This is a genomic window from Streptomyces filamentosus (assembly GCF_014654895.1).
GTDB lineage: Bacteria > Actinomycetota > Actinomycetes > Streptomycetales > Streptomycetaceae > Streptomyces > Streptomyces filamentosus.
Genome location: NZ_BNBE01000001.1, coordinates 514610 through 569282 on the forward strand (window position 1 = coordinate 514610; position 54673 = coordinate 569282).

The window sequence follows — 54673 nt, forward strand, 5'->3', positions numbered from 1 at the left end:
CGAGGATGAGCTCCATGGCGGCGCGCAGCTCCTCGGGGTGGGCGGAGGGCTGCACCCCGCGCCGGACGCCGGTGGTCTCGACCTTTCCGGTGGCCAGGTCGACGGTCCGGGTGACGAGTTCGTCGCGCGCGTAGTCGTAGAGGCGGACCTGGGCGCGGCGCCTGCCCTCCTGGCCGGGGACCGGGTCGGCGAGTTCGGTGCCGAGGTGCTGCGGGCGGCCCCGGTCGCCGTCGACGTCCTGCCGGGCGGCGGTGTCGCCGGGGGCGAGCGCGAGGTCGCGGGCGCGGGCGAGTTCGGCGTCGGTGAGCGGGTCGGTGCCGGTGCCGCGGTCGCCCTCGGCGGCGGCGGGGACGACGGTGGCGGGCGGGGCGGGCGGTGCGCCCCTGCCGTCGGCACCGGCCGCGCCGTCCGCTCCGGCCGCGCCCTGGGCGCCGGTCCCGGTCGCGGCGCCGGGGGCTCCGGCGGCGGTGGACGCGGCACCCGGGGTTCCGGCGGCGGCGGAGGGCAGGTCCTCCGCTCCGGCGGCGCCCGGCAGGGTGATCGCGACCGCGGCGGCGGTTCCCGTCACCGCCATGGCCGCGCCTGCCACCACCTTCCCCAAGTGGCGTCGTACTATTTCGTACACATTTCCCCCTCTATCCCCCGCTTGGCCTGCGGTCACCCAGTAGGACGGGGCGCGTTCCCGGGAGGTTGCGCATCTTTCGGGCAGGATCTGGCCGAAGAGCACGCATGAACCCGGACAGAAGAGGAATATTCGTACGCATGCAGGTCTGGCCGGGACGGGCGTACCCCTTGGGCGCCACCTATGACGGAGCGGGCACCAACTTCGCGGTCTTCTCGGAGGCGGCGCACCGCATCGAATTGTGTCTCATCGACGACGACGGGACGGAGAATTCCGTCGAACTGCGCGAGACGGACGCCTTCGTCCGGCACGCGTACCTGCCCGGCGTGATGCCCGGGCAGCGGTACGGCTTCCGGGTGCACGGGCCGTACGCGCCGGAGCGCGGGCTGCGCTGCAATCCGGCGAAGCTCCTCCTCGACCCGTACGCACGGGCGGTGTCGGGGGCGGTCGCGTGGGGCGAGGCGGTGTACGGGTACCCCTTCGGACGGCCCGACGCCCGCAACGACCTCGACTCGGGTCCGCACACGATGACCTCGGTGGTGGTGAACCCGTACTTCGACTGGGGCGACGACCGCAGGCCGCGCACCGAGTACCACCACACGGTGATCTACGAGGCCCACGTGAAGGGCCTGACGATGCTCCACCCGGACCTCCCGGAGGAGCTGCGCGGCACCTACGCGGGGCTCGCGCACCCCTCGGTGATCGGGCACCTGAAGGAACTCGGCGTCACCGCACTGGAACTGATGCCCGTTCACCAGTTCGTGAACGACCACCGGCTGGCCGACGCGGGCCTGTCGAACTACTGGGGCTACAACACGATCGGCTTCTTCGCCCCGCACAACGCCTACGCCTCCTGGGGCGACCGGGGCCAGCAGGTCCTGGAGTTCAAGTCGGCGGTGCGGGCGCTGCACCAGGCCGGGATCGAGGTCATCCTCGACGTCGTCTACAACCACACGGCCGAGGGCAACCACTTGGGCCCGACGCTCTCCTTCCGGGGCCTGGACAACCCCTCGTACTACCGGCTCGGCGACGACCCCCGCTACTACACGGACACCACCGGCACCGGGAACTCGCTGCTGATGCGGTCCCCGCACGTACTCCAGATGATCATGGACAGTCTGCGGTACTGGGTGACCGAGATGCACGTGGACGGCTTCCGCTTCGACCTGGCGGCCACCCTGGCCCGGCAGTTCCACGAGGTGGACCGGCTGTCGTCCTTCTTCGACCTGGTGCAGCAGGACCCGGTGGTGAGCCAGGTGAAGCTGATCGCCGAGCCGTGGGACGTCGGCGAGGGCGGCTACCAGGTGGGCAACTTCCCGCCGCTGTGGACCGAGTGGAACGGCAAGTACCGGGACTGCGTGCGGGACCTGTGGCGCGGGGAGCCGCGCACGCTCGCCGAGTTCGCCTCCCGGCTCACCGGCTCCTCCGACCTGTACCAGGACGACGGCCGCCGGCCGCTCGCCTCGGTCAACTTCGTCACCTGCCACGACGGTTTCACCCTGCGCGACCTCGTCTCCTACGACGAGAAGCACAACGAGGCCAACGGGGAGGGGAACAGGGACGGCGAGAGCTTCAACCGCTCCTGGAACTGCGGGGCGGAGGGCGAGACCGACGACGTCGGGATCAACGAGCTGCGCAACCGCCAGATGCGCAACTTCCTCGCCACGCTGATGCTCTCCCAGGGCGTGCCGATGCTCAGCCACGGCGACGAGTTCGGCCGCACCCAGGGCGGCAACAACAACGCCTACTGCCAGGACGGCGAGGTGTCCTGGGTGCGCTGGCCGAAGGAGGGCGACGAGACCGAGGCGGTGCTGCTGCGCTTCACCCGGGCGATGGTGCGGCTGCGCCGGGACCATCCGGTCTTCCGGCGGCGGCGCTTCTTCCACGGCCGCCCGGTGGAGGGCACCCACGACGAGCTCACCGACATCGCCTGGTTCACCCCCGAGGGCGAGGAGATGACCTCGCGGGACTGGCAGGCCGCGCACGCCCGGGCGCTGACCGTCTTCCTCAACGGCAACGCGATCTCCGAACCGGGGCGGCAGGGCGAGCGGATCACCGACGACTCCTTCCTGCTGATGTTCAACGCCTCTTCGCAGGAGCTGGAGTTCGCCGTGCCGGACAGTCACGGGCGGTGCTGGCGCACGGTGGTCGACACCTCCGACCCGGAGGGCATGCCGCCCGGGGAGGGGCCGGAGATCGGGGCCGGCGAGCGGGTCACCCTCGCGCCGCTGAGCCTGACCGTGCTGCGCCGTCCGGCGTGAGCGCCCCGCGCGGCTCCCCGGTCCGCCCGGTCCGCCCGGTCCGTACGGTCCAGGAGAGCGCCGCGCAGGCGACGGCCGCCCCCACCGCCACCGCGAAGGCGGCGGGGGCGCCGTGCCGTTCGGCGAGCCGGCCGGACAGCGCCAGGGCGAGTGCCTGGCCGCCGACGATCCCGCTGGTGAGGAAGGCCATGGACTCGGCGAGCCGGCCGGCGGGGACGGCCCGCTCGGTCAGCGCGAAGACGGTGATGAGGTGCGGGGCGTAGGCGGCGCCGAGGACGGTCACTACCGCGTAGAGCCCGGTGAGGCTGTCGACCGCGAGGAGCGGCAGGGAGAGCAGGACCAGTCCGGCGGTCGCGGTCCGCCAGCGGAGGGTGAGGCCGATCCGGGCGGGCAGGGCGGCGAGCGAGAGGCCGACGGCGGCGCTCATCACGCCCATCGCCGCGTAGACGAGCCCGGCCTGGGCGGGGGCGCCGAGGCCCGCGGTGAGGGCGGTGATGCCGGCCTGGGAGGCGCCGAACATGGCGCCCTGGAGGACCATCGTCGCCCGGAGGGCGTAGGCGGAGCCGGGCAGCCGCGTCCGTTCGGCGGCACCCGTGCGGGTGGCGGGCGCGTCCGGCCCCGGGGCCGCCGGGGCGAGGGCGCGGGCGGTCGGGTGGAGCGCGAAGGCGGTGCCGCAGAGGGCGAGCAGCAGGGACGCGCCGAGCAGGGCGGCGCCCGGGTGGGCGAGGGCGGCGGCGAGGCCGACGAGGGCCGGGCCGAGGACGAAGGACACCTCGTCGAGGGTGCCCTCGAAGGAGAGGACCGCGCCGACCGTCCGGTCGTCGGCGCCGGCCCTGCGGGCGAGGGCCACCGAGCGGGTCCGGGCGAGCGGCCCGATCTGCGGGACGGTCGCCCCGGCGAGCAGCGCGAGGGGCACCAGGAGCCCGGTGGGGGCGTGGGCGACGGCGGCGAGGACCAGGGCGGCGACGGCCACGGCGTTGGCGAGGGAGGCGGCGAGGACGGGGCCGCGCTGGCCGCGCCGGTCGGCGAGCCGGCCCAGGAGGGGGCCCGCGACGGTCTGTCCGGCGGCCAGCGCCCCTCCGGCGAGCCCGGCGGTGGCCAGGGAGCCGCTGGTCTCCGCGACCAGGAGCACGCTGCCGAGCTGGCACATCGCGGTCGGCAGCCGGCCGAGGAAGGAGAGGACCGGGAGGGCGGGGCCGAGCGGGGCGAGGGTGTCGCGGTACGTCCGGAGCATCGGCCGAAAGTAACGCGAGCCACCCGAACGGGTGCATCGGCGGATGACACGGAAGCTCCCGTACGGGGTACGTACGTTCGCATGACGTCCAACCCGGTCCTTCCCCCCGCCTCCTCCGCCGTCATGCCCTCCGCGTCCCCCGCCGCCGCCCCCTCGGCCGCGCCCTCTCCCGCTCCGTCCGCGTCCCCCGCCGCCGCCCCTCCCCCGTACTCCCCCGCCGTCGTCCCCACCGCCACCTACCGGCTCCAGCTCCAGCCCGCCTTCCCCTTCGCCGCCGCCGAGCGGGTCGTGCCGCACCTCGCCGGGCTCGGGGTCTCGCACCTGCACCTCTCCCCCGTCCTGGAGGCGGTGCCGGGTTCCCTCCACGGGTACGACGTCACCGACCACCGGTCCGTGCGGGCGGAGCTGGGCGGCGAGGCGGGGCTGCGGGCGCTCGCCGCGACCGCCCGCGCGCACGGCCTCGGCCTGGTGGTGGACCTGGTGCCGAACCACATGGCGGCCTCGCCGCGCCACAACCACGCGCTGCGGGAGGTGCTGCGGGACGGCCCGGAGTCGCCGTACGCCCGCTGGTTCGACGTCGACCGGTCGGCCGGGGACGGCCGGATCCTGCTGCCGGTGCTGCCCGCACGGCTCTCCGAGGTGTGGGACCGGCTGCGGGTCGAGGACGGGGTGCTCCGCCTGGACGGGCAGGAGTTCCCCCTCCGGCCGGGGACCGAGCACCTGCCGCTCGACGCGCTCCTGGACGCCCAGTGGTACCGGCTCGGCTGGTGGCGGCTCGCCCGCACCGAGCTCGGCTACCGCCGCTTCTTCACCGTCTCGGACCTCATCGGGGTGCGGGTGGAGGACCCGGAGGTCTTCCGGGCGACCCACGCGAAGGTCCTGGAGCTGGTCGCCGACGGGGTCGTCGAGGGGCTGCGGATCGACCACCCGGACGGACTCGCCGACCCGCAGGGCTATCTGGAGCGGCTCGCGGCGGAGACCGGCGGCCGCTGCTGGACGGTGGTCGAGAAGATCCTCACCGGGGACGAGACCCTGCCGGAGTCCTGGCCGGTGGCCGGCACCACCGGCTACGACGCCCTGCGGCTGGTCGACGGCGTCCTCACCGACCCCGAGGGCGCCGCCGAACTCGCGGACGCCTACCGGGAGTTCACCGGACGGGCAGCGGACCGGGGCGGGGAGTGGGAGCAGACCGCCCGGCGCGCCGCGTACGAGGTGGTGCGGCACGACCTGGCGGCCGAGACGGCGGTCCTGACCCGGGCGGCGGTGCGGCTCTGCGCCGCCGATCCCGCGCTCCGGGACCACGCGCCCTGGGCGCTGCGGACGGCGATCGAGGAACTCCTCGTCCGCGTGCCGGTCTACCGGCCCTACCGGACCGACGCCGCACGGGTCCTCACCCCGGAGGCCGCCCGGGGCGCGCGGGCCGCCTTCGCGGTGCCGGAGGAGGCGGCCGCCGTGGACGCCGTCCGGGGGCTGGTCCTGGAGACGTCCGGCGACTCCCCCGAACACCGGGCGTTCCGGGCGCGGTTCGCGCAGACCTCCTCGGCGCTGCGCGCCAAGTCCACCGAGGACACCGCCTTCTACCGGTACGCCCCGCTGCTCTCGGCCAACGAGGTCGGCGGCGATCCGGGGAAACCCGCCGTCGGCGTGGGGGAGTTCCACGCGGCCTGCGCCCGGCTGGCCCGCGACTGGCCGGCCACGGGCACGGTCCTCACCACCCACGACACCAAGCGCAGCGCCGACGTGCGGGCGGCGATCGCGGTCCTCGCCCAGCGCCCGGCGGCGTGGACGGAGCTGCTGGCCGAGGCGTCGGCCGCCGTTCCGGCGCCGGACCCGCACCTGGCCTGGACGGCCTGGCAGACCGCCTTCGGCTTCGGGACGCCGGACCCGGAGCGGATCGGGCCCGCGGTGCTCAAGGCCGTGCGGGAGGAGGGGCTGCGGACCTCGTGGACCGAACAGGACCCGGCGTACGAGCGGGCGGTGGCCGAGTTCGCCGCGGCCGGTCCCGGCCGGGTGCCGTTGCGGTCGGCGTCCGGGGCCGCCTTCACGCTGGAGCCGCACGTCCGGGCGCACGCGGACGGCGCGGTCCTGGCGCAGCTGACGATGCCGGGCGTCCCGGAGCTGTACCAGCACACCGAGCGGGAGTACCGGGCGCTGGTCGACCCGGACAACCGGGCGCCGTACGAGCCCGGTCCGGACGACGACAGGACGGCGCTGGTGCGGGCCGCGCTGCGGCTGCGGCGCGAGCGTCCGGCGGCCTTCGGCCCCGGCTCCTCGTACGTCCCGCTGGCCGCCGGGGGCCCGGCCGCCGCGCACTGTCTCGCCTTCGCGCGCGGCGGGGAGGTGGTCACGGTGGTGACCCGGCTGTCGCTGCGGCTCGCGGAGGCGGGCGGCTGGCGGGACACCGAGCTGGTGCTGCCGGAGGGCCGCTGGGCCGATGTCCTCGACGGGGTGCGGGAGTTCACCGGAGGGGCGGCGAGCGAGCTCAAACTGGCGGAGCTGCTGGCGGACCGGCCGGTCGCCCTCCTCGCACGGCTCGACGGCTGACCCCATACTGGGCGGACGGATGGGCGGGCGGGCGGGCGACGGAAGTCCGTCCGGCGGAAGGGGGGGCGATGTTCCTGCTGGTGCTGTTCGGCGGTCTGGGGGGCCTGGTCGCGCTGATGGCGGTGGTGCTGTGGCGGCGGGACCGGAGGCGGAACCGCACCGAGAGCTTCGAGGGCCTGCGCATCGAGGAGCAGGCGCGTCTCCAGGCCGCCCAGGACCGGGTGTCGTACCACTCCCGCGCGGTGCACAACGGGCCGCCGACCCACAGCGACGCCTACCAGCGGCGGCGCTGAGGGCCGGGGCGCGGAGGCCGCGCGCACCGGCGGGCCGCCGGGCCCGCCGGTGCGCGTCGGATCCGGCCGGTACGCGTGAGCCGGCCCGCGCGCGTCAGAGCCGGCCGGCGCGCGTGACCTCGCACTCGGTGTACTCGGAGCCGTCGCCGGTGCCCGGGTAGGGGGTGCTCAGCTCGGCGCTCGCGGAGGCGCCGGCGGCGACCGCGATGCCGGTCTTCACGGCGGTCGCCGGGACGGCGGTGGCTGCGGTGCCGGTGAACTTCATGGTGACGGAGTAGTCGTAGTCGAGCGCGCCGTCGTTCTTGACCGTGATGCGGGCGGTGAGGCTCTTGGTCGCCGCGTCGTAGGCGCACTTGTCGATGGTCACGTCGCGGACGGCGGCGTTGCCGCTGCTGCCGCCGCCGGAGACGGAGGAGCCGGAGGAGTTGTCGTCGTCGCTGTGGTGGGTGCTGCCGCCCGAGCTGGAACTGGAGCCGGAGCTCGATCCGGAGCAGCTGCCGCCGTGCGAACCGCGGGCACCGGTGAGGGCGAGGACGGCGATGCCGAAGACGGCGATCGCGCGGGCATGACGAATCTTCACTTGTTGTGTTCCCCGTTGGAAGTGGTTCATCAGAAGGGCTCGTTTGACGAGCGCACGTCACCCTAGCAGCGGGGGCGGAGGGGTCGGGAATCAGCCGTTCGGCCGGACGACGAGGGTGCGGGGGGCCCGGGTGATGAGTCCGGCGGGCGCCGGGCGGAAGCCGTCGGCCAGCCGCAGCCGGGGCATCGCCCCGAAGAGGGCCCGCAGCGCGTACTCCGCCTCCAGGCCGGCCAGGAGCACCGCCGGGCAGAAGCCCTCGCCGTAGGTGAGCTGGCCCGGGTCGTCGCGCAGCGGGTCGAAGCGGTCCGGTTCGCGGAACCGCTCCGGGTCCCGTCCGGCCGCCCCGATCAGCAGCGCGACGGAGGAGCCGCCCGGCAGGATCCCGCCGCTGACCCGCACGTCCTCCCGGGTGCGGCGGACGGCGATCTGCACCGGCGGGTCGCGGCGCAGCGACTCCGCCCACGCGCGGGCCACCAGGCCCGACGGGGCGTCGCGCAGGGCGGCGACCTGGTCGGGGTCGGCGAGGACGTTGCCGAGGAAGGAGGCCAGCGCCTTCTCCCGTACGGCGATCTGGCCGCCGCACTCCCCCGCGAGCGCGGTCGCGGCCCGGCCCCTGACCAGCCGCATCATGTCCCGGTAGGGCACGCCGACGGCGGCGGCGACGGTCCCGGCGGGCAGCCAGTGGCAGAAGTCGGCCACCAGGTCGGCCTGCGGACGGCCGGCGATCCGGCGGGCCAGGACGTACGCGGTGCGCGCCACGACGGCCCGCAGCTCGGCCGGGTCCACCTCGGTGTGGGTGCGGGCGCACGCCGGGTCGCCGGGCCGGTGCCCGTGGCTGAAGCGGGGGTCGGTGAGGGCGGTCGCCACGTCCGCGTACCGGCTGAGCACCCAGGCGCGCAGCAGCGGGTCGTAGGTGAGCGGGAAGTCCTCGCGCAGCCTGCGGTGCACGGGGTGCGGGTCGAGGGCGGCGCCGGGGTCCAGCGGGCTGGGGGCGACCGTCCGCCCGCCGGGCGGGACGTCGCTCCCGGCGGCCGGGTCGGCGACGGCCCGCACCCGTCCCGGCGCGGTGGTCCGCCCCGCGGGCGTCATGGCGGGCAGCCGCCGCCAGGGGTCGTCCCCCGCGCCGCGCCCCGCCCGGCGATCCGGCTCGTCACGCATCACGCCCCCTGTCGTCCGACCGGTACGGCCCTGCCACGGCCACCGGGAGGCGACGCGCGTCCCCCCACCTCATCACCGGTGGCCCCGCACCGCCCGCCCCGTACGGCCGAACGGGTGAGAGAGGGCCGCGCTGACCTCGGCGGACCCGTCCCGCGAGGGGGCCGGCCCGCCGGGAGGAGGGGGATCGGGGTCCGCCCGGAGGAGGGGGTCAGTCCGCCGAGAGCCGGAAGGTCGTCTCGCCGAAGCCGACGACGTCGCCGGCGCGCACCACGACCGCGCCGACGACGCGGCGGCCGTTGACGGTGGTGCCGTTGGTGGAGCCGAGGTCGCGGAGGATCCACAGCCCGTCCTGGAGGGAGAGCTCGGCGTGCAGGCGGGAGGCGGTCTCGTGGGTGAGGCGCAGGCCGTTGGCCGGGTCGCGGCCGATGCGGAGGGGGTACGGGCCCGGCTGCGGCAGCAGCAGCTTCGGCAGGCGTTCGGCGTGCCAGGCCCGGCCGACGCGCGCGGTGAACGCCGACATCCGCTCGACCGCGCCCACCACCCGCCGGGTCCAGGTGCCCTCGCTGCGCAGGTCGGCGGTGAGGAGGGCGAGTTCGTCGGGGCGGCGGGCCGCCAGGGCCCGTTCCATGCGGAAGAGGAAGGTGTCGTGCGAGAGACGGCCCTGCGCCGCGCCTTCCCTGAGCAGGCCCAGCGCGCGGTCCCGGTCGGCGTCGGTCAGCCGGGGGGAGTGCGCCGGGGGCTCGTAAGGGTAAGGGGTCGTCACCCCGCGATTGTCCGGGTGTCCGGGCCGGGCTGTCCAGGAGTCCCCCGTCGCCGGGGCGTACCGACTCCGCCACAAAACCCGGTGCCCACCTGGCGGAACGGCTGTTACGGTCTGCGGGCTCCGACCGACGACCCCTTGGGGGACCTTCCGCATGACCGACGGCCTCGTCGTCCGCCCGCTCGCCGGGCCCGGGGAACTGGACCTCTTCCTCGGCCTCACGTACACGCTCGACCACGAACTCGCCGACGACCTCGCCGCGGGCCGCCGCCGCCCGGAGTGGCTGTGGGTGGCCGTCCGCGACGGCCGGCTGCTCGGCCGGATCGCCTGGTGGACCAGGGAGGGCGGGGAGGCGCCGCTCGTCCTCGACTTCTTCGACCTCGATCCGGAGCTGCCCGCCGAGCAGGCCGCCGGGGTGGGCCGGCGGCTGCTGGCCGACGCCCTGGCCGCCGTCGTGCCGGCGGGCGCCGTGCCCCCGGAGTACACCCGCTACCTGCCCGCCGACTGGCGCGAGGTCCCGGAGACCCGCGAGCGGGTCGAGCTGCTCTTCTCCCTGCTGGACGAGACGGGCGCCCGGCCGCTGGTCGAGCGGCTGCGCCTGGAGTGGCTGCCGGGCACCCCGGTGGCGGAGCCCACCGGGCGGCTGGCCTTCCGGCCGGTGCGGGACCGCGAGGATCTGCTCGCGCTGATGACGCCGGTGATGGAGGGCACGCTCGACGCGCACGGGCGGGCCGGCCTGGCCGGGGGGCTGACGCCGAGGGAGGCCGCCGAGCGGCACTACGACGAGGAGTTCCCCCACCACCGCTCGCCGCGCGCGTGGTGGCGGGTGGCGGAACTGCCGGACACCGGCGAGCCGGTCGGCTTCGTGGTCCCAGCGCGCAACGCCTACAACCCGATCATCGCCTACCTCGGCGTGCTCCCCGTCCACCGGGGCCGGGGGTACGTCGACGAGATCCTCGCCGAGGGCACCCGGATCCTCGCGGCGGCCGGGGTGCCGCGCGTCCGCGCCGCCACCGACCTGGGGAACGTCCCGATGGCGGCGGCCTTCGCCCGCGCCGGGTACGTGAACTTCCAGCGCCAGGTGGACCGGGTGTGGGACGCGCCGGGCGCGTCGCGGTCCTGACTGCCAGGATGGGACCGAGGTAGCCGATCGTACCGACGCATGCGAGGGGATCCGCCGTGCTCTTCGAGGTGTGGGCGCCGCACGCCCGCGACCGGGTGACGCTGGAACTGAACGGCACCGGGCACCCGCTGGACCGGGACCCCCTGAGGGACGGCTGGTGGACCGGTACCGTGCCGGCCGCCGACGGCGACCGGTACGGCTTCCGCCTCGACGACGGGCCGGTGCTGCCCGACCCGCGGAGCCGCAGGCTGCCGGACGGGCCGGACGGGCTCAGCGCCGTCGTGGACCACGAGGCCCACGTCTGGCGGCACGAGCCGCCCCGGCTGCGGCTGCGCGGCGCGGTCCTCTACGAGCTCCACGTCGGCACCTTCACCCCGGAGGGCACCCTCGACGCGGCGACCGCCCGGCTCGGGGAGCTCGCCGGGCTCGGCATCACCCATGTGGAGCTGATGCCGCTGTGCCCGTTCCCCGGGACGCACGGCTGGGGGTACGACGGGGTGGCGCCGTGGGCGGTGCACGAGCCGTACGGCGGTCCGGCGGCGCTGAAGCGGTTCACGGACGCCGCCCACGGCCTCGGCATGGGCGTGGTCCTCGACGTGGTCCACAACCACCTGGGCCCGTCGGGGAACCACCTCCCCCGTTTCGGGCCGTACTTCACCGACACCCACCACACGCCGTGGGGCGCGGCGGTGAACCTGGACGCGCCCGGTTCGGACGAGGTGCGGGCGTACTTCCTGGGCAGCGCGCTCTCCTGGCTGCGGGACTACCGGATCGACGGGCTGCGGCTCGACGCCGTCCACGCGCTCGCCGACGACCGGGCCCTCACCTTCCTGGAGGAACTGTCGGCCGCCGTCGACGAGTTGGCGAAGGAGCAGGGCCGCCAGCACTTCCTGATCGCCGAGTCCGACCTGGCCGACCCTCGTTCCACCGCTCCGCGCGCGCTCGGCGGCCTCGGCCTGCACGCCCAGTGGAACGACGACTTCCACCACGCCCTGCACACCGCCCTGACCGGTGAGTCCCAGGGCTACTACGCGGACTTCGCGCGCGCCCCGATGGCGGCGCTCGCCAAGACCCTCACCCGGGTCTTCTTCCACGACGGCACCTGGTCGTCCTTCCGGGGCCGCCACCACGGCCGTCCGGTCGACCGGGAGCGCACCCCCGCCCACCGCTTCCTGGGCTACGCCCAGACCCACGACCAGATCGGCAACCGCGCGCTGGGCGACCGCCTCTCGGCCTCCCTCTCCCCCGGTCTGCTGGCCTGCGCGGCGGCCCTCGTCCTCACCGGCCCCTCGGTGCCGATGCTCTTCATGGGCGAGGAGTGGGGGGCCCGGACGCCCTGGCAGTACTTCACCGACCACCCCGACCCGGAGCTGGCGGAGGCCGTGCGGCGGGGCAGGCGGCGGGAGTTCGCGGCGCACGGCTGGGACGAGGACGAGGTGCCCGACCCGCAGGACCCGGCGACCCGGGACCGCTCGGTCCTGGACCGGTCGGAGCGGGAGCGCGACCCGCACCGCCGGATCCTGGCCTGGCACCGGGAGCTGATCGCCCTGCGCCGCACCCTGCCGGACCTGACCGACCCGGACCTGGCCGGGGTGCGGGTGGCCTTCGACGAGGAGGCCCGCTGGCTGGTCTTCCGGCGCGGGGACCTGCGGGTGGCGGTCAATCTGGGCGCGGAGCCCGCGGTGATCCCGCTGGGCTCCAACGGCCGGGACCGGGTCCTCGCCGCCTGGGAGCCCACCGAGGCCCCCGGCCGGGACGGGGTGCTGCGCCTGGGCGGCGAGTCCGCGGTGCTCCTCGCGGACGGCTGACCCGGGGGCCTTGATCCGAGGGGGTCACTCGACGACGGCCATCTCGTGCGGGGTGCCGTTGAAGCGGTGGCCGGTGCCGTCCTCCGTCATCGTCACGATGTCCTCGATGCGGACGCCGAAGCGGCCGGGGAGGTAGACGCCGGGTTCGACGGAGAAGCACATGCCGGGCACGACGGGCTTCTCCTCGCCCTCGATCATGTAGGGCGGTTCGTGGGTGGTGACGCCGATGCCGTGGCCGGTGCGGTGGATGAAGTACTCGCCGTACCCGGCGTCCGTGATGACCTTGCGGGCCGCCCGGTCCACGTCCTGGCAGGCGATGCCGGGCTTCACCGCCTCGAAGCCGGCCTGCTGGGCCTCGCGGACGACGTCGTGGACGCGGCGCTCCTCGTCGGTCGGCGGGCCGACGTGGACGGTGCGGGTGGTGTCGGAGCCGTAGCCGTGCTTGAGGCCGCCGAAGTCGAGGACGACCATGTCGCCGCGCTCGATGACCCGCTCGCCGGCCTCGTGGTGCGGGTTGGCGCCGTTGGGCCCGGAGCCGACGACGGTGAAGTCGACCTGGGAGTGGCCGAATTCGAGGAGCAGCCGGGCGAGGTCGGCGGCCACCTCGGTCTCCCGGCGGCCCTCGAAGCGGACCTTCAGGATCTCCCCGTACGCCCGGTCGGCGGCGGCGCCCGCGGCGGCGATCCGGGACAGCTCGTGGGCGTCCTTCACGGCCCGCAGCATCGGCAGGGCCTCGGTGAGGGAGGCGTACGAGGTGGACGGCACGGCCTGCTGGAGGCCGAGGAGGTGCATGGCCCAGGCGTTGTCGCTGATGCCGAAGCGGCCGTCGGCGTCGAGGAGGGGCGCGGTGACGGCGTACGGGTCCTTGCCGTCCGTCCAGTCGCGGAGGGTCAGCGCGGGCGCGCCCACGGCCTTCTCCGCGTCGGGCGCCTCCAGGGTGGGGACGACGAGGACGGGGTCCTGGCCGGGGGCGAGGACGAGGAGGGTGAGCCGCTCGGTGATCGCGGTGGGCTGGTAGCCGGTGAGGTAGACGAGGTCGGGGCCGGGGGCGACGAGGATCCCGGCGAGTCCGGCGTCGGCGGCGGAGGCGGCGGCCCGGTCCATCCGCGCCCGGTAGTCGTCGGCGGTGAAGGGGGCGGGGGCGTCGTCGCCGGCGGCTGCGGCGGGGGTGCTCGGCATGGGGTCTCCTTCGCTGCGGTCTTCACCGGCGTGACGGTCTTCACCGGCATCCTGCCCGCAGGGCCGGGCCGCCGCGACCGCGCGGGGCGGTTCAGCGGGGTCCGGGGCCCTGGGCGATCAGCCGTTCCAGGAGCTCCTGGAAGTCGTCGCCGACGACGATCCGCAGTTCGCCGCCCTCCTCGTCGTGCTCGCTGAGCTGGGTGAGGGTGCCGCCCCGCCACCAGAAGACGTACGGGCTGATGGCTCCCGGCGTGTCCTCGTACTCGGCGGCGGCGAAGGAGGCCATCGCGCCGAGCGCCGGGATGATGGAGGTGTCCCGGATGGGGTGGAAGGCGATCTGGTGCCGGAAGGGCAGGGCGACCAGGGCGCCGTGCTCGCCGAGCGGGAAGCCGGTGACCCGCTGGGCCAGGGCGTCGAGGTCGAGGACCCGGCTGGCGGTGTAGAAGGAGTCGCCGAGGACGACCTCGAAGGACATGCCGTCGGCGTCCCGGACGGTCTCGTGCTCCTCCACGGGCAGGCCCCGCAGGTTCTTCAGGGCGCGGGCCCGCAGCTGGGCGGGGTCGCCGAGCCGGTCGAGGGCGTCGTCGGTGAGCATCATGACGCTCTCCGGCAGGTCGAGCGCCAGCACCTCGTACAGTCCGGGGGCGACCGTCCGGGCGTAGCCGAAGGCGTCGGGGTCGATGCCCTCGCCGTTGACGACCCGGGGGTAGAGCTGGGCGCGGATCTGTTCGGGCGGCAGCGTGTCGAGGGCCGAGGGGCCGTCCAGGGTCCGCACCACGAGGGAGACGTGACGGCGGATCAGGTCGGGCCAGACGCGGATGCCGCGCCGGTCGCGGTGGCAGACGGCGGCGAGGTTGCCGAGGCCGAAGCGGCGCTGCTGGTCGTCCACGACGGAGGCGGCGTAGACGGTGACCTCCAGGCCGAGTTCGGCGAACGCCTCGCGGACCGTGGCCCGGAAGAGCGCGGCCTCGCGCTCGGAGAAGTACGCGAACTCCGGGTCGCGCGGCGCGTCCTCGCCGTCCCGCCTGGGTCTTCTGCGCAGCCACCCCACGTCTGGCCCGCCCTTCCGTCGCCGTTGCGTTCAGCGTAGCGAGTGGGACGGGAGGCCCACCGGCCCACCCGCGAAGTCGGGTCGATCACGCCGGCCGGGGGCCGTCAGGAGCCGTCGGGGGCGGTGAGGAGGGCGCGGGCGTAGTGCGCGAGGGAGCGGTTGTAGCGGGGCAGCAGCGGGGCGAGGGCGCCGAGGGCGAGCGAGGCTGCCTCCCGGTCGCGGCCGGTGTCGGCGAGCGCGAGGGCGAGGAAGGCGTCGACGGCGGGCGCGAGGGCCCGCTCGTCGGCGTCGAGCCGGTCGGCGGGCAGGTCCCGTTCGGCGGTGAGGAGTTCCACGCTGCGGTCCGGGCGGCCGAGGTTGCGCAGGCTGCTGGCCAGCTGGATGACGGCCCGGCGGCGGCGCAGTCCGGTCAGGCCGAGGTCGAGGGCGCGGCGGTAGTAGGCGACGGCCTCCTGCGGCAGCCCGGTGGAGTCGTGCGCGGCGCCCCGCTCGAAGAGGGCGGCGGCGTCGTCCCCGCCCCGTTCGGCGGCGAGCCGGTCGATCCGGTCCCGGAACTCCTCGGGCCCGTACGCGTCGAGCTCCTCCCAGAGGGCGGCGATCCGCTCCTCCCAGCCGGCGTCCGCGCCGTGTCCTTCGTGGTCCATGACGTCACCCTACTCAGGGGGCGGCGCCGCCCCCTGGTGGTGGCGCCGCCGGGGGTCCCGCGCCGTACGGAGGGAGCCCCGGGCGGGGGGAGCCCCGGGCGGGGGGAGCCCCGGGCGGGGGGAGCCCCGGGCGGGGGGAGCCCCGGGCGGGGGGAGCCCCGGGCGGGGGGAGCCCCGGGCGGGGGGAGCCCCGGGCGGGGGGAGCCCCGGGCGGGGGGAGCCCTGGGCGGGGGGAGCCCCGGGCGGGGGGAGCCCTGGGCGGGGGGAGCCCCGGGCGGGGGGAGCCCCGGGTCGAAAGGAGCCCCGTGCCGCGCGGACCCCTTTCCGGAAGGGGCTCCCTGCCCGAAAGGGGTCCGCGCGGAAGGGCTCCCTGCCGGAAGGGGATCTCAGTCGCCGCCCCCGCCCCCGCCGCCGTCTCCGCCGCCCCCGCCGTCTCCGCCTCCGCCGTCACCGCCGCCGGAGTCGCCGCCGTCGCCGCCGTCCGAGCCCCAGCCGTCCCCGCCGCCGGACTCGTTGTCGGCGCTGCTCGTGCCGAGGTTGCTGAACCACGGGCGGGCCCAGTCGAAGTCCACGGCGGCCGGTTCGAAGCCCTCCCTGGGGCGCCACTGGGAGGGGAAGCGGGCGGAGCCCGTGGTGTCGCCGAGGCCGAAGGCGGCGGCGAAGGCGTGGGCCATGACCGCGTCCAGCGGGTCGGAGGTCTCGTGGCTGACGGGCCCGAGCGGCATCAGCAGGGTCGTGGGCCGGGAGCGCCGGGGCGCCGGCCGGGACAGCAGGGCGACGCGCCGGCCGTCGCGCAGCAGCCAGGAGCTGGTCGCGCCGGCCCGCCGCAGTTCCCACAGCTGCCCGGGGAGTTCGGCCTCCACGACGCTCTTGGACTTCCGCAGCTTCTTCCGGGTGAGGCGCACGTCGGCGGCGGCGTCGCCGACGGTGAGCGTCAGGCCCCGGGACGGGTGGGGCTCCTCGTGGTGGAAGCCGAGCGGGGCGCGGAGGCGGACGACGGGGGCGTGCGGCCCCCAGACGTCCACGCGGACGAGCCGCCGGTCCACGGCGACGGTGACCTGCCCGGCGGGGCCGGGGGCGTGGCGGCGCGCCATCCACAGCGGCACGCCCTCGGTGCGGGCCCGGTGGCCCAGTTCGGTGACCCGGTCCGGGCCGCCGCTCAGCCGGACCGCGAGCCCTCCGAGCGCCGCGGCGAAGTCGGCGGCGCGGCGGACCTTGAGCGGGACGCTGGTGCCGGTGACGCGGACGAGCGGCACGACGCCGGGGCCCTGCGGCAGCCGGTCCAGGGAGCGTTCGGACCCGCCGCCGCCGAGCCACTGCCCCCGCTGGTACGCCTCGGCCGTCGCGGCCAGGTTGAGTTCGCCGAGCGGGGTGTGGGCCCCGCCCCGGTGGACGCCGTCGCCGGTCAGCCGGACCGTCCGGGCCATCGGGTTCCAGGACTGTTCCTCGTACAGGACTTCGCTCACGGTTTCCCCCCTGTCGTTGCCGTTCCGGACATGGTGACGGAACATCGCGCGGGGGTGGTAGCCGCCGTCGCCGGGCCGGCACGAGGTCGCCACGAGGTCGCTACGCGTTCACGACGAGATCCGCACGCCCGCGGGCCGCGGCGATCAGCCGGGCGTTGGCCTCGTCGGAGCGGGCGACCCAGCGCGCGGCCTCTTCGGGGTCCTTGCCGAAGCGGACGTGCCGGGCCACGAGCCGGGGGACGCGGACGGCGTCGGGGAGGTCGAGGTACCAGGTCTCGTCGAGGAGGGGCCGGACCTCCGCCCAGGGCCCGTCGTCGTGGAGGAGGTAGTTGCCCTCGGTGACGACGAGGGGCACCTCGGGCGGCACGGGCACGGAGCCGGCGACGGGCTCCTCCAGGGCGCGGTCGAAGGCGGGGGCGTAGACGACGGTGCCGGGGCGCGGGGCCCGGAGCCGGGCGAGCAGGGCGGCGTACCCGGCGGCGTCGAAGGTGTCGGGCGCGCCCTTGCGCCCGGCCCGCCCGAGCCGGGCCAGTTCGGCGCCGGCGAGGTGGAAGCCGTCCATGGGCACGAGCACCGCGAGCCCGTCGAGCCGCTCGACGATCCGCCCCGCGAGCGTCGACTTCCCCGCCCCCGGCGCCCCCGCGATCCCCAGGATCCGCCGCCCCCCGGCCCGCGCGAGCCCCCGGGCGCGGCCGACCAGCCTCTCGAACTCCGGCACGTCCATACGAGGCATTCTCCCCGACGGAGGAACGCCCCGGGGAGCGGCCGGGAACCGGCGGGGAGCCGGGCGAGGGGCTCGGGACGGTGCCCCCGGTGGAGGCGGGGGGCCGGGCGAGGACCGGGCAAGAGCCGGGCGAGAGCCGAGCGAGGACCGAGCGAGAGCCGAGCGAGAGCCGGGCGAGGACCGGGCGAGAGCCGGGCGAGGACCGGGCGAGAGCCGAGCGAGGACCGGGCGAGAGCCGCCCCGGGACCGACCAGGAGACCGACCAGGAGACTGGGCAGGGATCGGCAGGGACCCCCGACAGGGGTCCGTCCCAGGACCGTCCCGGGGGGGCAGCCCCGGGCCCCTCCCGGGCTGCCCCCAGGAGCCCCCGGCCCCCCACCGGGGACACCGTCCCGAGCCCCCGCGCGCCCCTCGTACGACCCCTCCCCCTCCCCTCGCCCGTCCCCGCCCCGACCCTCGTGCCGACCCTCGGCGGGTCGAGGGTCGGGGCGGGCGGCGCGCGGGTCGACGCGGGTAGGTGGGTGCCCTTTCCGCGTATTACGTTGGGGTAATGCCGTCCATCGCACTCGTCACGCTCGTCGTCCGTGATTACGACGAGGCCCTCGCCTTCTACACCGACGCCCTCGGCTTCGACCTCGTCGAGGACACCGACCGGGGCAACGGCACCCGCTGGGTCGTCGTCCGCCCGCGCGGCGCCGGGGGCGTCGGCGGGATCGGGAACGCCGGGCTGCTGCTCGCCCGCGCCAAGAACGAGGAGGAGCAGGCCGCGGTCGGGAACCAGACCGGCGGCCGGGTCGGCTTCTTCCTCCACACCGACGACTTCGCCGGCGACCACGAGCGGATGTCGGCCGCCGGGGTGAAGTTCCTGGAGGAGCCCCGGCACGAGCCGTACGGCTCCGTCGCCGTCTTCGAGGACCTGTACGGCAACCGCTGGGACCTGCTCCAGCCGGCGGAGCCCGCCGCGGACACCACCGAAGGCACCGGCACCGTCCCGGACATCGCCGCGGACGCCGCCTGAAATTCGCTGTCGGCCGGGCGGGGCGGCTCCCTAGACTCGCGGCACCGCGCACCACCGGGTGTGCGGTGCCGTTTCCGTACCCGCCCGAACCGCCCGAGGGGAGCCGACCGTGCGTCACCACCGCGCCGCCGTCGCCGTCCTCCCCCGCGTCCGCCGGTACGACGTGATCCTCGCCTCTCCCGCCTGCCGGTGACGGCTGCGCGCCCGTCACCGCAGGCCCGCCCGCGCGTCCGCGCGTCCGGGAATCGCGCTGCCCCGTGTCCTCACACAGCAGCGAAAGGCACGACATCGTGCGCACCGTCCGACCCACCGACCGCGTCCGCAACCTCGGCATCCTCGCCCACGTCGACGCGGGCAAGACCACCGTCACCGAGCGGATCCTGTTCCTGACCGGCGCCGTCCACAAGCGGGGCGAGGTCCACGACGGCACGACCGTCACCGACTTCGACCCGCAGGAGCGGGAGCGCGGCATCACGATCTCCTCCGCCGCCGTCACCTGCGCGTGGGCGGACCACCGGCTCACCCTCATCGACACGCCCGGCCACGTCGACTTCTCCGACGAGGTCGAGCGCGCGCTCCGCGTCCTCGACGGCGCCGTGGCCGTCTTCGACGCGGTCGCGGGCGTCGAGCCGCAGAGCGAGACGGTGTGGCGGCAGGCCGACCGGCACGGCGTGCCCCGGATCGCGTTCGTCAACAAGATGGACCGGCCGGGCGCCGACCTGGACGCGGCCGTCGCCTCGATCCGCTCCCGCCTCGGCGCCGCCGCGCTCCCCGTCCAGCTGCCCGTGGGCCGCGAGGACGGCTTCCGCGGGGTGGTGGACCTGGTCCGCATGCGGGCGTACGTGTGGGACGACGGCGGCCTCGCCGAGACCGGCGTCCCCCCGGGGCTCCGGGACGAGGCGGTACGCCGCAGGCGCGCCCTGGAGGAGGCCGTGGCCGAGCTGCACCCCGGCTCCCTGGAGGAGTTCTGCGCGACGGACGCCCTCGCGGACGGGACGCTCGCCGGGGCCCTGCGCGCGCTGACCCTGGCGGGCTCGGCCGTCGTGGTGCTGTGCGGTTCGGCGTACCGCGACCGGGGCGTGGAGCCGCTCCTCGACGCGGTCGTCGCCTATCTGCCCTCCCCGCTCGACCGGCCGCCGGTCGGCGGCGGCGAGCGGCCGGCCGATCCGCACGCGCCGCTGGTGGCGCTCGCGTTCAAGGTGAACGCGGCGCCGACCGGACGCATGACCCACGTCCGCGTCTACTCGGGAACGCTCGGGAAGGGGGACACCGTGCTCGACACCGCGACCGGCCGGACGGAGCGGATCTCCCGCGTGCTGCGGGTGCAGGCCGACCGGACGGACGAGCTGCCCGGCGCCCTCGCCGGGGAGATCGTCGCCGTCGTCGGCCCGAAGGCCGTCCGCGCCGGGGCCACCCTGTGTCCCCCGGACGCGCAGGTGGTCCTCGAACCGCCCGTGACCGCCGACCCGGTGGTCTCGGTGGCCGTGGAGGCCCGCCTCGGCACGGACACCGGCCGGCTGGCGGCGGCCCTCGCCCGGCTCGCCGAGGAGGATCCGTCGCTGGTGGTGCGGACCGACCCGGAGACGGGCCAGACCGTCCTGTCGGGCCTCGGCGAGCTGCACCTGGAGGTCGCGGTGGAGCGGCTGCGCCGCGACCGGGGCCTGGAGGTGACGGTGGGCCGCCCGCAGGTGGCGTACCGGGAGACGGTGCTGAAGGGGGTGACGGGGCTGGTGCACCGGCACGTCAAACAGGACGGCGGCGCGGGCCAGTTCGCCCACGTCGTCCTCGACGTCGGGCCGTCGCCGGACGGGGAGGAGTTCGCCTTCTCCTCGACGGTCACCGGCGGGCGGGTGCCGCAGGAGTACGTCCGGGCGGTCGAGGCCGGCTGCCGGGACGCGCTCGGCGACGGCCCGCTCGGCGGGCACCCGGTGACGGGCGTCCGCGTCACGCTCACGGACGGCGCCACGCACCCGAAGGACTCGTCCGAGCTCGCCTTCCGCACGGCCGGCCGCTTCGCACTGCGCGAGGCGCTCCGGGCGAGCGCCATGGCGCTGCTCGAACCGGTCGCCGAGGTGACCGTCACCGTCCCCGCCGAGTCGGTCGGCGCCGTCCTCGGCGACCTCGCGGCCCGCCGGGGCAGGGTGACGGACTCGCAGGTCAGGGGCGGTACGTCGGTGGTGACGGCGACGGTCCCGCTGGCCGAGCTCTTCGGCTACGCGACCCGCCTGCGCGGCCGCACCCAGGGCCGGGGCACCTTCACCACCCGCCCCGCCGGTTACGAGCCCCTGACCGGCTGAGCCGGACGGCGGGCCGGGCCGGACCTCATGTCTTGAGGTCCAGCTCGGCCCGCACCGTCTTCCCCACCGGCACCCGGTCGAACACCTCCCACCGCGAGGCCAGCGCCCCCACGAGGAGCAGCCCCCGCCCGCCCTCGTCCAGCGGCCCCGGCACCCCAGGCTCCGGCCGGCACTCGCCCCGCGTGTCGGAGACGTCGATCCGCAGCAGGATCCGGGGCACGTACAGCAGCGCCAGCTCGCAGTCGCGCCCCGGCACCCGCCCGTGCGTGACCGCGTTCGCGGCCAGCTCGGCGGTCAGGAGCCCCGCCGTGTCGGACAGCTCCGCGCCGTACGGCACGCCCCACTGGTGGAGCTGGAGGAGGGTGAGCCTGCGGGCGAGGCGGGCGCCGCGCGGGGTGGAGCTGAAGCGCTGCGCGAACATACGTACGGTGACGGGCTGTTTGCGCGCGAGGGGAGTCGTCATATGGCCAATTTCCCGGGGGATCATGGCGAGTTACCAGCTACGCGACTCGTACGCTGCGCTTGTACGGGTCCACTCGCTGGACTGTACCGGTGACGTTCCGTGAACCTGGGTTCGTTCAACGCGAGCACACGGTGCGGGAGGTGACGGGGTGACGGGCCAGAATCCCAAGGGGACTGAACCGGAGACGTCAGAGAGCCTGAAGGCATTCGGGGAAGTCCTCAAGGCTTTCCGTAAACGGGCGGGGCTGACGCAGGAACAGTTCGCGCCCCTGGTGGGCTACTCGCTCCCGATGATCGCCTCCATCGAACAGGGCAGGCGCGTGCCGTCGAAGAAGTTCCTGGAGAAGGCGGAGGAGGTGCTGGACGCGTTCGGGGTGATCCGGGCGGCGGCGAAGCACCTGACACGCAAGGCAGGGCTGGCGAAGTGGTTCGAGGAGTGGGCGGAGCTGGAGCCGCTGGCGGTGACGCTGTACACCTTCGAGAACCGACTGGTGCCGGGTCTGCTTCAGACCCCCGCGTACGCCCGGACACTCTTCGAGAGGCAGATCCCGGCAATGGGTGACGACAAGATCGAGTCGAACCTGGCCACGCGCGTGGAACGAGCGAGCCTCCTCACGGATCACCCCGAGACGATCTACAGCTTCATCATCGAGGAGCACGCACTGCGCCGCCAGTTGGGCAGCGCCGAGGTCATGCGCGAGCAGATCGACCACATCCTCGCGCTTGGCGAGCGGCGCAACATCGACATCCAGGTCATGTCACAGGCACGGGGTCACCACTCGGGCCTTGACGGCCCCCTTCGCCTCCTGGAAACACACGAGAACACCTGGTACGCCTACTGCGAGGGCCAGGAGACCGGCCAGCTCTTCTCCGACCCCAAAGTGGTCAGCATCCTCCAGCAGCGGTATGCCAGGATGCGGGCACAGGCCCTGTCTGTCGAGGCATCCGTGGGCCTGTTGCGGGAGATCCGAGGAGCACTATGAGCACCACTGAACTGGCCTGGTTCAAGAGCAGCTACAGCGGCGGCAGCGGCGACAACTGCGTGGAGGTCGCCCTCTCCTGGCACAAGTCCAGCTACAGCGGCGGCAGCGGCGACGACTGCGTCGAGGTCGCCACCTGCCCCTCCACCGTCCACGTCCGTGACTCCAAGGTCCCGGACGGCCCGCAGTTCACGGTGGCGCCGGGCGCCTGGGCGGAGTTCGTCGCCCAGCTCGGCTGAGACGCGGCGGGTGACGGCGGCCGCGGGCGGGCCCGGAGAGGACCGGTCCGCGGCTCGGGCCGTTCCCGCGAGTTCATCACCACCTGCGGCGAAGGGGTGCGGACATGTCCGTCACGGGTCGACCGGAGACCGTCCCGCCGGACGAACCGGCCCGCACGCAACGGGCCCTCGCGGCCGCGCTGTGGCACTACTCGACCACTCCGGTCGCCAAGCCGTACCACGTACGCGGATGCGTCCCGGATCCGGCGGAACCGCGGGTGACCGTCGCCCTGTGGACCGGTCCCGCGGCGAGGGAGAAGGTGAACCTCTTCCTCTCGTTCCCGCTGGTCGCCGACGGCGCGCCGGTCTCCGCGACCCGGATCGTGGTGGCGCTGCTGAGGCTGGGCCGGGGCACCCACGTCTTCGGGTTCACCGGCCGCCGGTTCGACGGCAAGCGCCTCCTCGACGGCGGCGTGCTCCTCGAAGGCGTCCGGCCGTACGCGCCGCCCGGAGGTGACGGCGAGGAGGAGGGTCCGAGGGGGTTCTACTTCGAGCGGCCGGGACAGTTGAGACGGTACTGAACCGGGCCGTCACCCTCGCGCCGCTCCCGACGCGGGCCCGGCGTCCGGTGGCGGAACCCGGCGCGCGGCGGCGGCGACCAGGAGTTCGAGGGCTTCTCGGGGCACGTCGCCGCCGTTCACCAGCCGGTCGAAGACGAGGCCGTCGAAGCAGGTCAGCAGGGTGTGGGCGCGGGCTTCGACGTCCGGCACGCCGTGCGCGGCGAGGAAGCGGCGGAGGGCCTCGCGGCCGGGGTTCTCGCGGGGCAGCAGAATCGCGCGGAGTTCGGGGTCGCGCACGCTCTCGACGGCGCAGGCGTGCCGGGCGAGGGAGCGGCGGCGGCCCTCGCCGGTCAGCCGGCGGCGGGCGAGCAGGGCGAGGCCGTCGACGACCTCCCCGGTGGTGCGCAGGGCGGGCAACTCCTCGACGGTGTCCCGCAGTTCCGCCTGGTCGAGCTGGACGAGGCGGGTGACGAGCGCGGTGAGCAGGGCCGCCCGGGTGCGGAAGTAGGCGGAGGTCGTACCGGTCGGCAGGGCCGCCCGGCGGTCGACCGCGCGGTGGGTCAGCCCGCGGATGCCCTCGTCGGCGAGGACGTCGAGGGCCGCGTCGGCGAGGAAGGTGCGTCGGTCCGGAGCCATACCCCCTTTCTACACCTGTAGAGACTCGTCTAGGGTCCTCCTTCTACAGGTGTAGAAGACGAGGGGTGCGGCATGGACGGGACGGCAGTGGTGATCGGCGGCGGCATCGGCGGGCTGGCCGCCGCGCTCGGGCTGCGGCGGGTGGGGTGGGAGGTGACCGTCCTGGAGCGCGCGCCGCTCCTGGAGGACGCGGGGGCGGGCATCTCGCTGGCGGCCAACGGACTGCGGGCGCTGGACGAGCTGGGCGCGGGGGCCGCGGTGCGGGCGGCGGCGCGGGGCCAGTACAGCGGGGGCACGCGCACGCCCCGGGGCCGCCTGCTGACCCGGATGGACGGAGCGGCCCTGGAGCGGGCCGTGGGCACCCCGATCATGGGGCTCCCCCGGGCCGACCTGCACCGCGCGCTGCGCGGACTGCTCCCGGCCGGGGTGCTGCGGACCGGTGCCGAGGCGGGGCCGGTGGAGGAGGCGGGGCCGGGGAGGGTACGGGTCGGGTGCGGGGGCACGGTGCTGGAGGCCGACCTCGTGGTGGCGGCCGACGGGATCGGGAGCCGGACGCGCGGGCGGCTGTTCCCCGCGCATCCGGGGCCGGCCTACAGCGGTTCGACGGTGCTGCGGGCCGTTACCGGGAGGCCGGTGGAGCTGCGTACCGACTTCGAGCTGACCTGGGGGCGGGGCGCGGAGTTCGGGCACATCGCCTTCCTCGATGGGCGGGCGGAGTGGCACGCGGTGCTCGCGCTGCCCGCCGGGACGCGGTTCGCGGACCCGGTGGGCGAGCTGCGCCGCAGGTTCCGCGGCTGGCACGGCACGGTGTCCGAACTGCTCGACGCGACCCCGCCGGACGCGGTCCTCCACCACGACGTCCACGAGCTGCGCACGCCCCTCCCCTCGTACACGGCGGGACGGACGGTGCTCCTCGGGGACGCGGCGCACGCCATGACCCCCAACCTCGGGCAGGGCGCCTGCCAGGCGCTGGAGGACGCCGTCGTCCTGGCCGCCGCGCTGGCCGCCGGGCCCACCGTGGAGGCGGCGCTCGCCCGCTACGACGCCGAGCGCCGGCCGCGCGCCGGAGCCGTCGCGGCCGCCGCCCGGCAGGCGGGACGGATGGGGCACCGGCTCTCCCGTCCCGCGGCGGTCGCCCTGCGGAACGCGGCCCTGCGCCTCACGCCCTCCCGGGCGGCGACCCGCATGCTCCTGCGGCACCACGCCTGGACCCCGCCCCACCTGCCCTGACCCCCTCCGCACCGGTTCCGGGCCCCTGTGCCAGGATGCGGAGCACCGGCCCGCCCCCGCACGGACGGCCCGGCGCCGCACGACGCGCGAGGAGCCCCGCCATGACGACCAGCCCCGCCGGATACCTCTCCGGCCTCTTCTCCCTCGAAGGCCGCACCGCCCTCGTCACGGGCGGGAGCTCCGGCATCGGCAGGGCGATCGCGGGGGCGCTGGCGCGGGCCGGGGCGAGCGTGGTGGTCCTGGCGCGCCGGGAGGCGGAACTCGAGGAGACCGTCGCGGAGCTGACGGCGGACGGCTGCCGGGCCGCGTGGGTGAGCGCGGACCTGAGCACCCGGGAGGGCGTCAAGGCGGGCGCGGAAGCGGCGACGGAGCCCTTCGGCGAGCCGGACGTCCTCGTCAACTCCGCCGGGATCAACCTCCGTCCGCCCTTCGGCGAACTGGCCGAGGACGTCTGGGACACCACCATGACGGTCAACCTGGAGGCGCCCTTCCTCCTCGGACAGCGCTTCGGCCCCGGCATGGCGGAACGCGGCTTCGGCCGGATCATCCACGTCACCTCCCAGCAGGCCCACCGCGCCTTCGTGCAGAGCGGGGCGTACGGCGTGTCCAAGGGCGCCCTGGAGTCCCTCGCCCGCTCCCAGGCCGAGGCGTGGTCCCCGTACGGCGTCACCGCCAACACCCTGGTCCCCGGCTTCGTCATGACCCCCCTCAACCAGAGGCTCTCCTCCGACCCGGAGAAGGTCGCCGCGCTCGCCGCCCGCACGATGACCGGCCGCAACGGCCTCGCCGAGGACTTCGCCGGCGCCGCCGTCTTCCTCGCGAGCACCGCCTCCGCCTACGTCACGGGCCACTCCCTCTTCGTGGACGGCGGCTTCTCCGTCCACTGAGCCCTGGTCCGGGGCCTCGGCGGGACGGAGCCGGATCGTCGCCCCCGAGGGCACGCCGCGGGGTCGGCGGCCGTGGTGTGGACGTGGTGCGGCTCCGCACCGTTGCGGCTCGGCGGCCGTCAACCGCACGAGGCGGAGTCCTCGACGACGCGGCCGTCGCTCATGCGGAGGCGGCGGTCGCAGCCGTCGGCGACCGCCGCCTCGTGGGTGGCGACGAGGACGGTGGTGCCGTGCTCGCGGCCGAGGCGGACGATCAGGTCCATCACCTCGGCGCCGGTGGCGGAGTCGAGGGCGCCGGTGGGTTCGTCCGCGAGGAGCAGGCGCGGGGTGTCGACGAGCGCGCGGGCGAGGGCGACGCGCTGCTGCTGGCCGCCGGAGAGCTCGCCGGGGTGGGCGTGTTCGCGGCCGTCCAGGCCGACGGCGCGCAGCAGTTCCCGGGCGCGTTCCCGCTTGTCGTAGGCGGTGCGGCGGGGCAGTACCGGTGCCAGGACGTTGTCGAGGACCGTGAGGGCGGGCAGCAGGTGGAAGCGCTGGAAGACGAAGCCGACGCTCCTGCGGTACTCGGTGAGGCGCTTGCGCCGCAACGCGGTGATGTCGTCGCCGTCGACGAGGACGGTGCCGGCGTCGGCACGTTCGATCGCGCCCAGGAGGTGCAGGAGGGTCGACTTGCCTGACCCGGAGCGGCCGGTGACGGCGACGCTCTGGCCGGCCGGGACGCTCAGGGTGATGGCGTCCGCGGCGGTGATCCGGGCCTCGCCGCGTCCGAAGACGCGGGTCAGTCCGGTGATCTCCAGGGCCGCTCCGGTGGCGGTGGCGTCGTGCATGGGTTCAGTCCTCTGCGAGAAGGGGGGCGGTGGGCAGCCGGAGGAGCGCGGCGACGGGGCCGGCCGCCGCCGCGGCGGTCAGGAGCACCCCGCCCAGTGCGGCAGCCGCCGCGGTGGCGGCCAGGGCCGGGGTGAAGGCGCCGGTGAGCCGGGCCACCGCCGCCGCCCCGGCGGCGGAGCCCGCCACGGAGCCCAGGAGGCCGAGCAGGGCCGCCTCGTGGAGGACGAGGCGGACGAGGTGGGCCTCCGACCAGCCCGTCGCCCGCAGGAGGGCGAATTCCGGGGCGCGTTCGCGGATGCCGAGGAAGACGACGTCGGCGACGGCGAGGGCGCCGAGCAGGACGGTGCCGGTCGCGGCGGCGATGTCGACGCCGCGTACCTCCAGGGCGACGGCGTCCCCGAGGGCCGTGCCGACGACCCGGTCGCCGAAGGCGGTGAGGATCGCGGTGACGGCGGTGACGGCGCACACGCCGACGGCGAGGGAGAGCGCGCCGAGGGCGGTGCGGGCGGGGACGCGGGCCAGGTTGGCGGCGGCGAGTCCCGCGAGGGTGCGGCGGTCGCGGGGCCTGCGGGCCGCCCGCACGGCGGGGCGGAGGGCTTGCGCGGGGTGCCGGGTGGTGGCGCGCAGGGCCGGGGGCAGGGCGGCGAGGAGGCAGACGGCGAGGGCGAGGGGCAGGGCGAGGGCGGCGCGCCCGGTCGTCACGCCGATGCCGAGCGGCGGGCCGAGGAGGCGGGCGAGGGCGGCGCCGAGGACACCGGCGACGGTGCCGACGAGGGCGGTCTCGGTGAGGATCAGGGAGGCGATGCGGGGGCGAGACCAGCCGAGGCAGCCGAGGACGGCGAGTTCCTTGCGGCGGTCGCGGACCCCGGCTCCGACCGCGTTGAGGAGGAACAGGGCGCAGACGACGAGGACGAGACCGGAGAGGAGGACGCTCTTGCGGTCGGCGGCCTCGACGACGGCGACGGCGACGCCCTTGACGGACCAGCCCTCGGTGAGGGAGAGCGGCGGCCGTCCGAACGCCCCCGGCCCGAGGGCGACGGTGCGGGGGGAGGGCGAGGAGCCCATGGTGAGGTCGACGTCGAGCCCGGTGGTGCGGGTGATCTCCTCGGCGACGGCGCGGACGCGTTCGCGGGAGGCGGCGTCGGTGCCGGTGACCCCGGCGACGCGGACCCGGACGGCCGAGATCGGGGCGCGGGCCTGCTCGGAGGCGGGGTCGAGGACGCGGCCGAGGGCGGCGAGCGTGGTGAGCAGCTGGGGCGGGGTGGCGAGGTAGCCGCCGGGGTTGCTGTCGGGGAGGAGGGGGCGGTCGCCGAGGAGGCGGCGGGAGGCGGCGTCGGCGCCGGCGGCCTCGACGGGCTGGTAGGTCTCCAGGGGGACCCGGGAGAGGGAGGAGAACTCGGTGAGGCGGGCGGGGTCGAAGCGGCCCACCGCGATGGCGTCCTCGCTCCAGGTGCCGGCGAGGACTTCGGGCGAGCGGTACGGGGGGACGCGGCGCAGGGGGCGGTAGGCCGTGTCCTGGGTGAAGCGGGGGATGGAGAGGCCGGAGAAGTGCTCGTTGTGCCACAGGGCCTCCTGGTCGACGGGGACCCGGGCGGGGCTGAGGGGGGAGTCGCCTTCGTAGCGGGGAGGACCGGACTGGATGATCCGGGTGAGGTGGGCGGTGGTGCCCTCGCCCGCGCCGTAGGCCTGGTCGGCGGTGAAGGTCCGGGTGGCCAGGACGGTGCCGGAGAGGGCCTTGAGCCGCCGGGTGGTCTCCGCGGTGGACAGTCCGCCGATGCCCGGGTCGCCGGGGTGCGAGCGCTCGACGCCGACGGTGACCCGCTCGTCGATCTGCGGGGTGGTCGAGGCCAGCAGCGGCAGGTAGCGGTGGTGGCTGCCCAGTTCGTCGACGCCGTCCTCGACGGTCTCGTCCTGCCGCAGGTAGCGGCCGCTCGTGACGGCCTTGTCCAGGCCGACCAGGCGGGCCTCCTGCCCGGGGTCGACGGCGGCGAGCAGGAGGGCCATCGGCCAGGAGACGTTCACGGTCAGGCGGCGCTCCACGAGGGGGGCACGGCTGCGGTCGTGTTCGCCGACGACGAAGCGGCCGTCGTCGGTGAGCTGTGCGGCGATCAGCCAGCCGCGGCCGTCCGAGAGCGCGGAGTGGGTCGGCTGGCAGAGGGGGACGCGGCGGCCGCCGGGCAGGACCTCCAGGACGGGCGCCTGGTCGTTGCCGCACCGGGCCTGGACGCGGGCGGGGTCGGTGCCGTCCGCGTAGGAGAGCGAGCCGCCGCTGCCGACCATGGGCACGCGCGGCCACAGCAGGCGGTTCTTGGTCACGTAGACCCAGGAGGGGGCTTCGTCGGTGAGCTGGCTCAGGCCGCGGTCTCCGGACCAGACCTGACGGGTGGTCAGTATCTGCTGGGTCCGGTTCCGGTCGACCTGGTCGGTGACGTCGACCCGCACGGGGCTGTCGCTGACGACGTATCCGACCATGGCGACGGGGGCGGCGACGTCCACGCCCGCGAGGCGGGCTATCTCCGTCTGCTGGGCGGAGGTGATGCCGCCGAACTGTCCGGAGAGGAAGTTCGGCCGCACCAGGCCCTCCCGGTCCTCCAGGGCGCTGCGGGTCCCGTGCGGGCGCACCAGGATGTCGTACGCGCCCCGGTAGTTGTCGTCCACCGTGCCGGTGGCGTGCAGCTGGGAGGTCCGGGCGCCGGCGGTCAGCAGGGTGAAGCCCGAGGTCGCGGCGAGGATGCCGAGGAGCAGGGCGAGGCTGCGCAGGGCGCGGTGGCGGATCTGGTGGGCGGCGAGGCGCAGCACGGCATCCCTTTCGCGGAAGGCCGGTGCGCGGCGGGGCGGGCGTGCCCCCGCCGCGCACCGGCTGGGTGGGGAGGAGGTCAGGAACAGCAGCCCGCGTCCTGCCAGCCCGAGCAGAACGAGCTGTCCCAGCACATGTACTGCTGCCGCTTGGCCCTGCTGGAGCAGCTGCTGGAGGCGACACAGCGGGTGTCCTTGACCCACCAGGTGGCCTCGGCCCGCGCGGCGGGCGCCATCCGGTCGGCCATCTTGTCCGCGAGTCGCTTCAGGGTGCTCATCAGGTGGTCCCTTTCGCCGGTCGACCGCCGGGTGCGGTCGAGCGGTGGAGAAGGTAGCGGCCGGGCGTACAGGTCCCGTCCCGCCCGCCGGTACGTGACGTGTATGCCGTCCTCCTAGGCTGCCGCGGCGCCGCCGGCACTCGCGCCGGACGTGCGGGAGCGGAGGGGGGTGTGCGGCGTGGTGCACGTGGTGGTGGCCTGCCGGGCTCTGCTGGTGCTGGTCTTCCTGGTCTCGGCGGCGGGCAAGCTGCGCGGGCGCGGGGCGTTCGACGGTTTCGTCGCGGAGGTACGGGCCTGGCGGCTCGTCCCGGCGGGGACGGCGCGCGGGGTCGCGGTGGGCGTCGCCGGCGTGGAGGCCGCCCTGCCGGTGCTGCTGGTGGTGCCGGTGACGGCCCGCCCGGGGCTGGCGGTCGCGGGGCTGCTCCTGGTGGCGCTGACGGCGGGCGTCGTGGTGACGCGGCGGCGGGGCACGGTGGCGCGCTGCGCGTGCTTCGGCCGCACGGCCACGGTGCTGGGACGGCGGCACGTGGTGCGCAACGTCCTCCTCATGGGCGCCGTCGCCGTCGCGTCGCTGCCCGCGGCGGGGCCGGTGGGGGCGGCGGCGCTGACGGTGGCGATCGGCGCGGGCGCGCTGGGCGCGCTGCTGGTGACGACGCTGGACGACATCGCCGGCCTGTTCTCTCCCCTTCCTGACGTTCCTTCCCGATCTCTCTAGGAGTTGACCGTGGCCGTTCTCGGTTCGGCCGTCGCCCTGTTGGGCGCCCTGACCGTCCTCAATCTGGTGCTCACCTACGGCCTCGTCCGCAGGGTGGGGGCGCTGGGTCCGGCCCGCCCGCCGGGGCCGATCGACGCGGGCAGCGTCGGTGCCACGGCCGGGGAGTTCGAGGTCCGCGCCACGGACGGGACGGGACTCTCGCGCGGAGACCTGCCGGACGGGGCGCTGGTGGGCTTCTTCTCGCCCGGCTGCGAGCCGTGCACCGAGCTGCTTCCCCGTTTCGCCTCCGCCGTGCGCGAGCTGCGGCTGCCGCCCGCCCGTGTCCTGGCCGTCGTCGCGCCGGGCACCGAGGACCCGGGGCCGTACACGCGGGCGCTGGAGGGAATCGCCCGCGTGGTGGCCGGTGAGGAGGCGGTCGTGGTGGCGGAGGCGTTCGGCATCACCGGTTATCCGGTGGTGTGCCGGCTCGGCTCCGACGGCGCCGTCACCGTGGTGGACCGGGACCTGCGGGACCTGCTGGGTGCCGGGGCGGCGGGGTGAGCCGGCCGACGGCCGCCCTGCCCGTGGTGCTGGGGCTGGCGTGGCGGGCGGCGCCGGGCCCGCTGGTGGGGGTGCTGGTGGCCGCGCTGGTCGTGGCCCAGCTGCCGGTGGCGGCGGCCTGGGCGACGGCCGCCGTCCTGGACGTGGTGGCCGCCGGGGGCGAGCCGGCGCGGGTGGTGGCGCCGGCGGCGCTGCTGGCGGGGGCGGGGACGGCGACGGCGCTCCTGCCCCACCTGGACGAGCTGCTGCGCGGGGAGCTGTCCCGCGCGGTCGCGCTCCACGCCCAGGACCGGCTGTACGCGGTCGTCAACTCCTTCGCCGGTCTGGGCCGGTTCGAGGATCCGGCGCAGCTCGACCGACTGCGGCTGGCACAGGGCTGCGGGCAGGAGGCGCCGCCGCAGATCGTGACCGGCGGCATCGGCCTGCTGCGGGCGGCCGTCACCGTGACGGGGTTCCTGGCGTCGCTGGCCCTGGTGAGCTGGTGGCTGGTGGCGGTCGTCGTCCTGTCGGCCGTGCCGGCACTGGTGGTGGAGCTGCGGATGGCGCGGGTGTGGGCGCGGACGGTGCTGCGGGTGACGCCGCTGGAGCGGCGGGAGCTCTTCTACGGGCAGCTCCTCGCCGACGTCCAGGCGGCCAAGGAGATCCGGCTGTTCGGCACGGGCGACCACCTGCGGGCCCGGATGCGTGCGGACCGGCGGGCCATCGACGCCGCGCACCGGGCGGACGAGCGGCGCAACGCGGTCGCCCAGGCGGTGCCGGCGGCGGTCTCGGCGGCGGTCTCGGCGGCCGGGCTGCTGTGGACGGTGCGGGAGGCGGCGCACGGCCGGCTGTCGGTGGGGGACGTGACCCTCGCCGTGGCGGCGACCGCCGCGGTGCAGGGCGGTCTGGGAACCGCCGCGGCGCAGCTCGCCGTGGTCAGGCGCAGCCTCGTGCTGTTCGGGCACTTCACGGAGGTCGTCGGGCAGCCCCCGGACCTGCCGGCGCCCGCGCCCCAGGACCGGCCGGCGCCGCTGCGCCACGGCATCGAGCTGCGCGGCGTCTCCTTCCGGTACTCCGACCGGCACGACTGGGTGCTGCGGGACGTGGACCTGACGCTGCCGGCCGGGACGTCGCTCGCCGTGGTCGGGGACAACGGCGCGGGGAAGTCCACTCTGGTCAAGCTCCTGTGCCGCTTCTACGACCCCACCCACGGCACGGTGCTGTGGGACGGCCGGGACATCCGCACCTTCGCCCCCGAGGAGCTGCGCCGCAGGATCAGCGCGGTCTTCCAGGACTTCATGCGCTACGACCTGACCGCCGGGGAGAACATCGGTCTCGGGGCGCCGGACGCGGACGGCGACCCGGCTCGGGTGCGGGCCGCCGCCGTCCGGGCGGGCGCGGACGCGCTGGTCGAGGGGCTGCCGCTCGGTTACGACACGATGCTGGGCCGTTCGTTCTCGGGTCCGGGCGACGACCCCGACGACGGGGTGGAGCTGTCCGGGGGCCAGTGGCAGCGGGTCGCGCTCGCGCGGTCCCTGGTGGACACCGGGGCGGACCTGCTGATCCTGGACGAGCCGACCTCAGGTCTCGATCCGGAGGCGGAGCAGGAGGTCCAGGAGGTACTGGCCCGGCACCGACAGGGCCGTACCAGCCTGCTCATCTCCCACCGGCTCTCCGCGGCCCGGGGCGCGGACCGCATCGTGGTGCTGCGGGGCGGCCGGGTGGTGGAGCAGGGCGACCACGACACGCTGATGGCGGCGGAGGGGCGGTACGCACGTCTCTTCGCGCGCCAGGCCGCCGGATACGCGGACGCCACGGCGGCCGGAGCGTCCGGCGTCGCCGGACCGGGAGCGGGCGCGTGAGGCGGGGGGCGGGCCCGGGCGTCGCATCCGGTCCGGCCGTCGCCCTCGGCCTCGGCGCCGGCCTGCTGTTCGCCCCGGCCGCGATGGCCGTCTTCCTGGGGCGGCGCCGGATCAGGGTCACGGTCGTCGGGGGCAGCATGACGCCGGCCCTGGCGCCGGGGCGGACGGTCGTCGCCCGCCGGGGGACCGCCGGCCGGTTGCGTACGGGGCAGGTCGTGGTCCTCCTCAAGCCGACCGCGCCGGACGCCTGGGAGTGGCCCCTGCCCACGGGCCGGCCGCACCGGCAACCCCTGCTCGTGAAGCGGCTCGCGGCGCTGCCGGGCGACCCGCTGCCGCCGGGGGTGCCGGGCCGGCAGGACGGGGAGACCACCGTCCCGCCGGGGCACGCCGCCGTGCTGGGCGACAACACCGCCGCGAGCGTCGACTCGCGCGTCTTCGGCCTGGTGCCGCTCGACCGGATCGTCGCGTACGTCCCCGGCCACGACGCCTGACGCGGCTTCCGAGGCTCCGGCGCCCGGCAGGGCCGGAAGGGGCCGGGGACCGCTTCGGGACTCACGGCGCCCGAGGAGACAGCGGGGTCAGGGGCGGCTCCGGGAGAGGTCCTGGTGGAGGTGGACCAGTTCCCGGTCGAGCGGTGAGCCGAGGTGTTCGCGGAACACGTCGGCGGCCTCCCGCACGGTCTCGCTGACTCCTCCGCGCTCCCCCAGCAGGTGGTGGGCGCGCATCCGCAGGGCCCAGCTCCGGGTACGCAGGGGATCCGCCGCCAGGAGGGCGGCGAGGCCGCGGAGCGCTGCCCTCGGCTCCCCCAGCCCCAGGCAGGCCTCGGCGAAGTCCTCGGCCGTACGCAGCCGCTCCTCGTCGAGGTGGGCGAGGCGTGCGGCGAGCCGGCCGTTGCGGGGGACGTCCGCGGCGGCCCGGTCCGCGTCCCACAGGCCGAGGGCGCGGTCGAGCAGTCCGGCGGCGCGGTCGAAGGCCCCCTCGCCGAGCGCCGTCCGCCCCTCGTCGGCGGCGAGGGCGAACAGGTGGCTGTCGCAGGCGTCCTCGGGCGTCACCAGTTCGTACCCCCCTGGGTGGGAGACCAGGGTGGCCGCGCCGCCCATCAGCTGCCGCAGGGCACAGACGTGGGTGCGGACGTTCGCCACCGCCGAGGGGGGCGGCCGTTCGTCCCACAGGGCGTCGACCAGGTGGTCGACCGTCACCATGCGATTGGCGTCCAGCAGGAGCGCCACGAGGAGTGTGCGCCTCCTGGCGCCGCCGACCTCTCCGTCGTGGAGCCGCACCCTGCCCAGCATCCGGAATAACACTTCTCCGGCTTCCCGTCCCATCGGCCCCCCTGAGTGACGCACGGAGTGCAATATATTGCTGAAAGTTGCAGAAATATCGATCAAGCTAGGAGGTGCCGCCATCCGGGTCAAGGGCTGCGACACGGAAACCTCCGGCTCCCGACGATCCCGGCGCGCCACCGTCCGCACCGGGGCGGCCGAGGAGCTCACCACCCCGGTGCGCGGGAAGCCCGCCGCAAAACGGGGTGCTCCGCGACGACGGGCCGTGGCACGATCACCGGATGTCCAACGACGTCGCCTATCCCGTCTTCCGCACCCCCGATCCGGCACTCGCCCTGAAGACCGCCCGCCGCCTCGTGGAGTTCGGCCGTCGCGAGTACTCCGAGGTCTCCGCGTACGCGGAGTTCGCCTCGGTCGCCGAGGTGCGGCGGGTCGCGGGGCTCATGCCCGGCGGATGGTTCCGCGGGGCGTCCGAGCTCGAGGAATTCGAAGGGGTGCCGTTCGAGGACCAGCCCCCTTTCGTGGTGGGTGTCCCGGCGGCCGGCCTGCCGGTCGAGGCGTCCGCGTTCGAGGGGCGGCTGCCGGTGGAGTGGGAGGTGTTCGACTGCCCGATCGGCAGCATCGAGGACGCCTTCACCGCGGCGATCGGTCCCAGCACGGGGGAGATCCACTGGGATTCGCTGGAATGGCCGGAGGTGCCCGAGGAGGGGTTCCACGGCGATTCCAAGCACGCCGAAGTGACGCTCCTCTTCAACACCCACACCCGCTACGCGAACGAGCCCGCCGACGACCACACCGTCCTCGTCCACGTCCGCAGCGCCGTCTTCGACGGCCGCCAGAGGAACGAGCCGTACGCCCACTGGCTCGCCGCACAGGTGGGCCTCGCGGTCATCGGGCCCGCGCAGGAGAACTGACGGCGGCCGGCCCGCCCGCGCGCCGGGCGGCGCGGCACGCCGGGATCGGCCGGGCCCGGGGCGGGCGAGGGCCTCGAAGGGACCTCAGGCCCGGCCGAGGCCGGACCGGTCCGGGCGGGCGCAGTCGGCCAGCCGCGCCCGGCACTCACCGAGAGCCTGCGCCAGGTCCCCGTGCCCGCACTCCCCCTCGCACTCGTCCCCGCCCCCTGCCGCGAGGAGTTCCCCGGCCTCCACCAGGGCCTCCCAGAACTCCGCGGGTCGGCCGCAGGAGGACCGTGGGCCGCTGCGCGCGAGCGAGTGGAAGACCCACGCAGGCTCTCCCGTGACGAGCCGCCGCGACAGGGCCTGGGCGTGGCCGCTCGCCACGCCGCCCATGGCCCGCACCGCGGCCCGCAGGCGTTCCGCGATCAGCAGTTCCCGCTCGTCGAGCCGCGCGGCGACGTCGAACACGCCCAGTTCCTCCATGAGTTCGCCGTACAGCTCCTCCTCGCCGGGGCCCAACTCGTCCTGCACCTCCCCCGGATCCCGGCGGAGACGGTCCAGCAGCTCCGGCTCCGGGATCCCGAGGGCCCGGCCGACGCCCAGCGCCGCGTCCCACCACCACCGCGTCCGCGCGGCGAGTTCGCCGCAGACGGCGCCCGGCGCCGCCCCCGCCCGCAGCCGCCCCCCGGCCGCCGCACCCAATGCCTCGATCACATCGGCTCCGCCGCTCGCCACCGCGCCCCCTTCCACACTCCCGGCACCCCGGGGTGATCCTTTCCGCCCCGGAGAGCCCAGTCTGCGCACCTTCCTACGGCCCGACCATTTTCTAGCAGCGCTAGACAATCGAGCACCGAAAGAACTAGCGTTGCACCAGCAGCTAGCGGCGCTAGATCGAGGCCGGACGGCCGCCCCCTCATCCCCTGCCCAGAGAGAGACGACCCATGTCGCTGAAGAAGACCAACACCACCCTGGCCGCCGCCATCATCCTGTTCGTGCTCTACCTCGGACTGTCCTTCGTCCTCACCCCCGAGGCGGTCACGCCGGGCGTCGGCCTGCCGTCCTGGCCCGCCGGCGACGGCGGCGGCTTCCTCGTCATGAAGGGCATCCGCGAACTCTCGATGGGCCTGGTCCTCGGCGTCCTGCTGGTGACGGGCCACCGCCGCGCCCTGGGCTGGGTCCTGCTGGCGGAGGCCGTCGCCCCGTTCGGCGACATGATCAACGTCCTGGCCCACCACGGTTCCCCCGCCGCCGCGTTCGGCATTCACGGCCTGACCGCCGCCCTGATCGCGGCCACCGGCCTGCTGACCCTCCGCGAGACCGGCCGGACCCACCGGGCGCCCACCGCCGCACCCGCCGCGCGGCCCGCCTGACCCCCACGCAGCCCACGCAGAGCCCCACACGATCCCGCGCGCGAGAAGGGCGGCCGCCGGAGAACCCGGCGGCCGCCCTCACCGCGATCCGGGGCACGGCCGCCCGTGGCGGCCGCCCCGGGACCCCCCTAGTAGTGGAGGTCCTTCTGGTCCGTGATCAGACGGCCCGCGATGTGCAGGTTCCCGTCCGAGTCGAGGACCGCGATGATCTTCTTGGTGGAACCGTGGTGGGTCGTGAAGTAGATCTTGTCCGCCTCCTGGGAGGAGGAGTGGTTCGTGTTCACCGACAGCTCGATGCTCACCGGCGAGCTGATGAGCACGTCCTTCTTCGGCGTGCCCGGGTAGACCTGGTTCTCCCGCAGCTTGATGCGGCCGTGCGTGTCTCCCTCGTCCCAGTCGGACGCGACGCCGAGATCGATGTCAGCCATGAGATGCCCCCTCCGGTTCCGGTGCATGGAACGTGCCGGCCCGGGACCGTCACAAGACGTCCCGAACCGCCCTCAGAACCTACGCAGTTCGTTCACACCCCGACACCACGCCTCGTGAATATGACTGGTTTTCGCGCAGCTTCCTCATGAATCGCACCAACCCTCCGGACCTTCCGAAAAGCCCGGAAAGCGGCTGGACACCGTTCTAGGAGAAATCGAGCCCTCCCGTCCGTTCCCGCTTCAGTTCGAAGAACCGCGGCTGACGCGCCAGCACACGCACCGCGTCGAAGAGCTCCGCGGCCTCCTCCCCGCGCGGGACCGCGCTGAGCACCGGGCCGAAAAACGGCGTCCCGTCGAGACGCAGGGTCGGGGTCCCCACGTAGCCCCCCGAGGCCGGATCCGCCCCCTCGTCGTGCCGCCGCCGCACGGCCCCGTCGTACGCGTCGCTCCCCGCCGCCTCCGCGAGCTCCCCCGGAAGCCCCGTCTCCTCCAGCGCCTCCGCCACCACCCGCCCGAAGTCCTCGTCCCCGCGCTCGTGGATCCGCGTCCCGTACGCGGTGTACAGGCCCCGCAGCACCCCGTCCCCGTACTTCTCCGCCGCCGCCACCGCGACCCGCACAGGACCGAGCGAACGGTCCACCAACTCCCGGTACCACCCAGGCAGTTCATTGCCCTCGTTGTGCAGGTACAGGCTCATCACGCGAAACCGGACGTCGATCTCCCGGTACCGCTCCACCTCCAGGACCCAGCGCGAGGTGATCCACGCGAACGGGCAGGCGGGGTCGAACCAGAAGTCGACCCGGGTACGGGCCGAAGCGGCGCGGGAGGGGACGGCGGAACGGCCGTCGGAGGCGGGGGAACCGGGGCTCGGGGCAGATGTGATCGTCATGCCCCCACCCTGCGGGCGGAACGGCCCGGGACCCTGGGCAACTTCGGCCCTTTCCCGCTGGGCCAATCCGCCCGCCGTCCACCACCCGCCGTGTGCTTCGCTCCCCGGGGCGCTCGGCGGCGGGGCACCCCGGGGTCAGGAAGGGGGCCCGCACGGCGCGGTCGCCGTGCGGGCCTGCGCGGCGCCCGGGGGCGCCGGAACCGTCAGCCCTCCTCCGGCTCCAGCCGGAGGGAGATCGAGTTGATGCAGTACCGCTGGTCCGTGGGCGTCGGGTAGCCCTCGCCCTCGAAGACGTGGCCCAGGTGGGAGCCGCAGCGGGCGCAGCGGACCTCGGTGCGGACCATGCCGTGGGAGGTGTCCGCGACCAGCTCGACGGCCTCGCTGTCCTTCGGGTCGTAGAAGGACGGCCAGCCGCAGTGCGACTCGAACTTCTCGTTCGACGTGAAGAGCTCGGCCCCGCAGGCGCGACAGGAGTACACGCCCTTCGTCTTCGTGTCCGTGTACTCGCCGCGGAAGGCGGGCTCGGTGCCGGCCAGCCGGAGCACCTGGTACTCCGACGGGGTCAGCTGCGCCTGCCACTCCTCGTCCGGCTTCTCGACCTCGTACGCCATCGTGCGTCCACTCCTTCAGTTCGCCAGGCGGGCGAGGATCGCCGGACCGAGGTCCGTGACGTCGCCCGCGCCCATGGTCAGAACGAAGTCGCCGGGGCGGACCATTCCCGCGATCACGTCGGGGACGGTGCCCTTGTCGTGGACGGGGGTGACGTCGGCGCCGGCGGCGCGGGCCGCGTCGAGGATCAGCTCGCTGGTGACGCCGGGGATCGGGTCCTCGCGGGCCGGGTAGATGTCGAGGACGACGGAGGCGTCCGCGAGGGCCAGCGCGTCGCCCATCTCCTTGCCCAGTTCCTGGGTGCGGGAGAAGAGGTGGGGCTGGAAGACGACGAGGAGGCGGGAGTCGCCGGCGGCGCCGCGCATGGCCTCCAGGTCGGCCGTCATCTCGGTGGGGTGGTGCGCGTACGAGTCGATGACCTGGACGCCCGCGGCCTCGCCCTTGAGCTGGAGGCGGCGGCCGACGCCGGTGTAGGCGGTGAGCGCCTGGGCGAGGGCGGCCGGGTCGAGGCCCGCGCGGGCGCCGGCGGCGAGGGCCGCGGCGGCGTTGTGGGCGTAGTGGCGGCCGGGGACGGAGACGGTGAAGGTGTGCTCGGCGCCGTCGAGGGCGACGGTGACCTCGCTCTTCATGCCGCTGGGGACGATCTTGAGGATGCGGGCGTCGGAGCCCTCGCCCTCGCCGACGGTGACGACGGCGAGGTCCTCGCGGCCCGCGGCGGCGACCCGGGCGGCCAGCTCGCGGGCGCCGGAGTGCTCGCCGACGACGAGGGTGCCGCCGGGGCGGAGCTTCGCGGCGAACTTCTCGAAGGACTCGTAGATCTCGTCCATGGAGGCGTAGTTCGCGTGGTGGTCGAGCTCGACGTTGAGGACGATCGCGACCTGCGGGTCGTACTTCTGGAAGCTGCGGTCGCTCTCGTCGGCCTCGGCGACGAAGACCTCGCCGTCGCCGTGCCGGGCGTTGGTGCCGGGGCCCGCGAGGTCGCCGCCGATGGCGTACGAGGGGTCGAGGCCCAGCGCGGTGAGGGCGACGGCCAGCATGGAGGTGGTCGTCGTCTTGCCGTGGGTGCCGGCGACGGCGATCGCGGTGAGGCCGTCCATGAGGGAGGCGAGCGCGTCGGAGCGGTGGACGACCGGGATGCCCAGCTCGGCGGCGCGGGCCAGCTCCGGGTTGTCGGCGCGGATGGCGCTGGAGACGACGACGGCGGAGGCGTCGTCGGCGAGGTGCTCGGCGGCGTGGCCGAGGTGGACGGTGACGCCGTGGGCGCGCAGCGCCTCGGCGGTCGGGGAGTCCTTGGCGTCGCTGCCCGCGACCTTGGCGCCGCGCTGGGCGAGGATCTTCGCGATGCCCGACATTCCGGCACCGCCGATGCCGATGAAGTGCGGCCGTTCCATGGCGGCAGGGATGGCGGGTGCCATGCGGTTCTCTCCCCTGGTGAGCGTGACGAGGTGTGGGCTCCAGCCTAGTGGCTGGAGCCGGAGGGCCCGGGGAGGCGGTGTCCTCCCGGGCCCTCCGGGCGTCCTTCCGGCCGTCCGGCCGGCGGGCGTCACTCGGTGTGGGCGAAGAGCTTCAGGACGGGGACGCCGACCTTGTGGCGGGCGCGGGAGGCCCAGTCGCGGTGGAAGAACTCCTCCACGTAGTGGGGGGCCGTGAGGACGATCACCTCGTCGGCCTCGGACTCGTCGACCACGGCCTTCATCTTGTCGAGGGGGTGGTCCTCGACCACCTGTCCGACCGCTTCGCAGCCCGCGTCTCTCAGGGCCCGGAGGGAGAGCTCCAGGGCCAGTTCGGCCGGCTCGCGGGCCTCCTTGCCCTCCGGTTCGTCCCCCTCCCGGGCCGCCTCCTTGAGCTCGCCCATGGCGACGTCGTCGATGGCGCGCAGCAGCACATCGGCCTGATCACCGCGCGGCTGCATCAGCACGATGAAGGACACGCCCTCGTCGCCGTGCAGGGTGGTGACGAATTCCACGTCCTCGGACGTCAGGGGCTTCTCGATCATCAGAACGCTTGTGAACACCTCAGGAGCCCTTCTGCGGAAACCATCCTTCCCCGTGGCCACACGGGGACTGCGACTGTGATTGTGCCCAGCCGACGCTAAGCGGAACGACAAATTCCGCCGATTGTCAGATCCGACGGTAGCGGCTGAAGAGGAAGCCGTCCTGCTCCAGCAGAGAAGCCAGCCCAAAGCGTGTCGGATGCGCGAGCGAGGGCCCGTGGGCGATCCGCTGGGCCTCCCCCGCCGTCATGGTCGGCGAGAGCGTCAGGCACAGCTCGTCGAGCACTCCGGCGGCGGCGAACTGCCCGAGCATCCGGGGCCCGCCCTCGGTGAGCTGGCGGCGCAGCCCGCGCTCGGCGAGCAGGGCGACCGCGCGGGCCGGGTCCACCCCGGCCCCGTCGCCCGCGAGGACCAGCTCGACGCCCGCGTCCCGCACGGCGGCGATCCGCTCGGCGGGGGCGCCCGCCCCGGTCAGGACCAGGGTCGGGACCAGCGGGGAGGCGAAGAGGGGCAGCGAGAGGTCCAGGTCGAGGGAGGCCGTGACCACCGCGATCACGGGGGCGGGGCCCTGCCCGGCGGCGGCCCGGCGGGCGGCGAAGGCGTCCCGGGCGCGGGCGGGCCGGTACCCCTCCTGGCGTACCGTTTCCGCACCCACGACGACGACGTCGGCGAGGCCCCGGAGGGTGCCGAAGATCCGCATGTCGGTCTCGGAGGAGAGCGGCTGCGAGCGGCCCTCGTGCTGGCCGGCCCCGTCGAGCGAGGAGACCATGTTGGCCCGCAGCCAGACCCCGGAGTCCTCCGGATAGGCATAGAGGTCGGCCAGCTCGTCGAGGGACCACTCCCGGTCCGCCGCGCCGGCCGGGTCTCCGCCGACCTGGGCGTTCGGGGCTGTCATGTCCGTCACAGGAAAGAGCTGTCGCATCCTCGCAGTCTGACACGGCGCTTACAGTGGGGAACTGTGTCGACCCGTGCCCCGAACGAAGCCGCCTCCGCAGCGGCGGCCCCCCTCGCGCTCTGCTCGCGCGAGCCCCACGTCCCCGCCGACCGGCTGGTCGCGGAGATGGTCCCGCCGCCGCGCTTCGACTCGGTGCGCTTCGACACCTATCTCCCCGACCCGAACCAGCCGAGCCAGTGCGAGGCCGTCAAGGTCCTCTCCGGCTTCGCCGAGGGCCTCGGCGGGGCGCACGCCACCGGCGCCGGGAAGCGCCGCTGGTTCGCCCGCAAGCCCGCCGCCCCCACCGGCCCGCGCGGGGTCTACCTCGACGGCGGCTACGGCGTCGGCAAGACCCACCTGCTCGCCTCCCTGTGGCACGCCACCCCCGCCGAGCCCTCCCTGAAGGCCTTCGGCACCTTCGTGGAGCTGACGAACCTGGTCGGCGCGCTCGGCTTCCAGAAGACCGTGCAGACGCTGAGCGGGCACCGCCTCCTGTGCATCGACGAGTTCGAGCTGGACGACCCGGGCGACACCGTCCTCGTCTCCAGCCTGCTCGGCAAGCTGGTCGAGGCGGGCGTGGCGCTCGCCGCCACCTCCAACACGCTCCCGGGCAAGCTCGGCGAGGGCCGCTTCGCCGCCGCCGACTTCCTCCGCGAGATCCAGGGCCTCTCCGCGCACTTCAGGCCGCTGCGGATCGACGGCGAGGACTACCGCCACCGGGGCCTGCCCGAGGCCCCCGCGCCCCACTCCGACCAGGTCGTCACCCAGGCCGCGTACCGCACCCCGGGCGCCTCCCTGGACGACTTCCCGCGCCTGCTCGAACACCTGGCCAGGGTTCACCCGAGCCGGTACGGCGCCCTCACCGACGACCTGACGGCGGTCTGCCTCACCGGCGTGGTCCCGGTCCCGGACCAGTCGACCGCGCTGCGGCTCGTCGTCCTCGCCGACCGCCTCTACGACCGCGAGATACCCGTCCTCGCCTCCGGCCTGCCCTTCGACCGGCTGTTCAGCGAGGAGATGCTCAACGGCGGCTACCGGAAGAAGTACTTCCGCGCCATCTCGCGCCTCACCGCCCTGGCGCGGGACGCAAAGGGGCTCGTGGAGCAGTAGGTTGGGCGCCATACCCGACCGAAAGGGATCCACCATGGCCACCGTCCGTCACGCCCACACCGTCTGGCAGGGCGACCTCCTCAAGGGCTCCGGCGTCGTCACCCTCGACTCGTCCGGCCTCGGCTCGTACGACGTCTCCTGGCCGGCCCGCTCCGAGGAGCCGAACGGGAAGACCAGCCCCGAGGAGCTCATCGCCGCCGCGCACTCCTCCTGCTTCTCGATGGCGCTCTCGCACGGCCTGGCCGGCGCGGGCAACCCGCCCACCCGCCTGGAGACCAAGGCGGACGTCACCTTCCAGCCGGGCGAGGGCATCACCGGCATCCACCTCACCGTGGAGGGCGAGGTCCCCGGTCTGGACGAGGCCGGCTTCCAGGCCGCCGCCGAGGACGCCAAGAAGAACTGCCCGGTCAGCCAGGCCCTCGCCGGCACGACGATCACGCTGACGGCCAAGCTCGCCTGACGCCGGGGGCCCGGCCGCCCGGGCCCCCGCCCTCCCGTCAGGGACGTTCCGGACCCTCCGGATTGAGCCGTTCGAGGCTCCGTGGACCCGCGTCGCGGCATCGCGCACACCCGTGCGTGGTACACACAGCGGGTCCACACCTGTCTCCGGCGGGAAGGCCGTCCCATGTCCGTGACACGACGTCAGATCCTGGCCTGCACCGGCGCGTCCGCCGCCGGCATCGCCTTCACCGGCGCCCTGGGCGAGCTCTTCGCGGGCTCCGCCGCCGCCGAGCCGCGCGGCGGCTACGGCCCGCTGCTCCCCGACCCGGCCGGACTCCTCGACCTCCCCGCCGGCTTCTCCTACCGGGTGCTCTCCCGCGAGGGCGAGCCGCTGCGCTCCGGCGAGGGACCCGTCCCGAGCCACTGCGACGGCATGAGCGCCTTCGCCGGACCGGACGGCGGGGTCCGCCTGGTCCGCAACCACGAGAACCGGCCCGAGGCCCGGCACCCCGTCCCCCACGTCCCCGGCCTGACCTACGACCCGGGCGGCAAGGGCGGCTGCACCGTCCTCGGCCTCGGCGCCGACGGCGGCGTGCGCGCGGAACACGTCGGGATCTCCGGCACCGCCGTCAACTGCGCCGGCGGCCCCACGCCCTGGAACACCTGGCTGACCTGCGAGGAGACCGAGGACAAGGCCGGGACCAAGGGGTACGCGAAGGACCACGGCTTCGTCTTCGAGGTCGACCCGGCCGACCCGCACCGCACCGGGGCCGTCCCGCTCACCGCCCTCGGCCGCTTCGCGCACGAGGCCGTCGCCGTCGACCCGTACACCGGGATCGTGTACGAGACGGAGGACGCCTTCGACCACCCCTTCGGCCTCTTCTACCGCTTCCTGCCCGAGCGGCCCCTCGGCGGCACCGGCTCCCTGCGCGCGGGCGGCACCCTGGAGGCGCTGCGGGTGCCGGGCGTCCCGGACCTGTCGGTGGTGCGGGAGGCCGGGACGGTCTTCGAGCGCGTCGAGTGGGTGCCGGTGCCGGACCCGGGGGCGGCCGGGACGCCGATCCGCTTCCAGGACTTCGGCCGGGGCGGGATCACCCACGCGCAGAAGCTGGAGGGCTGCTACTGGGGCGGCCGCGCCGTCTACTTCGTCTCCTCCTTCGCCCGCGCCTCCGACGGCTCCGGCGCCACCCACTTCGGGCAGGTGTGGAAGTACGAGCCCCGGGGCCGCCGCCTCACCCTCGCCGTGTCCTTCGGCCCCGACACCGACGTCCGGCTTCCCGGCGAGTCCCCCGACAACATCTGCCTGGCCCCCACCGGCGGCCTGATGGTGTGCGAGGACGGCGCGGGCGCGCAGCACGTCTTCGGGGTGACCCGCCGGGGCGAGGTGTACGCCGTCGCCCGGGGCCGGCAGGACGTCGGAACGCCCGGAGCCCCCGAGTGGGGCGAGTTCGCGGGCGTCACCTTCTCCCCGGACGGCGCCACGATGTACGTGAACTGCTACACCCCCGGCACCACCTTCGCCGTCACCGGCCCCTGGCGCTGACCCCCGCCCGGCCCCGGGCGCACTCGCGCCCCTCCCCGATCCGGCGCAGGATCGGGGAAGGCGCGCGGCACGGCGGAAGGGGCACGCGGTGGGGAAGACGGACCACGGGAAGACCGGCCACGGGAAGACGGACCCCGGACGGAAGACCCACGGGCAGAAGGACCCCGGGCAGAGGGGCGACGGACAGAAGGGCCACGCACAGAAGGGGCACGGGCGGGGCCGCGCCGGGCGGGAGTCGCTCGGCGCGCTGCTGCGGCTCCCGCCGGGCGAGCCCGTCGACCTCTCCGCGTACGACCCCCGGGCCGTCACCGGCGGTCCCGACGCCCCCGGGGACAAGGCGGCCGGGCGCGCCGCCACCGCCCTCCTCGCGCCGCGCCTCGCCGAGCTCCAGGAGCGGCTGTACGCGGCGAGCACGGCGGGCGGGCGGCAGCGGCTGCTGCTGGTCCTCCAGGGCATGGACACCAGCGGCAAGGGCGGCACGGTCAAACACGTCATCGGCCACTTCAACCCGTCCGGCTGCCGCATCCGCGCCTTCAAGGCGCCCACCCCCGAGGAGCGCGCCCACCCCTTCCTGTGGCGGGTGTCGAAGGCGCTGCCGGAACCGGGCGAGATCGGCATCTTCGACCGCTCCCACTACGAGGACGTGCTCATCGCCCGGGTCAGGGAGCTGGCCCCGCCCGAGGAGCTGGAGCGGCGCTACGAGGAGATCGACCGCTTCGAGCGCTCGCTCGCCGAGGAGGGCGTCACGCTCGTGAAGGTCTTCCTGCACCTGTCGTACGAGGAGCAGCGCGCCCGGCTCCTGGAGCGGCTGGACAACCCCGAGAAGCACTGGAAGTTCGACCCGTCCGACATCGAGGAGCGGACCCGCTGGGACGACTACCGGGAGGCGTACGAGGTGGCCATGGAGCGCTGTTCGGCGCCCGGGGCACCCTGGTTCCTGGTCCCGGCGGACCGCAAGTGGTACCGCAACTGGGCGGTGAGCCTGCTGCTCCTGGAGCACCTGGAGGCGCTGGACCCGCAGTACCCGCCGGGCGGCTTCGACGTGGCGGAGTGCCGGCGCCGGCTGCTCGCGACCTGACGGACCCGGCGCCCGGGGGGGGATCCGGCACCCGGGGAACCCGGCGCCTGACGGGTGACGCGGTCCGTCGCGCCCCGGACACGACGACGGATGTTCGACTCTCATCGTATAACTTCCGTTCGTGACCATTTCTGTACGTAAAGTGGCGACGCTCGGTCTTCTGGGCGCCGTTCTCGTCGGCTGCGGCGGGGGCGCCGACTCCGCCGGCTCCGTGACGCCCACGGCCCCGGCCGCCTCCCCCTCCCCCGCTTCCGCCCCCGCCTCCGCGAAGGCCACCGGCACCGCGAAGCCCGCCGCTCCGGGGCCGAAGCGGGCCCCCGCCGCGCCGCCCACGATGGCGGCCGGCCCCCAGGGCCGCACCCCCGTCTACGAGCGACGGACCGGCCGGAGCACCGAGAAGACCGTCGCCCTCACCTTCGACGCCGACATGACCGCCGACCAGGGCCCCCGCGCGGCGCGCGGCGAGCGCTTCGACAACCCGGAGCTCATCGCCACCCTGCGGCGGCTCGGGGTGGACGCGACGGTCTTCATGACCGGCCGCTGGGCGGAGGAGTACCCCGACCAGGCCCGGTCCATCGGCACCGACCCCCGCTTCGAGATCGCCAACCACTCCTACAGCCACTACGCCTTCGCCGAGCCCTGCTACGGCCTGCCCACGGTCGCCGGGCCGGACATGGCGGCCGATGTGAAGCGCGCCTTCGACTCCTTCCGGGACGCCGGGGCGGTCAACGTCGTGCCCTACTTCCGCTTCCCCGGCGGCTGCTACGACGACGCCGCCCTCCACGCCCTCGCCCCCGCCCGGGTCACCGCCGTCCAGTGGGACGTCGTGGGCGGCGACGCCTTCGCGAAGGACCCCGACGCGGTGGCCGAGCAGGTGCTGTCCGGAGTGCGCCCCGGCTCCCTGGTCGTCCTCCACTGCACCCGCAGCGCCGCCCCCGCCACGGAGCGGGCGATCCGCCGCATCGTCCCCGAACTCCGCTCCCGCGGCTACCGCTTCGTGAAGGTGTCCGAGCTGATGCGGAACGGCTGAGGCCCCGGGCGACCGAGCCGGGCCCGGCTCGGTCGCCCTGCTCCGCCGGCCCCGCCCGGCGGCCGGTCCGGGGAGGGACCTTCCTCAGCCGGAGCAGGCGTTCCGCTGGGCCTCCTGCCACTCGCAGACCGGGCAGAGCACGATCCCCTTGACCGACTCCGCGTACTCGGTCGGCTCCAGACAGAGCACACAGCGCGCGTACGGGCCCTCGGTCGCCTTTGGGGGCCGGGGCGCGGGCTCGGGGGCGCAGAAAGCGCCGGATTCCGTGGTCATGACACCGAGGCTACTCCGGTGCCGGGCCGGGTCCCCGGCCCTCATTCCAGGCGGGCGCCGGCCCGGCGGGACGCGGTCGCCGTGACGGCGGCGAGCAGGAGCGCGGCGGCGCAGGCCGCCCACGGCGGACGGGCCCCGCCGCCGTCCGCGACCAGGGCGGTGACGGCGTGCTTCGCGGGGGAGCCGGTGGTCACCAGGGCCGCCAGCGAGCCCAGCAGCAGCGCGGCGACGGACCAGCCGGGCGCACGCACGAACGGCCGGGCGGCGAGCGTGCCGACGGCCCCGCCGGTGAGGGCGCAGGCGGTGGTGGCCAGGAGCCCGGCGAGCAGCGCGGCCGGACCGCTCGTCCCGGCGAGGCCGCCCGTGGCCGTCACCGCGCAGGCCGCCGCCGCGCCCGCCAGGACGGCCCAGCCCGCGCCCGCCAGGAGCGCGGCCAGGTGCGCGCGGGACCGGCCGGCCGCCGCGGCGACCACGGCCCGCGCGGCGGCCGGCTCCTGCGTCAGGAAGATCCGCACCGTCCAGGCGGAGACCGGCACGAGCCCGGCCGCCGCGATGCCGAGGGACCCGGGCACCGGATCGCCCGGCCGGACGCCGACCGCGACCAGCGCCGCGTACAGGAGCAGCGGGGCGAGCCACCGCTGGGAGCGGAGGAACAGTGCGGAGTGGTACCGCAGCAGCGCCGTCATCCCCGCCCCCCGCCGGTGGCCGGACCGGTCTCGGCCTCCACCCGGTGGACGTGCCAGGAGGCGTCGAGGAGCACCCGCAGCAGGGCGTCGGAGTCCGCGCCGCCGACCCGGAAGAGCGTTCCTCCGCCGTCCCCGAGCGCTTCCCCGGCGGCCCCGCCGGGCAGGACGCCGGGCAGCGGCCGCGTCCCGGAGGCCACGATCCGGACGGGGGCGGACGCCGAAGGCTTCGCCCCACCCCGGGCCGGGTCGGGGTCCGGGGTCTTCGTCCCGACCCGAACGGGGCCGGGCTCCACGGCCTTCGCCCCGACCCGGGCGGGGACGGTTCCCTGCTCCCGGGGTCCCGGTCCGACCCCGCCGTCCGCGACACGCAGGACCGTGTCGGCCTCGCCCGCCAGGCGGCGCGGGTCGTGGTCGACGAAGAGGACCGTGGCCCCGGCCGCGACCCGCTCCCGCACCGCCCGGTCGAGCTCCGCACGGGCCGCCTCGTCGAGCCCCGTCCACGCCTCGTCCAGGACGAGGAGGCCGGGCTCGGCGAGCAGCGCCTGGGCGACGGCGACCTTCTGGGCGCTGCCCTTGGAGAGTTCGGAGAGGGCGGTGCCGGCGTACCCGCCCGCACCGAGGCGTTCCAGCCATCGGGTGGCCCGGGTCCGGGCGACGGCGGTGGTGAGGCCCTGGAGGCGGCCGAGGTGGACCAGGTGGCCGAGGGCCGTGAAGGGCAGGGCGGGCGGGAAGCGCTCGGGGACGTACGCGGTCCCGCGCGGGCGGCCGGTGATCCGGCCCTCGGCGGGGGCGTCGACCCCGGCGACGAGCCGCAGCAGCGTCGACTTGCCGGTGCCGTTCGCCCCGGTGACCCGGACCAGCCGGCCCTCCGGCAGTTCCAGGTCGACGCCCCGCAGCACCCACGGCCCGCGCGCCCCGTACCGGCGCCCGACCCCCGCGAGCCGCACGGGCCCCCGCGCTCCGACGATCGTGCTCATGCACGGGATCCTCGCCCGGCCCCGGTCCGCGCCGCAAGGTCCGGCATCCCTGTTCGGGCCGAGGGCCCCGGTGTCACCGGCCGGTGGCAGACTTGCCGGGTGAGCAGCAACGACACCGACCCCCGCGACGAGAAGCCGCAGTTCGTCCTGCCCCTGGTGGTGCGGATCGAGCGCGGCGCGCCCCCGGCCCGCACCGACGCCCTGGAGACCGCGGCCCGCGCCGTGCTCCGGCTCCTCACCGACGAGCGCGCGCTCGGCGACGGGGAGTGGGCGGCGGCCGTCGCCGACTGGGAGGACGCCCGCATCCGCAAGGTCGTGCGGCGGGCGCGCGGCTCCGAGTGGCGGCGCGCCGGGGAGCTGCCCGGCATCACCGTGACCGGGGAGACCGCCGAGGTGCGCGTCTTCCCGCCGGTCCCCCTGGACGGCTGGCCCAAGGAGCTGGCCAAGCTCCAGGTCTCCGGCACCGACCTCGACGACCCGGAGCCGCCGGGGCCCGCCCCGGAGGGCGCGGCGGTGCTGTGGACGAACCCGGGGCTCGCCATGTCGGCCGGCAAGGCGATGGCCCAGGCCGGGCACGGCGCCCAGCTGCTGTGGTGGGCCCTGGACGACGCCGCCCGCGCGGCCTGGCGGGAGGCCGGTTTCCCGCTGGCCGTGCGCACGGCGCCGGAGGCGGAGTGGCCCGCGCTCGCCGCGAGCGGCCTGCCGGTGGTCAGGGACGCGGGCTTCACGGAGATCGCTCCGGGCAGCGCGACCGTGGTGTCGGCGTACCCCGGCGTCCTGTCCGCGGCGCCCGGGAACCTCAAATGAAGCTCTGAACCTCTCCTTCCTGGGTTCGACCGGCTCCGCCGGGGTCATCACGTGGATGACTGAGGACCGAAGGAGGGGGACATGACGGAACTCGGCATCGGCATCGGCTGGCGTCCCGAGATCGCGGACGCGGTCGAGGAGCTGCCCGGGGTCGACTGGGTGGAGGTCGTCGCGGAGAACGTGTGCGCCGGCCACCTGCCCGACTCGCTGGCCCGGCTGCGGGCCCGGGGCGTCACGGTCGTGCCGCACGGGGTGTCGCTCGGGCTCGGCGGGGCGGACCGGCCGGACCCGGAGCGGCTGGCCGCGCTGGCCGCGAAGGCCCAGGCGCTGGGGGCGCCGCTGGTCACCGAGCACATCGCGTTCGTCCGGGCCGGGGGGCCGCTGACGGCGACGCCGGGCCTGGAGGCCGGGCACCTGCTGCCGGTCCCGCGCACCCGGGACGCCCTGGACGTGCTCTGCGAGAACGTGCGCATCGCGCAGGAGTCCCTGCCGGTGCCGCTGGCCCTGGAGAACATCGCCGCACTGTTCTCCTGGCCGGGCGAGGAGCTGTCGGAGGGACGGTTCCTGGCGGAGCTGGTGGAGCGCACGGGGGTGCGGCTCCTCATCGACGTCGCCAACCTGCACACCAACCACCGCAACCGGGGCGAGGACCCGGCGCGGGCGCTCGCCGAACTGCCGGTGGAGGCCATCGCGTACGTGCACGTGGCCGGCGGGATCGAGCGGGACGGCGTCTGGCACGACACCCACGCGCACCCGGTGCCGGAGCCGGTCCTGGGGATCCTGGCCGAGCTGGCGGGGCGGGTCGACCCGCCGGGCGTCCTGCTGGAGCGGGACGACCGCTTCCCGGCCTCGACCGAGCTGGCCGCGGAGCTGTCGGCGATCCGCACGACGGTGGCGACCGCCCGGCGGCGCGGCCCGGCCGCAGCCGCGGGCCTCCCGGCCGCCGCCCGGCACGGCGTCGGCGCCGCCGCGCTCCGCGCGGGCCGCGCCCTCGCGGGCGGCGACCCGCTCCTCATCGGCGCGGGCGCCCGCGTCTCGGGCGGCTCGATGCCGCCCGCCCTCCCGTCCCGCCCGCTGCCCGCCCCCGTCCCGGTCCCGGAGTCCCCGGAGCCGGTCGGGGACGGGGTGCGGCAGCGGATCGGGGTGGCGCAGGCGGCGCTGCTGTCGGCGCTCGTCGCCGGGACCCCGGCGCCGGAGGGCTTCGACACCCGGCGGCTGGGGGTGCAGAGCCGGGCGCTCGCCGCCAAGCGGGCCTCCGTGGTGGCGCGGATCGCGCCGGAGCTGCCGGAGATCCTCGGCGACGACTTCCGGCCCGCGTTCCTCGCCTACGCGCGGACCCGGCCCATGCCGGGGAGCTACCGGCGGGACGCGCTCGACTTCGTGGAGGGGCTGCTGCTGGCCGGGCGGCCCGAGCGGCGGGAGCTGACCCGCTGGTGGCAGGAGCGGACGGACAGCCGTCCGGCCGGCATCGCGGGCCGCGTCGCGCGGGCCGCACGACACGTGTTCCTGGGGCGGTGACCGGCATGGACCTCCTGCTCGTGCTCTTCTACGCGGCGGGCGCCGCCGCCGTCGTGCGGCTCGTGGTGCTCGTCCGCCGGACCCGGGGCGGCCCCGGCGGGCCCCTCCAGGACCTGTACGAGGCCGCGTTCCTCGCCGGCGGCCCCGGCAGGGTCGCGGACACCGCGCTCGCCGCCCTGCACCTGGACGGCCGGCTGGTCATCGGCGGGCCGGGCGTGGCCGCGGTCGTCCACCGGGTCGCCCACGACCCGGTGGAGCGGGCCGTGTTCGACGTCCGGGCGACGGCCCCGAGCGGCGCCCTGCACCAGCTGCGGCTCGGGGTGATGACGCACCCGGCGGTGCAGGAGATCGGCGACGGCCTCGCCGCGCGCGGTCTGGTGACCCCGCCGGAGCCCCGGCAGGCCCTGCGGCGGTGGTGCGTGGGCGTCGTCATGGCGTCCGTCCTGCTGCTGCCGTCGGCGGCGGTCGTGATCACCGTCGTCCGGTTCGGGGAGCCGGGCGACACGGGAGTGCCGTTCGTCGTGAAGGTGCTGCCGCTGTTCTTCGTCTGCTTCGCGACGGCGCTGGTGTGCGGCGCCTCCGCGGGCCGCCGGGTGAGCCCCGCCGGGGTGGCGGCGCTGGCCGCGTACCGGCGGGAGCACGTGTACGTCCCCGGCAGCGACGTCCTTGCGGCGGTGGCGACCAACGGCATCCACGCGCTGCCCGACCGGGAGCTGTGGGAGCGGCTGCGGAACGCGGCGCGGCTCCAGGGGCAGTCGCTGTCGGGTCCCCGCCGCGCCGCTTCCCCGTCCCCGCACCCGCACCCGCACCACCGCTCCTCTTCCTCCTCCGACACGAGCGCGGCCGTGGTCCTGTGGTGCGCGGGGGCCGACACGGGCGGCGGGGGCGGCTGGGACTCGGACGGCCGGGGCGGCTCGTCCTGCGGGTCGGGCGCTTCGTCCTGCGGCTCCTCGTCCTCGTCCTGCGGGTCGTCGTCCTCGTCCTGCGGCTCCTCGTCCTCGTCCTCGTGCGGGTCGTCGAGCGGCTCGTCCTGCGGGTCCAGCGGCTGAGCCGTTCGGGTGGCGGGCGCCGGGGTCCTGCCGTACAACTCGATCATGGTGTGGATCCCGCTGTTCCTCGTCGCGAGCGTCGTGACCGCCGTCGCCTGCGTCCGGCTGTGCCGGGCCGCGATCGCCGCCGGCGGGACCGGCGACGGCACGGCCGGGGCGGGCGAACTCACCCTGGGCGAGGCCGCGTTCCTCGCCGGCGGGCCGGGCCGGGTCACCGAACTGGCACTGGTGTCGATGCACCGGGCCCGCCGGCTGCTGCTCGCGCACACCGGCTGGGCCACGGTCCTCGACGGCTCCGGCTCCGGCGGGGACGAGCTGGAGCGGGCGGTGCTCGGCGCGATCGGGCCGGAGGGCCAGGCCCCGGTGCCCCGGCTGCGGCCCGCGGTCGCCGCCGCCGCGTGCGTGCGCCGCATCGAGGAGGGGCTGGTGGCCCGGGGGCTCGCGGTGCCGGGCCCGGGCCGCCGGGAGGTCGCGGCGGGACTGCGGGCGGTGCGGGGCGCGTTCCTGCTGGCCCTGGTGCTGGGGGCGGTCGCGGCGGGGCTGGTGGAGGAGGGCGGGCGGGCGCGGGTCCTCGCCGCGTTCGCGCTGCCGCTGACGGCCTCGGGACTCTGTCTGCTGCTGGCGCGGGTGGAGTCGTATCCGCACAGCCGGTGGGCCTCGCACGCCGGTCAGCGGCTGCTGGCGGGGCTGTCGGCGGAGGATCCGCTCACGGCGCTGGCCACTCGGGGGCCGGCGGTCCTGGAGCCGGAGCTGCGGGCCGCGCTGGGGAAGCCTCAGGGGGGCGCCGGGGCCTCGTGAGGGGAAGGACGCCGGTGCGGCGCGCTCGCGCGCGCCGCACCCGGAGCCGGACCCGGTGTCGCTGGAGCGGCGGGCCATGGCGCGGCCGCCGTCTGATCTTCCGGGTCGAGGGGCGAACGCCCCGGCTGGGAGCCGGGGCGCCGCCAGGTTCGTGGGGCGGCCGTCAGGCCAGGCCCGCCACCAGGTCCGCGACGCTCTTGCGGCGGCCGGTGTAGAAGGGGACCTCCTCGCGGACGTGCATCCGGGCCTCGGAGGCGCGCAGGTGGCGCATGAGGTCGACGATCCGGTACAGCTCGTCGGCCTCGAAGGCGAGGATCCACTCGTAGTCGCCCAGCGAGAAGGAGGCGACCGTGTTGGCCCGGACGTCCGGGTAGCCGCGGGCCATCTTGCCGTGGTCGGCGAGCATCCGGCGGCGATCCTCGTCCGGCAGCAGGTACCAGTCGTAGGAGCGGACGAAGGGGTAGACCGAGACGTAGTCGCGGGGGGTCTCGTCGGCCAGGAAGGCCGGGATGTGCGACTTGTTGAACTCGGCGGGGCGGTGCAGCGCCATGTTCGACCAGACCGGCTCCAGTGCGCGGCCCAGCCTGGTGCGGCGGAAGAGGTTGTACGCCTCCTGGAGCTGGTCGCTGGTCTCGGCGTGCCACCAGATCATCACGTCGGCGTCGGCGCGCAGACCGGACAGGTCGTACGTGCCGCGGATCGTGATGTCCTTGGCGGCGAGCTGGTCGAACAGCTCCTGGACCTCGTCGGCGTAACCGCCGCGGTCCTCGGGAAGAACGTCGCGCAGCTTGAAGACGGACCACAGGGTGTAGCGGATGACCTCGTTGAGGTCCTTCGCCTTCTTACCGGCGTTCGGGATCTTTTCGGGCGCACTCATACGCCTATTCTCGCCCGTCACGAGGAGTGCCCCGCACCGGGGTGGGCGGTTCGGGACGTGGCGATGATCTCGTCCGCCACCGCGTCGGCCGCGCGGTGGGCCGAGGCGACGCACGCGGGGATGCCGACGCCGTCGTACGCGGCGCCCGCGAGACGCAGTCCGGGCAGGTCCGCGAGGGCGTCCCGGAGCCGGGCGACCCGGTCGAGGTGGCCGACCGGGTACTGCGGCAGACCGCCGGTCCAGCGGGTGACGGCGGTGGCGACGGGCCGGGCGGCGAGGCCGGTGGCGGCGCCGAGGTCCTTGAGGGAGGCGGCCACCAGGTCCTCGTCGTCGCGGTGCAGCCAGCCCTCCTCGCCGTGCCGGCCGACCGAGGTGCGGAGCACGAACAGCTCGGGGGCCGCGTCGCCGACCCAGCGCCACTTCTGGCTGGAGAAGGTGGACGCCTTGATGGTGTGGCCGTCGACGGGCGGCACGAGGAAGCCGGAGCCGGGCAGCTCCGGCAGGTCCGCGCGGCGGAAGGCGAAGGTCACCAGGGCCATGGAGGCGTACGCGATCTCGCCGAGGAGCGCCGCGGCGGCGGGCGCGTGCCCGCCGAGGAGCCCGGCCGCCACGGGGGCGGGGGCGGCGAGGACGACGGCGTCCGCGTCGAGGACCCGGTCCGGGGTCACGACCCGCCAGCCGGCGGGGCCGGTGCGGAGCAGGGCGGTCGCGGGGGTGTCGGTGAGGATCGTGCCGCCCGCGGCGCGGACGGCGTCGGCGACGGCTCCGGGGAGGGTGCCGATGCCGCCGTCGAGGCCGGCGAAGACGGCCCCGCCGAGGCCCGTGGCGGCGCCCGCCGCGTCGGCGGGGACGGCGGCGCCCGCGGCCTGGACGGCGCGGACGGCCGCGGTGAGGGTGGGGTGACGGCGGGCGGCCGCGAAGAGCGCGGGGACGGCGGCCTTCATCGAGATGCGGTAGGCGTCGCCGGCGTAGACGCCGCCGAGGAGGGGCTCCACGAGCCGGTCGACGACCTCGCGGCCCATCCGCTCGGCGACGTACGCGCCGATGGCGACGTCGTCGCCGATCTCGGTGGGCGGCAGCTCGGCGTCCCGGCCGATCCGGCGCAGGGCCTCCTCGGACAGGAGCCCGGCGACGGCCTCCGCCGTGCCGGGGACGCCCATGACGTGCCCCTTGGGCATGGGGACGAGGGTGCCGCGGGACCAGACGGAGGCGGTGGCGGTGCCGGGGGCCTGGAGCCGGCCGCCGAGGCCGACCGCCTCGGCGAGGGCGACGGCCTCGGGACGGCGGGCGAGCAGCGACTCGGCGCCGAGGTCCACGGGCGCGCCGGCGATCTCCCCGGCGCGCAGCTTGCCGC

The 54673-nt window shown here is 75.6% G+C and carries 55 protein-coding genes (2 of these 55 cut by a window edge); 27 read left to right on the plus strand and 28 right to left on the minus strand.

Going from position 1 to position 54673, the window contains the following annotated elements:
* On the minus strand, positions 1-574 hold the 5' portion of the coding sequence (locus IE326_RS02305; protein WP_229915174.1) for a Tat pathway signal sequence domain protein. The gene continues 254 nt to the left of window position 1, outside the view; the window shows 574 of its 828 coding nt (coding positions 1-574); its start codon is at positions 572-574; its stop codon lies off the left edge, out of view.
* 188 nt (positions 575-762) lie between these two features.
* On the opposite strand from IE326_RS02305, the gene glgX reads away from it, so the two are divergent.
* Positions 763-2883: a glycogen debranching protein GlgX gene (gene glgX / locus IE326_RS02310; RefSeq protein WP_150235744.1), complete on the plus strand. Its 2121-nt coding sequence runs from the start codon at positions 763-765 to the stop codon at positions 2881-2883.
* Here the strand turns inward: glgX and IE326_RS02315 are convergent.
* Positions 2837-4117, minus strand: coding sequence for an MFS transporter (locus IE326_RS02315; RefSeq protein ID WP_190040683.1), 1281 nt, complete (start codon positions 4115-4117; stop codon positions 2837-2839). The genes glgX and IE326_RS02315 overlap by 47 nt on opposite strands.
* A gap of 81 nt (positions 4118-4198) precedes the next feature.
* On the opposite strand from IE326_RS02315, the gene treY reads away from it, so the two are divergent.
* Both treY and IE326_RS02325 read left to right on the plus strand, forming a co-directional pair.
* On the plus strand, positions 4199-6661 hold the full coding sequence (treY, locus tag IE326_RS02320) for a malto-oligosyltrehalose synthase (RefSeq protein ID WP_229915175.1): 2463 nt from the start codon (positions 4199-4201) through the stop codon (positions 6659-6661).
* Between the two features lie 68 nt (positions 6662-6729).
* A complete protein-coding gene (locus IE326_RS02325) occupies positions 6730-6954 on the plus strand; it encodes a hypothetical protein (RefSeq protein WP_150235747.1) in 225 nt (74 codons plus the stop codon).
* Between the two features lie 94 nt (positions 6955-7048).
* Here IE326_RS02325 and IE326_RS02330 read toward each other — a convergent pair whose 3' ends face one another.
* The 3 genes from IE326_RS02330 to IE326_RS02340 all read right to left on the minus strand — a co-directional run bounded on the left by IE326_RS02330 (position 7049) and on the right by IE326_RS02340 (position 9455).
* Positions 7049-7534: a hypothetical protein gene (locus IE326_RS02330; protein ID WP_150235750.1), complete on the minus strand. Its 486-nt coding sequence runs from the start codon at positions 7532-7534 to the stop codon at positions 7049-7051.
* A gap of 90 nt (positions 7535-7624) precedes the next feature.
* A complete protein-coding gene (locus IE326_RS02335; RefSeq protein WP_150235751.1) occupies positions 7625-8692 on the minus strand; it encodes a cytochrome P450 in 1068 nt (355 codons plus the stop codon).
* A 208-nt stretch (positions 8693-8900) separates the two neighbouring features.
* Positions 8901-9455, minus strand: coding sequence for an FHA domain-containing protein (locus IE326_RS02340; RefSeq protein ID WP_150235753.1), 555 nt, complete (start codon positions 9453-9455; stop codon positions 8901-8903).
* Positions 9456-9606: 151 nt separating this feature from the next.
* Between IE326_RS02340 and IE326_RS02345 the strand changes: the two genes are divergently transcribed.
* Positions 9607-10575 carry a GNAT family N-acetyltransferase gene (locus IE326_RS02345; RefSeq protein ID WP_190040684.1) on the plus strand — a complete coding sequence of 323 codons (969 nt, stop codon included), beginning with the start codon at positions 9607-9609 and terminating at the stop codon, positions 10573-10575.
* 56 nt (positions 10576-10631) lie between these two features.
* Positions 10632-12383, plus strand: coding sequence for a malto-oligosyltrehalose trehalohydrolase (treZ, locus tag IE326_RS02350; RefSeq protein WP_150235756.1), 1752 nt, complete (start codon positions 10632-10634; stop codon positions 12381-12383).
* Between the two features lie 24 nt (positions 12384-12407).
* On the opposite strand, the gene IE326_RS02355 is transcribed toward treZ, so the two are convergent.
* The 5 genes from IE326_RS02355 to IE326_RS02375 form a co-directional block, all read right to left on the minus strand.
* On the minus strand, positions 12408-13562 hold the full coding sequence (locus IE326_RS02355; protein WP_190040685.1) for an aminopeptidase P family protein: 1155 nt from the start codon (positions 13560-13562) through the stop codon (positions 12408-12410).
* Between the two features lie 91 nt (positions 13563-13653).
* Positions 13654-14613 carry a DUF1444 domain-containing protein gene (locus IE326_RS02360; protein WP_150235760.1) on the minus strand — a complete coding sequence of 320 codons (960 nt, stop codon included), beginning with the start codon at positions 14611-14613 and terminating at the stop codon, positions 13654-13656.
* A 104-nt stretch (positions 14614-14717) separates the two neighbouring features.
* Positions 14718-15257, minus strand: a complete 540-nt coding sequence (locus IE326_RS02365) for a tetratricopeptide repeat protein (protein WP_150235762.1) — start codon at positions 15255-15257, stop codon at positions 14718-14720.
* 386 nt (positions 15258-15643) lie between these two features.
* Positions 15644-16723, minus strand: coding sequence for a hypothetical protein (locus tag IE326_RS02370; RefSeq protein WP_190040686.1), 1080 nt, complete (start codon positions 16721-16723; stop codon positions 15644-15646).
* A 100-nt stretch (positions 16724-16823) separates the two neighbouring features.
* Positions 16824-17456, minus strand: a complete 633-nt coding sequence (locus tag IE326_RS02375; protein ID WP_373310152.1) for a nucleoside/nucleotide kinase family protein — start codon at positions 17454-17456, stop codon at positions 16824-16826.
* A gap of 541 nt (positions 17457-17997) precedes the next feature.
* Between IE326_RS02375 and IE326_RS02380 the strand changes: the two genes are divergently transcribed.
* On the plus strand, positions 17998-18465 hold the full coding sequence (locus tag IE326_RS02380; protein WP_190040687.1) for a VOC family protein: 468 nt from the start codon (positions 17998-18000) through the stop codon (positions 18463-18465).
* Positions 18466-18755: 290 nt separating this feature from the next.
* Positions 18756-20762 (plus strand): elongation factor G, encoded by a 2007-nt coding sequence (gene fusA, locus IE326_RS02385; RefSeq protein WP_150235769.1) that lies wholly within the window; start codon positions 18756-18758, stop codon positions 20760-20762.
* 25 nt (positions 20763-20787) lie between these two features.
* Here the strand turns inward: fusA and IE326_RS02390 are convergent, their stop codons facing one another.
* The gene (locus IE326_RS02390; protein WP_190040688.1) at positions 20788-21225 is read right to left on the minus strand and encodes an ATP-binding protein; all 438 of its coding nucleotides are present in this window, start codon (positions 21223-21225) and stop codon (positions 20788-20790) included.
* 148 nt (positions 21226-21373) lie between these two features.
* Between IE326_RS02390 and IE326_RS02395 the strand changes: the two genes are divergently transcribed.
* The 3 genes from IE326_RS02395 to IE326_RS02405 all read left to right on the plus strand — a co-directional run bounded on the left by IE326_RS02395 (position 21374) and on the right by IE326_RS02405 (position 23003).
* The gene (locus tag IE326_RS02395) at positions 21374-22207 is read left to right on the plus strand and encodes a helix-turn-helix domain-containing protein (protein WP_190040689.1); all 834 of its coding nucleotides are present in this window, start codon (positions 21374-21376) and stop codon (positions 22205-22207) included.
* Positions 22204-22443: a DUF397 domain-containing protein gene (locus tag IE326_RS02400; protein WP_190040690.1), complete on the plus strand. Its 240-nt coding sequence runs from the start codon at positions 22204-22206 to the stop codon at positions 22441-22443. The genes IE326_RS02395 and IE326_RS02400 overlap by 4 nt, the downstream gene beginning before the upstream one ends.
* Before the next feature lie 104 nt (positions 22444-22547).
* A complete protein-coding gene (locus IE326_RS02405; RefSeq protein ID WP_190040691.1) occupies positions 22548-23003 on the plus strand; it encodes a hypothetical protein in 456 nt (151 codons plus the stop codon).
* Positions 23004-23012: 9 nt separating this feature from the next.
* Here the strand turns inward: IE326_RS02405 and IE326_RS02410 are convergent, their stop codons facing one another.
* Positions 23013-23618, minus strand: coding sequence for a TetR/AcrR family transcriptional regulator (locus tag IE326_RS02410; RefSeq protein WP_190040692.1), 606 nt, complete (start codon positions 23616-23618; stop codon positions 23013-23015).
* 72 nt (positions 23619-23690) lie between these two features.
* Between IE326_RS02410 and IE326_RS02415 the strand changes: the two genes are divergently transcribed.
* Both IE326_RS02415 and IE326_RS02420 read left to right on the plus strand, forming a co-directional pair.
* On the plus strand, positions 23691-24848 hold the full coding sequence (locus tag IE326_RS02415; RefSeq protein WP_190040693.1) for an FAD-dependent monooxygenase: 1158 nt from the start codon (positions 23691-23693) through the stop codon (positions 24846-24848).
* Between the two features lie 101 nt (positions 24849-24949).
* Positions 24950-25735 carry an SDR family NAD(P)-dependent oxidoreductase gene (locus tag IE326_RS02420; RefSeq protein WP_150235784.1) on the plus strand — a complete coding sequence of 262 codons (786 nt, stop codon included), beginning with the start codon at positions 24950-24952 and terminating at the stop codon, positions 25733-25735.
* A gap of 119 nt (positions 25736-25854) precedes the next feature.
* Here IE326_RS02420 and IE326_RS02425 read toward each other — a convergent pair whose 3' ends face one another.
* The 3 genes from IE326_RS02425 to IE326_RS02435 all read right to left on the minus strand — a co-directional run bounded on the left by IE326_RS02425 (position 25855) and on the right by IE326_RS02435 (position 29634).
* Positions 25855-26559: an ABC transporter ATP-binding protein gene (locus IE326_RS02425; protein ID WP_150235786.1), complete on the minus strand. Its 705-nt coding sequence runs from the start codon at positions 26557-26559 to the stop codon at positions 25855-25857.
* A 4-nt stretch (positions 26560-26563) separates the two neighbouring features.
* Positions 26564-29359 carry an FtsX-like permease family protein gene (locus tag IE326_RS02430; RefSeq protein ID WP_190040694.1) on the minus strand — a complete coding sequence of 932 codons (2796 nt, stop codon included), beginning with the start codon at positions 29357-29359 and terminating at the stop codon, positions 26564-26566.
* Positions 29360-29436: 77 nt separating this feature from the next.
* A complete protein-coding gene (locus IE326_RS02435; protein WP_150235791.1) occupies positions 29437-29634 on the minus strand; it encodes a hypothetical protein in 198 nt (65 codons plus the stop codon).
* A gap of 178 nt (positions 29635-29812) precedes the next feature.
* On the opposite strand from IE326_RS02435, the gene IE326_RS02440 reads away from it, so the two are divergent.
* From IE326_RS02440 to IE326_RS02455, 4 genes are read left to right on the plus strand one after another with little or no spacing between them, the layout of a single operon-like run.
* Positions 29813-30349, plus strand: coding sequence for a MauE/DoxX family redox-associated membrane protein (locus IE326_RS02440; protein ID WP_190040695.1), 537 nt, complete (start codon positions 29813-29815; stop codon positions 30347-30349).
* Positions 30350-30358: 9 nt separating this feature from the next.
* On the plus strand, positions 30359-30889 hold the full coding sequence (locus IE326_RS02445; RefSeq protein ID WP_190040696.1) for a hypothetical protein: 531 nt from the start codon (positions 30359-30361) through the stop codon (positions 30887-30889).
* Positions 30886-32730, plus strand: coding sequence for an ABC transporter ATP-binding protein (locus IE326_RS02450; RefSeq protein WP_190040697.1), 1845 nt, complete (start codon positions 30886-30888; stop codon positions 32728-32730). Before IE326_RS02445 ends, IE326_RS02450 begins: the two co-directional genes overlap by 4 nt.
* Positions 32727-33221 (plus strand): S26 family signal peptidase, encoded by a 495-nt coding sequence (locus tag IE326_RS02455; protein ID WP_190040698.1) that lies wholly within the window; start codon positions 32727-32729, stop codon positions 33219-33221. Before IE326_RS02450 ends, IE326_RS02455 begins: the two co-directional genes overlap by 4 nt.
* A gap of 87 nt (positions 33222-33308) precedes the next feature.
* Here IE326_RS02455 and IE326_RS02460 read toward each other — a convergent pair whose 3' ends face one another.
* Positions 33309-34022: an AfsR/SARP family transcriptional regulator gene (locus IE326_RS02460; protein WP_170313988.1), complete on the minus strand. Its 714-nt coding sequence runs from the start codon at positions 34020-34022 to the stop codon at positions 33309-33311.
* A 272-nt stretch (positions 34023-34294) separates the two neighbouring features.
* Here IE326_RS02460 and IE326_RS02465 point away from each other — a divergent pair, with 272 nt between their 5' ends.
* Positions 34295-34927 (plus strand): hypothetical protein, encoded by a 633-nt coding sequence (locus IE326_RS02465; protein ID WP_190040699.1) that lies wholly within the window; start codon positions 34295-34297, stop codon positions 34925-34927.
* Between the two features lie 84 nt (positions 34928-35011).
* Here the strand turns inward: IE326_RS02465 and IE326_RS02470 are convergent, their stop codons facing one another.
* Positions 35012-35644, minus strand: a complete 633-nt coding sequence (locus IE326_RS02470) for a hypothetical protein (protein WP_190040700.1) — start codon at positions 35642-35644, stop codon at positions 35012-35014.
* Positions 35645-35850: 206 nt separating this feature from the next.
* Between IE326_RS02470 and IE326_RS02475 the strand changes: the two genes are divergently transcribed.
* Complete coding sequence (locus IE326_RS02475) at positions 35851-36279, plus strand: DUF4267 domain-containing protein (RefSeq protein WP_190040701.1); 429 nt, start codon at positions 35851-35853, stop codon at positions 36277-36279.
* A 128-nt stretch (positions 36280-36407) separates the two neighbouring features.
* On the opposite strand, the gene IE326_RS02480 is transcribed toward IE326_RS02475, so the two are convergent.
* The 6 genes from IE326_RS02480 to IE326_RS02505 all read right to left on the minus strand — a co-directional run bounded on the left by IE326_RS02480 (position 36408) and on the right by IE326_RS02505 (position 41120).
* Positions 36408-36707: a DUF6342 family protein gene (locus IE326_RS02480; protein ID WP_150235807.1), complete on the minus strand. Its 300-nt coding sequence runs from the start codon at positions 36705-36707 to the stop codon at positions 36408-36410.
* A 205-nt stretch (positions 36708-36912) separates the two neighbouring features.
* Positions 36913-37596 carry a mycothiol-dependent nitroreductase Rv2466c family protein gene (locus IE326_RS02485; RefSeq protein ID WP_190040702.1) on the minus strand — a complete coding sequence of 228 codons (684 nt, stop codon included), beginning with the start codon at positions 37594-37596 and terminating at the stop codon, positions 36913-36915.
* A gap of 203 nt (positions 37597-37799) precedes the next feature.
* Positions 37800-38207 (minus strand): peptide-methionine (R)-S-oxide reductase MsrB, encoded by a 408-nt coding sequence (msrB, locus tag IE326_RS02490; protein ID WP_093873515.1) that lies wholly within the window; start codon positions 38205-38207, stop codon positions 37800-37802.
* 15 nt (positions 38208-38222) lie between these two features.
* Positions 38223-39620 (minus strand): UDP-N-acetylmuramate--L-alanine ligase, encoded by a 1398-nt coding sequence (murC, locus tag IE326_RS02495; protein ID WP_150235811.1) that lies wholly within the window; start codon positions 39618-39620, stop codon positions 38223-38225.
* A 128-nt stretch (positions 39621-39748) separates the two neighbouring features.
* A complete protein-coding gene (locus tag IE326_RS02500) occupies positions 39749-40219 on the minus strand; it encodes an indole-3-glycerol phosphate synthase (protein WP_150235813.1) in 471 nt (156 codons plus the stop codon).
* A gap of 106 nt (positions 40220-40325) precedes the next feature.
* Positions 40326-41120 carry a pyrimidine reductase family protein gene (locus IE326_RS02505; protein ID WP_150235816.1) on the minus strand — a complete coding sequence of 265 codons (795 nt, stop codon included), beginning with the start codon at positions 41118-41120 and terminating at the stop codon, positions 40326-40328.
* Between the two features lie 36 nt (positions 41121-41156).
* Between IE326_RS02505 and zapE the strand changes: the two genes are divergently transcribed.
* From zapE to IE326_RS02530, 5 genes are all read left to right on the plus strand, one after another.
* Complete coding sequence (gene zapE, locus IE326_RS02510) at positions 41157-42242, plus strand: cell division protein ZapE (protein ID WP_190040703.1); 1086 nt, start codon at positions 41157-41159, stop codon at positions 42240-42242.
* A gap of 34 nt (positions 42243-42276) precedes the next feature.
* The gene (locus IE326_RS02515; protein ID WP_030761379.1) at positions 42277-42702 is read left to right on the plus strand and encodes an OsmC family protein; all 426 of its coding nucleotides are present in this window, start codon (positions 42277-42279) and stop codon (positions 42700-42702) included.
* A gap of 165 nt (positions 42703-42867) precedes the next feature.
* Positions 42868-44226 (plus strand): alkaline phosphatase PhoX, encoded by a 1359-nt coding sequence (locus IE326_RS02520; protein WP_190040704.1) that lies wholly within the window; start codon positions 42868-42870, stop codon positions 44224-44226.
* A gap of 247 nt (positions 44227-44473) precedes the next feature.
* Entirely contained in the window at positions 44474-45304 is an 831-nt protein-coding gene (locus tag IE326_RS02525; protein ID WP_229915409.1) for a PPK2 family polyphosphate kinase, read from the plus strand.
* Between the two features lie 121 nt (positions 45305-45425).
* A complete protein-coding gene (locus IE326_RS02530) occupies positions 45426-46334 on the plus strand; it encodes a polysaccharide deacetylase family protein (RefSeq protein ID WP_229915176.1) in 909 nt (302 codons plus the stop codon).
* Between the two features lie 84 nt (positions 46335-46418).
* Here IE326_RS02530 and IE326_RS02535 read toward each other — a convergent pair whose 3' ends face one another.
* From IE326_RS02535 to IE326_RS02545, 3 genes are read right to left on the minus strand one after another with little or no spacing between them, the layout of a single operon-like run.
* Positions 46419-46607 carry a hypothetical protein gene (locus IE326_RS02535; protein WP_150235824.1) on the minus strand — a complete coding sequence of 63 codons (189 nt, stop codon included), beginning with the start codon at positions 46605-46607 and terminating at the stop codon, positions 46419-46421.
* 41 nt (positions 46608-46648) lie between these two features.
* Positions 46649-47293, minus strand: coding sequence for an ABC transporter (locus IE326_RS02540; protein WP_190040706.1), 645 nt, complete (start codon positions 47291-47293; stop codon positions 46649-46651).
* Positions 47290-48270: an ATP-binding cassette domain-containing protein gene (locus IE326_RS02545; RefSeq protein ID WP_190040707.1), complete on the minus strand. Its 981-nt coding sequence runs from the start codon at positions 48268-48270 to the stop codon at positions 47290-47292. The genes IE326_RS02540 and IE326_RS02545 overlap by 4 nt, the downstream gene beginning before the upstream one ends.
* A gap of 99 nt (positions 48271-48369) precedes the next feature.
* Between IE326_RS02545 and IE326_RS02550 the strand changes: the two genes are divergently transcribed.
* The 4 genes from IE326_RS02550 to IE326_RS02565 all read left to right on the plus strand — a co-directional run bounded on the left by IE326_RS02550 (position 48370) and on the right by IE326_RS02565 (position 52442).
* Positions 48370-49077 (plus strand): peptidyl-tRNA hydrolase, encoded by a 708-nt coding sequence (locus IE326_RS02550; protein WP_150235830.1) that lies wholly within the window; start codon positions 48370-48372, stop codon positions 49075-49077.
* Positions 49078-49158: 81 nt separating this feature from the next.
* The gene (locus tag IE326_RS02555) at positions 49159-50595 is read left to right on the plus strand and encodes an MbnB/TglH/ChrH family RiPP precursor modification enzyme (RefSeq protein ID WP_190040708.1); all 1437 of its coding nucleotides are present in this window, start codon (positions 49159-49161) and stop codon (positions 50593-50595) included.
* 5 nt (positions 50596-50600) lie between these two features.
* Positions 50601-51644, plus strand: a complete 1044-nt coding sequence (locus IE326_RS02560) for a TIGR04222 domain-containing membrane protein (RefSeq protein WP_190040709.1) — start codon at positions 50601-50603, stop codon at positions 51642-51644.
* Positions 51645-51689: 45 nt separating this feature from the next.
* Positions 51690-52442 carry a TIGR04222 domain-containing membrane protein gene (locus IE326_RS02565; protein WP_150235837.1) on the plus strand — a complete coding sequence of 251 codons (753 nt, stop codon included), beginning with the start codon at positions 51690-51692 and terminating at the stop codon, positions 52440-52442.
* A 163-nt stretch (positions 52443-52605) separates the two neighbouring features.
* Here the strand turns inward: IE326_RS02565 and hemQ are convergent, their stop codons facing one another.
* Together hemQ and hemG are read right to left on the minus strand one after the other, a co-directional pair.
* Positions 52606-53319, minus strand: coding sequence for a hydrogen peroxide-dependent heme synthase (gene hemQ, locus IE326_RS02570; protein ID WP_150235839.1), 714 nt, complete (start codon positions 53317-53319; stop codon positions 52606-52608).
* 17 nt (positions 53320-53336) lie between these two features.
* On the minus strand, positions 53337-54673 hold the 3' portion of the coding sequence (hemG, locus tag IE326_RS02575) for a protoporphyrinogen oxidase (RefSeq protein ID WP_150235842.1). The gene runs 139 nt beyond the window's last position; only the last 1337 of its 1476 coding nucleotides appear in the window; its start codon lies beyond the right edge, outside the window; it ends in the stop codon at positions 53337-53339.

Bases quoted from the DNA above. Each gene is read 5' to 3' on its own strand.
- glgX (WP_150235744.1), top strand. From the start codon at position 763: ATGCAGGTCTGGCCGGGACGGGCGTACCCCTTGGGCGCCACCTATGAC.
- IE326_RS02315 (WP_190040683.1), bottom strand. From the start codon at position 4,117: ATGCTCCGGACGTACCGCGACACCCTCGCCCCGCTCGGCCCCGCCCTC.
- treY (WP_229915175.1), top strand. From the start codon at position 4,199: ATGACGTCCAACCCGGTCCTTCCCCCCGCCTCCTCCGCCGTCATGCCC.
- IE326_RS02325 (WP_150235747.1), top strand. From the start codon at position 6,730: ATGTTCCTGCTGGTGCTGTTCGGCGGTCTGGGGGGCCTGGTCGCGCTG.
- IE326_RS02335 (WP_150235751.1), bottom strand. From the start codon at position 8,692: ATGCGTGACGAGCCGGATCGCCGGGCGGGGCGCGGCGCGGGGGACGAC.
- IE326_RS02345 (WP_190040684.1), top strand. From the start codon at position 9,607: ATGACCGACGGCCTCGTCGTCCGCCCGCTCGCCGGGCCCGGGGAACTG.
- IE326_RS02355 (WP_190040685.1), bottom strand. From the start codon at position 13,562: ATGCCGAGCACCCCCGCCGCAGCCGCCGGCGACGACGCCCCCGCCCCC.
- IE326_RS02365 (WP_150235762.1), bottom strand. From the start codon at position 15,257: ATGGACCACGAAGGACACGGCGCGGACGCCGGCTGGGAGGAGCGGATC.
- IE326_RS02375 (WP_373310152.1), bottom strand. From the start codon at position 17,456: ATGCCTCGTATGGACGTGCCGGAGTTCGAGAGGCTGGTCGGCCGCGCC.
- IE326_RS02380 (WP_190040687.1), top strand. From the start codon at position 17,998: ATGCCGTCCATCGCACTCGTCACGCTCGTCGTCCGTGATTACGACGAG.
- IE326_RS02390 (WP_190040688.1), bottom strand. From the start codon at position 21,225: ATGACGACTCCCCTCGCGCGCAAACAGCCCGTCACCGTACGTATGTTC.
- IE326_RS02400 (WP_190040690.1), top strand. From the start codon at position 22,204: ATGAGCACCACTGAACTGGCCTGGTTCAAGAGCAGCTACAGCGGCGGC.
- IE326_RS02405 (WP_190040691.1), top strand. From the start codon at position 22,548: ATGTCCGTCACGGGTCGACCGGAGACCGTCCCGCCGGACGAACCGGCC.
- IE326_RS02410 (WP_190040692.1), bottom strand. From the start codon at position 23,618: ATGGCTCCGGACCGACGCACCTTCCTCGCCGACGCGGCCCTCGACGTC.
- IE326_RS02415 (WP_190040693.1), top strand. From the start codon at position 23,691: ATGGACGGGACGGCAGTGGTGATCGGCGGCGGCATCGGCGGGCTGGCC.
- IE326_RS02420 (WP_150235784.1), top strand. From the start codon at position 24,950: ATGACGACCAGCCCCGCCGGATACCTCTCCGGCCTCTTCTCCCTCGAA.
- IE326_RS02425 (WP_150235786.1), bottom strand. From the start codon at position 26,559: ATGCACGACGCCACCGCCACCGGAGCGGCCCTGGAGATCACCGGACTG.
- IE326_RS02435 (WP_150235791.1), bottom strand. From the start codon at position 29,634: ATGAGCACCCTGAAGCGACTCGCGGACAAGATGGCCGACCGGATGGCG.
- IE326_RS02460 (WP_170313988.1), bottom strand. From the start codon at position 34,022: ATGCTGGGCAGGGTGCGGCTCCACGACGGAGAGGTCGGCGGCGCCAGG.
- IE326_RS02465 (WP_190040699.1), top strand. From the start codon at position 34,295: ATGTCCAACGACGTCGCCTATCCCGTCTTCCGCACCCCCGATCCGGCA.
- IE326_RS02475 (WP_190040701.1), top strand. From the start codon at position 35,851: ATGTCGCTGAAGAAGACCAACACCACCCTGGCCGCCGCCATCATCCTG.
- IE326_RS02480 (WP_150235807.1), bottom strand. From the start codon at position 36,707: ATGGCTGACATCGATCTCGGCGTCGCGTCCGACTGGGACGAGGGAGAC.
- IE326_RS02485 (WP_190040702.1), bottom strand. From the start codon at position 37,596: ATGACGATCACATCTGCCCCGAGCCCCGGTTCCCCCGCCTCCGACGGC.
- msrB (WP_093873515.1), bottom strand. From the start codon at position 38,207: ATGGCGTACGAGGTCGAGAAGCCGGACGAGGAGTGGCAGGCGCAGCTG.
- murC (WP_150235811.1), bottom strand. From the start codon at position 39,620: ATGGCACCCGCCATCCCTGCCGCCATGGAACGGCCGCACTTCATCGGC.
- IE326_RS02505 (WP_150235816.1), bottom strand. From the start codon at position 41,120: ATGCGACAGCTCTTTCCTGTGACGGACATGACAGCCCCGAACGCCCAG.
- IE326_RS02515 (WP_030761379.1), top strand. From the start codon at position 42,277: ATGGCCACCGTCCGTCACGCCCACACCGTCTGGCAGGGCGACCTCCTC.
- IE326_RS02520 (WP_190040704.1), top strand. From the start codon at position 42,868: ATGTCCGTGACACGACGTCAGATCCTGGCCTGCACCGGCGCGTCCGCC.
- IE326_RS02535 (WP_150235824.1), bottom strand. From the start codon at position 46,607: ATGACCACGGAATCCGGCGCTTTCTGCGCCCCCGAGCCCGCGCCCCGG.
- IE326_RS02540 (WP_190040706.1), bottom strand. From the start codon at position 47,293: ATGACGGCGCTGCTGCGGTACCACTCCGCACTGTTCCTCCGCTCCCAG.
- IE326_RS02545 (WP_190040707.1), bottom strand. From the start codon at position 48,270: ATGAGCACGATCGTCGGAGCGCGGGGGCCCGTGCGGCTCGCGGGGGTC.
- IE326_RS02555 (WP_190040708.1), top strand. From the start codon at position 49,159: ATGACGGAACTCGGCATCGGCATCGGCTGGCGTCCCGAGATCGCGGAC.
- IE326_RS02560 (WP_190040709.1), top strand. From the start codon at position 50,601: ATGGACCTCCTGCTCGTGCTCTTCTACGCGGCGGGCGCCGCCGCCGTC.
- IE326_RS02565 (WP_150235837.1), top strand. From the start codon at position 51,690: ATGGTGTGGATCCCGCTGTTCCTCGTCGCGAGCGTCGTGACCGCCGTC.
- hemQ (WP_150235839.1), bottom strand. From the start codon at position 53,319: ATGAGTGCGCCCGAAAAGATCCCGAACGCCGGTAAGAAGGCGAAGGAC.